Source organism: Pseudomonas putida, assembly GCF_002741075.1.
Taxonomy (GTDB): domain Bacteria; phylum Pseudomonadota; class Gammaproteobacteria; order Pseudomonadales; family Pseudomonadaceae; genus Aquipseudomonas; species Aquipseudomonas putida_T.
Window position 1 is genome coordinate 3,985,393 of record NZ_CP016634.1, and the last position, 57,671, is coordinate 4,043,063.

Here is a 57,671-nt window from a genome sequence, read left to right on the forward strand (position 1 = left end):
AGCGGCGGGCGCTGCGCACATCCAGACCTTCATCCAGGTTGGGGCTGGCCGGGAACAACGAGGCCGTATGACCATCATCGCCCATGCCCAGCACCAGTACATCGATCACAGGCAGCGCAGCCAGGGCCTGGTCAGCCAGGACAGCGGCGGCCTCGAGACTCTCGGCGTAGTGATACAGGCCCACGAAGCGGGCCTTGGCAGCCGGCCCCTTGAACAGGTGACGTGCGAGCAAGCCGGCGTTGCTGTCGGCGTGCGCGACCGGCACCCAACGCTCGTCGGCCAGGCTGACCGTGACGTTCGACCAGTCCAGCGTTTCGCCCGCGAGCTTCTCCAGGAACGGCACCGGGCTGCGGCCACCCGACAGCACCAGACACGCCGCGCCTTTGCGGGCAATGGCCTGACGCAGCTTTTCGGCCACGTCATGGGCCAGCGTCGCCGCCAAGGCTTTGCCGTCAGCCAGCGAATGCGTCGTTACGCTCGCCGGCAGTTGCAGTTCAGATATCGCCATACCACGCCCTCCCGTCACGTGTGATCAGTGCGATGGAGCTCATCGGCCCCCAGGACCCCGCCGCGTAAGGCTTGGGTGCGTCCCCGGCGTTCTTCCAGCCGGCGATCAACTGGTCGCACCAGGTCCAGGCATATTCGATTTCGTCCTTGCGCACGAACAGGTTCTGGTTGCCGCGCATCACTTCCAGCAACAGACGCTCGTAGGCATCCGGGATACGCGCACTGCGCCAGGTGTCGGAAAAATTCAGTTGCAAGGGCCCGCTACGCAGTTGCATGCCTTTGTCCAGGCCTTGCTCCTTGGTCATCACCCGCAAAGAAATGCCTTCGTCCGGTTGCAGGCGGATGATCAGTTTGTTACCGATCTGCAAACGCTGCTCGGGGGCAAAGATGTAGTGCGGTGTTTCCTTGAAGTGGATGACGATCTGCGACAGCTTTTGCGGCATGCGCTTGCCGGTACGCAGGTAGAACGGCACGCCGGACCAGCGCCAGTTGCGGATGTCCGCGCGCAGGGCGACGAACGTCTCGGTATCGCTCTGGGCGTTGGCGTTGTCTTCTTCCAGGTAGCCTGGCACCGGCGCGCCATCGCTGTAGCCGGCAATGTACTGCCCGCGCACCACACGGGTGCTCAGGGCCTCGCCGGTGATCGGCGCCAGGGCCTTGAGCACTTTGACCTTCTCGTCGCGAATGCTGTCGGCGGACAAGTCGCTCGGTGGGTCCATGGCGATCAGGCAGAGCAACTGCAGCAGATGGTTCTGGATCATGTCGCGCAACTGCCCGGCCTTGTCGAAGTAGCCCCAGCGCCCCTCGATCCCGACTTTCTCGGCCACGGTGATTTCCACGTGGGAGATGGAGTTCTGGTTCCACTGGGTTTCGAACAGGCTGTTGGCAAAGCGCAGCGCGATGAGGTTCTGCACCGTCTCCTTGCCCAGGTAGTGGTCGATGCGATAGACCCGGTTCTCCGGGAAGAACCGCGCCACCGCATCATTGACCCGACGGGACGACTCCAGGTCATGGCCGATGGGCTTTTCCAGTACGACGCGAGTACGCGCGGCCAGGCCGGCTTTGTCCAGGTTTTCGCAGATCGCGCCGTACACCGAGGCGGGTGTGGCGAAATAGGCAATCAATGGCAGGTCTGCTGCGACCTGCTCGGTCAGCGTCTGGTAGCCGTCGGCCTGGAGGAAATCCAGGCGCAGATAGCTCAGACGGCCGAGGAAGCGCCCCAGCACGCCGGGTTCGATGTCTGCCTCTGGCACGAAGCGGCGCAGGTGCGCCTCGATGGTCGCCAGATGCTGCTCGCCGTCACCGGCTTCACGAGCCAGGGCCAGCAGGCGTGAATCGGCATGCAGCAAGCCGGCTCGGTCGAGCTGATAGAGCGCGGGAAACAGCTTGCGCAGTGCCAGGTCGCCGAGGGCGCCAAACAAGGCAAAGGTGCAAGGTTCTACACTGATCGCAGCCATGATGTTGGTTCTTTCCTAAAGTTGGCCTAGGAATATCGTTTTCAACCGCGGTTTTCAAGGGGTAATGTAGTAAAAACCACAACATTACCGACAACTGTGACAGACAAGTGGTACGGCAACCTCGCCGACAGTACGATAGACACCGTGCAAAAAGCCCGCTGTTCCCTCAGCCGGCTGTCTTCCCGACCCAAGGACATACCATGGACCGCGTGAGAAACCTCCTGGAGCAGATCCAGGGACGCCTCGACGAGCTGAACAAGGCCGAACGCAAAGTCGCCGAAGTCATCCTGCTCAACCCGCAACAAGCTACCCGCTTCAGCATTGCCGCGCTGGCCCAGGCCGCCAAGGTCAGCGAGCCGACGGTCAACCGCTTCTGCCGCTCCTTCGGTGTCAGTGGCTACCCCGAACTCAAGCTGCAGCTGGCCCAGAGCCTGGCCAGCGGCGCCGCTTACGTCAGCCGTGCGGTGGAAGCCGACGACGACCCGGCCGCTTACACCCAGAAAATCTTCGGCAGCGCCATCGCCTCGCTCGACAGCGCCTGCCAGGCACTCGACCCACATCAGGTCAGCCGCGCCGTGGACATGATGATCCAAGCCCGGCAGATCCACTTCTTCGGCCTGGGCGCCTCGGCCCCCGTGGCCCTCGACGCCCAGCACAAATTCTTCCGTTTCAACCTCGCGGTGTCGGCCCATGCCGACGTGCTCATGCAGCGCATGCTGGCTTCGGTCGCCCACACCGGCGATCTGTTCGTCATCATCTCCTACACCGGTCGCACCCGCGAACTCGTGGAGGTGGCCCGCGTGGCGCGTGAAAACGGCGCCTCGGTGCTTGGCCTGACCGCCGCCGGCTCGCCCCTGGCCAAGGCCTGCAGCCTGAGCCTGAACATCCCGTTGCCGGAAGACACCGACATCTACATGCCGATGACCTCGCGGATCATCCAACTCACCGTGCTCGATGTGCTGGCCACCGGCATGACCCTGCGCCGCGGCGTGGACTTCCAGCCGCACCTGCGCAAGATCAAGGAAAGCCTCAACGCCAGCCGTTACCCGATCGAGGACGACGAACTCAACTGAGCCGGTGCGCCTGCAGGCTTAGATGAGCCTGCTGCCCCGGCGCCAGGCTCAGGCCCTCGCCGCTGCCACTGGCGATCTCGACACAGACGAACCGTTGACACTCCCGCCCGCTGACACCCACCAAGGGGCGCTTGCCGGGGTGCCAGACCACGGTGTCGTCGGAGTCGCCACTGTCGATGCACAGTTCACGCTCCCAGGCGGGATCCTGCAACTGCACCCGGGGCGTACCCGGGTAGACCTTCTGGCAGCCGCCCTTGACCTTGAGCGCACCGTCCTCGCGGCAGGCCTGGCGATTGAGGCGGTCGTAGCCTTCGATGTCCTCAAGCCCAGACAGCGCTATCTGCGAGACGTCACTGATACGCCAATAGGCCAGCAGCGCATGGCTCAACTGGCACGGTTCGCTGTCTTGGTGCTCGGTGGTCAGGCTCAGTTCCATGCCACTGCCCAATCGCGCGTGCAGGTCCACTTGCCAGTCGCACAGCTGCAGGCGCCAAGTCAGGGTCACGCCTTCTTCGTCCTCCTGGCTCTCGACCAGCTTCCAGTCGAGCAGGCGCGCCCAGCCATGGGACGGCCACAGGTCTTCGCTAGGATGACGCCCATACCAGGGCCAGCACACCGGTACGCCACCTCGGATCGCCCCGGCCAGCGGCCACTGTTCGGCGCACCACAACCAAGGCCGTTCACCGGCAGGCTGAAAATGCACCAGTTGCGCGCCCTGGCGACTGAATACCGCCTGGCAACGGGGGTGATCGATGATCAACACATCGCGCTGCTGATAACGCTCCCACTCGAACGTCGGCCTGGGCCTCTGCGCGCAAAAGAAGCGATGTAGCGGATGTTCGGGCATGGTTCCAAGCTCTTGTTGTTTGAGATAGCGCTGTCTCGGCGCGGGCTTCATTTCCACTGAGCTCCAGTGGAAATGAAGTGGCCGGGAATGGATGGCGTAAATTTACAACAATTTTTCTCAGAATGACGACTGAATCTTCACTCCCGCGACCAGCGCGTTGTCGACCTCATCCACCGCGCCTGGGCTCTTGATGTACTGCAGGTTGGGCCGCACGGTCAGCCAGTTGGTGACATGAAAGCCATAGTAGAGCTCGGCGTTGTACTCGGTGCGCTGCAGCGGCACGAAGCCTGGATTGTCGTAGTCATCGATGCCGCTGGCGGCGTTGAGCTGCTCGGCGCGCTTCTTGACGTCGTCATTGACGTGGATCCGCGCGATGCCAAAACCGATGTCGTCCTTGGGCCGGGCATCGAAGGGGCCTTTGTAGACCATGCCCACCTGCTGGTAGTTGTCGATGGCGTTGGTGGCCTTGTCGTGCACGGTGAAGTTGGCGAACAGGCTCAGCCCCCGGTTGACGTCACCGTTGTGCGCCGTCACCTGCTGCTGGGCCACGACCCACCAGCCGTGCTTGCTGGAATGGGATTTGAAGTCGTTGCCGGTGATGCCTTGGGGTTGGCCGTTGACGTCCTCATAGACATCGTCGGCGTTGGCGGTGCTGTAGTAGTAGCCCAACCGGTACTCGCCCGGCAGGCCATTGACCTTGGGCGACCAGACCATCTCCACCGGCAGGATCGCACCCTTGGTGCCGCTGCCGCTGAGCTTGAAGCCGTTACCGGTCTCAAGGTTCGACGGATTCTGCTCGAAGGCCCCCACCTGCACGAAGAATTCCGGGTTGATGTTGTACTTGACCCGCAGCGCCCATTGGCTGACCGGCCAGTTGTACCAGATGCCACCGACCCAGTTGCCCACCTGGGAGCCGCAGAAGGCCAGGTTCTGGAAGTCGCACGGGAAGCTGTTGAAGTCCTCGCCCTCGCCGAAACGACCGAATTTCACGTCCAGGGCGCCATCGAAGTACTTCTGCTTGATCCACATCTGGGTCAAGCGCCAGGTTTGGCCCCGCCCCCAGACCTCCTGGACCGAGCTCAAATGCCCGGCGCGTGGGTCGCTGATGCGGTCGTTGGACAAGTTACGGCCGCTGCGCTCGGTGATGGCCAGTTTGAATTCGGCGTCATGCCAGCCCAGGATCTTCTCAAGGTCCAGATGCGCGCCCAGGGCGAACTGGTCGCTGTAGCGGGCGGTCTTGTCGTCGTTGTAGCCGCCGTGCAGGTTCCCGGCCACCTCGCCGACGTAGTCGAGGGTGAAGTCGTAGCCTTTTTCCAGCAGTTCGGTGCGGGTCCCGCCCCAGTCGCCGGTCATCCATTTCGAATCCGCCGAGAAGGCCTCGGCCGCGTGCACCCCGCCGCTGCCAACGAAGGTCAGCATGGCCAGCGAGCTCAGCGTCCTGATGCGTTTGCGATGGTCCATCCCTTGTTCCTCACTTTTCTTGTTATTGATGGTTTAGATGACTCAGCGCCCTTTGAAGCGCGCAACATTGCCTGTGGTGATCTGCTCGGACGCGCCCCGCCCCAGACGCTCACCACTGGCGGCATCGAACAGCAGCACCCGTGAAGGGTCGAACTGCAGGCTCAGACTGTCCCCCACACGGCAGGCGACATCCGGCGCCAAGCGACAGCACACCTTGACCTGATTGAGGGTGACGAACACCAATAGGTCCGGCCCGGTGGGCTCGGTCACCTGCACCTCGGCGCGGATGCCCTGCACACCATCGCCCTCTCCCACGGCAATCTGCTCGGGGCGAATGCCCAACACCACCTCGCACCCTTCGCGCTCATCCGACAGGCCTGCCACAGGTAGCTCGCAACGGGCCTGCCCACTGTCGAGCAATGCCACCAGGCGCCCTTGCTGCTTCGTCAGGCGCGCCGGGATGAAGTTCATTGGCGGTGAGCCGATGAAGCTGGCGACGAACTGGTTGGCCGGGTCGTTGTAGATCTGCTGGGGCGTGCCGAACTGCTGGATGACGCCGTCCTTCATCACCGCCACCTTGTCACCGAGGGTCATGGCCTCGATCTGGTCATGGGTGACGTACACGGTGGTGGTCTTCAAGCGTTGGTGCATCAGCTTGATCTCGGTGCGCATCTCCACCCGCAGCTTGGCATCGAGGTTCGACAACGGCTCGTCGAACAGGTAGATCTTCGGGCGCCGCGCCAAGGCCCGGCCCATGGCCACCCGCTGCTGCTGGCCGCCAGAAAGCTGGCCTGGCTTACGCGTGAGCAGATGCTCGATCTGCAGCAGCTTGGCCACCCGCGTCACCTCGTCGTCGATCGCCGCCTGAGGCATCTTGCGAATCTTCAAGCCGAAGGCGATGTTGTCGCGCACATTCATGGTCGGGTACAGCGCATAGGACTGAAACACCATGGCGATGTCCCGGTCCTTGGGGCTCATGCCACTGATGTCGGCGCCATCGACCAGGATTTCGCCGCCGCTGATGTCCTCCAGCCCGGCGATGCAGTTCATCAAGGTCGACTTTCCACACCCGGAGGGGCCGACCAGAATCAGGAACTCGCCGGACTCGATGCCCAGATCGATGGCCTTGAGGGTGTCCGGCAGGCCGCTGCCGTAGCGCTTGTTGACGTTGCGAAGTTCGAGCCGTGCCATGTGTCACCCCTTGACCGCGCCGGCGGTCAGGCCGCGCAGGAAATATTTGCCGGCCAGCACATAGACCAGCAGGGTCGGAAGCCCCGCGATCATCGCCGCCGCCATGTCGACGTTGTATTCCTTGACCCCGGTGCTGGTGTTGACCAGGTTGTTCAGGGCCACGGTGATAGGCTGGGCGTCGCCGCTGGCGAACACCACGCCGAAGAGAAAATCGTTCCAGATCTGGGTGAACTGCCAGATCAGGCAGACCATGATGATCGGCACCGACATCGGCAGCAGGATCCGCCCGAAGATGGTGAAGAACCCCGCCCCATCCAGCCGCGCTGCCCGCACCAGGGCCTCGGGTACGCTGCAGTAGTAGTTGCGAAAAAACAGCGTGGTGAAGGCCAGCCCATACACGATATGCACCAGCACCAGCCCCGTGGTGGTACTGGCCAGGCCCAGTTTGCCGAGGGTGAACGAGGCCGGCAGGAGCACGGTCTGGAACGGCAGGAAGCAACCGAACAGCAACAGGCCGAAGAACAGCTGAGAGCCTCTAAAGCGCCACATCGACAGCACATAGCCGTTCAAGGCGCCCACGAGGGTGGAGATGAGCACGGCCGGCACGGTGATCTTCACCGAGTTCCAGAAATAGCCTCCGACCGTGTCCCAGGCCTTGATCCAGCCGATCCCGGTGATCACTTCCGGCCAGCTCAGCAGGTTGCCGGCGCGGATGTCCTCCGGCGACTTGAAGCTGGTCAGCAGCATCACCACCAGGGGTATCAGGTACAGCGCACAGGCGATCAGCAACGTGGCATGGATGGCCAGGCGGCTGGGGGCAAACCAACGCGGACTAGTCATGGCGCTTGGTCCTCAGCTCCGAATACAGGTAGGGCACCAGGATCGCCAGGATGGCGCCGAGCATGAGGATCGCGCTGGCCGACCCCATGCCCATCTGCCCACGGCTGAAGGTGAAGTTGTACATGAACATCGCCGGCAGGTCGGAGGCATAGCCCGGGCCACCAGCGGTCATCGCTGCCACCAGGTCGAAGCTCTTGATGGCGATGTGCGCAAGGATCATCAAGGCACTGAAGAACACCGGCCGCAGGCTTGGCAGCACGATACGCAGGTAGATCTTCGGCAGGCTCGCGCCGTCGACCTGGGCGGCGCGGATGATCGAGGGGTCGACCCCACGCAGGCCCGCCAGGAACAACGCCATGACAAAACCCGAGGCCTGCCACACCGCAGCGATCACCAGGCAATAGACCACCCGGTCCGGATCCACCAGCCAGTCGAAGCGAAAGCCTTCCCAGCCCCAGTCGCGCAGCAGTTTGTCCAGGCCAAGACCAGGGTTGAGCAGCCATTTCCAGGCGGTACCGGTGACGATCATCGACAGCGCCATGGGGTACAGGTAGATCGTGCGGATGACGCCTTCGCGGCGGATGCGCTGGTCGAGCAGCACCGCCAGCAATACCCCCACTACCAGGCTGATGGCGATGAACAGGCCGCCGAACACCAGCAGGTTCTTGCTGGCGACCCACCAGCGGTCGTTGGCCAGCAGCTTGAGGTACTGGCTCAGCCCGGCCCACTGATAGCTGGGCATGAAGCTGGAGCGGGTGAAGGACAGCACGAAGGTCCAGAGGATGTAGCCATAGAAGCCCACCAGGACAATCAGCATGCTGGGCGCCAGCACCAGTTTAGGGAGCCAGCGTTGCAGGGCGTCCAGGGGGGACGCCCGCAGGGTTGCGATTGCTGTGTTCATGTGAAGTACCGGAGAACCTGCATCGAGCGCGAATCCTGTGGCGCGCGGGTTTATCGAGGCGTCGAAGCGCCGCGAACACCGGCGAAGCGGGTGCCATGCACCGTGTCGCATGCTTCGCGGGTGAACCCGCTCCTACAGGGGCCTGTAACGTCAGGGAGAGGCAGCAGTACTACTGCGCCGCCTTGATCGCCGCGCCCAGCTGCTTGGCCGCCTTGGCAGGATCTGCCTTGGGGTCGTTGAGGAAGTTGGTGACCACGTCGAAGATGGCTCCCTGCACCGCCAGTGACGAGGCCATGTTGTGCGCCATGCTCGGTTGCAGCCCCTGGCCTTTCTCGGCCTCCTGGAAGTCCTTCTGCGACTGCTGGGTGCAGGCGTCGAACGCACTCATGTCCATGCCCTGGCGCACCGGCAGCGAGCCCTTGGCCTGGTTGAAGGCGGTCTGGAAGGCCGGCTCCAGCGCGACCTTGGCCAGGTCGTTCTGGGCCTTGATGTCGCTTTCGTTCTTGAGCTTGAACATCGCCAGGGAGTCGATGTTGTAGGTGAAGCTGCCCTGGGTGCCGGGGAATGGCACGCACTGGTAGTCCTTGCCGGCCACCTTGTGGGCGGCGGTCCATTCGCTCTTGGCCCAGTCGCCCATGATCTGCATCCCGGCCTTGCCGTTGATGACTTCGGCGGCCGCGATGTTCCAATCGCGGCCGGCCCGGTTGGCATCCATGTAGGTGCCCAGGCGCTGCAAGGTCTTGAAGGTCTCGACCATCTTGTCGCCGGTGAGCGTCTGCTCGTCCAGCTCGACGAATGCCTTGTGGTAGCCCTCCGGGCCCAGGATGCTCAGGACCAGGCTTTCGAACACCGTGCTGTCCTGCCAGGGCTGGCCGCCATGGGCCAGCGGTTGAAAGCCTGCGGCCTTGAGTTTGTCGGCGGCGACGAACAGCTCATCGAGCGTACGCGGCACTTGGGCGCCCGCCTTCTCGAACACCACCGGGTTGACCCACAGCCAGTTGACCCGATGGATGTTCACCGGAACGGCCACATAGTGGTCATCGTACTTCCAGATGTGCGTGAGCTTGGCCGGCAGCAACGCATCCCACTGGTTGGCGTTGGCCACCCCGTCGAGTTCGGCGAGCAGGCCTAAAGCGCCCCACTCCTGGATGTCCGGGCCCTTGATCTGCGCGGCGGCAGGTGGGTTGCCCGCCACGGCACGACTCTTGAGTACGGTCATGGCGGCAGCGCCTCCACCACCGGCCACGGCATTGTCCTTCCAGGTGAAACCGTCTTTTTCGACCTGCTGCTTGAGGGTATTGACGGCGGCGGCCTCGCCGCCGGAGGTCCACCAATGCAGGACTTCGACAGTCCCGTTATTGGCGGCCAAGGCCGTCAGCGGCAGGCATGAGGCGAGGGAAACGACAGCGGCGAGGCGAATGATCGCATTCATCGTGGAGAACCTTTCTTGTTGTTATGCGAAGGCAAGTCATGGGTGCTTGCGCTTGCCTTGGAGTCTAAACAGCCGGCGAAGGCCGCCAGGTAACGAAGGGATGCGCGAATGTCACCAAGCGGTGACATTCGCCACTCAATCGATGCTGCGCGGCAGGCTCAGGGTGACCCGCAAGCCGCCCTGGCGCAGGTTCAGCAGGCTGACTTCTCCGCCATGGCTGTGAGCGATATTGCGCGCGATGCCTAGCCCCAGCCCGTAGCCCTGCTGCTGACCGGCCAGCCGAAAATGCGGCTCGAACACCTGTTCCAGACGCTGTTCCGGCACCCCGGGCCCTTGGTCATCCACTTGCAGGACAAACCCCGTGGCGCTGTCGAGAATGCGCAGATGCGCCCGCTCGCCATACTTGATGGCATTGTCGATCAGGTTGCCAATGCACCGGCGCAGGGCCAGGGGCTTGCCCGCATAGGGCGCCAGGGCACGCCCTTCGAGGGTGATGCGGCCATCGCCCAGGTAAGGCTCGGCGAGTATCTCCAGCACTTGGTTGAGGTCCACCGGTTCGATGTTCTCGTGGATGTCGGTGTCTTTCACGCACTGCAACGCCCCTTTGACCAGCAGCTCCAGCTCATCGAGGTCACGGCTGAACTTGGCCTGCATTTGCTCGTCCTCAAGCAGCTCGACCCGCAGGCGTAAGCGCGTGATGGGCGTACGCAGGTCATGGGACACTGCGCTGAACAGCTGCGCGCGCTCGGTCAGGTAGCGGCTGATGCGCTCGCGCATGCTGTTGAACGCCCGCCCCACTTCAGCCACCTCACTGCCGCCGCCTTCGGTCACCGGCGCGACATCGGCCCCCAGGGACATCTCTCGCGCCGCCCGCGCCAGACGCTTGAGCGGGCGGCTCTGCCAGTGCACGAGCAAACCGATGAACAGCAACAACAAGGCGGTGGTCAACGCGATGAAGCCGATCTGCTGACGCGGCAGGCGTTGGGCCTCAAGGCTCGTGTAAGGCTCAGGCAACAGCGAGGCGATGTACAGCCACTCGCCTTCGTCCAGGCGGATCTGGGTGACCAGCACCGGCGGGTTGAGCGGCTCCAGGGTGAGTGAATAATGCGCCCAGGAGCGGGGCAACTCATCGAGTTTCAGGCCACTGTTGAAGATACGCAGCTCCTGGGGGCTGACGAACGCCACGAAGATTTCCATCTGCGGCCCCAGCCGCTCGTGCAGGACCGACTGGAACACGTCGATCACCGCCTGCTTGCGTGGTGTGATCGGCAGCATGGGCATGTCCAGCGGCTTGTCGTTGAGCGAGACGAAGAACCGCGTGCCACCCATGCTGCGCAACTGGTCCAGGACCATGGGCCGATAGGCGACCGGCAACGAACGGAAGTAACTGACGCTGGCGCTCATCGAATGGGCCAGGCTGCGGGCACTGGCCTGAAGCCCCTGAAGCTGGCTGGCGCGTAACTGGGAGACCCAGATCAGGCTCGACAGCCCTTGGGCCAACAGCACCACCAGCAATGTCAACGACAGCATGCGCCCGAGCAGTGAGCGCGGCAGCAGGCGCCAGCGCCGCTCAGCAGGCAGGGCAGACATGGGCCGCCAGCAGGTAACCACTGCCGCGCACAGTGCGGATCAGCCGTGGCGGTTTGTCGGTGTCCCGCAGGCGCTGGCGCAGGCGGCTGACCGCCATGTCGACGATACGGTCCAGCGGCATCGGCTCACGGCCTCGCGTGGCATTGCCGATGGTGTCGCGATCGAGGATCTGCTGCGGATGGTCAAGAAACAGCTTGAGCAGGGCGAAGTCGGCGCCGGAGAGAATCACCTCTTCGCCATCACGATGGAACAAGCGATGACTGATGGTATCCAGGCGCCAATCGTCGAAGGCCAGCACCGCCTGGCAGGGCGCCACCTGACCGAAATCGGCGCGGCGCAGCAACGCCTTGATCCGCGCCTGCAACTCACGCGGGCTGAACGGTTTGCCCAGGTAGTCGTCGGCGCCCAGTTCCAGACCAATGACCCGGTCGGTCTCGTCGGAGCTGGCGGTCAGCATGATGATCGGCACCCGCGCCAGACGCGGGTGCTGACGCACCCAACGACACAGGCTGAAGCCATCCTCATCAGGCAGCATCACATCGAGAATCACCAAGTCACAGGGCACGGACTCCAGCGCCTGGCGAAAGCCCCGGCCATCGGCCTCGGCATGCACCTGGAAGCCCGAGCGGCTCAGGTAGGTCTGCAGCAGTTCACGGATTTCCTGGTCGTCGTCGACCATCAGGATCGATTTACCGGCGGTGGTCACTGAACCTTCCTCTGGTGGTGATAACGGATGGGCACCAAGGGCCCGGCGATCAATGATCCAACGCCTGCTGCAGCGCCACTCCTGCCCCCAGCAAGCCGGAGAACTCCGCCGTCACCAGCCACACCGGCACACCCTCCAAATAGCCGCTCATGCAGCCCTTGTCGACAAAGCTCGTGGCAAAACCGCTCTGCAGAAACAGCTCGGCAAAGCGCGGAATCACGCCGCCGACAATATAGACCCCACCCCGCGCCCCCAGGGTCAGGACATTGTTACCGGCCACACGCCCAAGGAAGCGGCAGAACTGCTCGACCACCGCCAGGGCTCGCGGCTCGCCGCCCAGCGCCGCATCGGTGATGTGCGCGGGCGTCTTGTGCCGGGGTACGTCGCCATCGAGCGCACACATTGCCTGGTACAAGCGCACCAGCCCGCCGCCACTCAATACTGTCTCGGCGCTGACATGGCCGATCTGCCGATGGATCTGCTGATGAATCGCCGCCTCGCGCTCGTTGCCCACCGGCAGGTCGACATGCCCGCCCTCCCCTGGCAAGGCCAGCCAGTGCTGGTTGTCCAGGCGCAACAGGCTGCCTACGCCCAGGCCGGTGCCTGGGCCGATGACCAGGGCCGGGCGCGCAGGGTCGGCGGCGCCCGGGCACACCTGGCGATACTCGCCAGGCTGCAGACGCGTCATGCCCAGAGCCATGGCACTGAAGTCGTTGATCAACAGCAGGTGCTCGACCTGCAAGGCCTGGCAGAAAGCACGGCGGCTCAGCCGCCAGTGATTGTTGGTGAAGCGAAACGCATCGCCGCTCACCGGCCCCGCGACCGCCAGGCACACCGCCGCCAGCCCACCCTGGGCGATGCCTTGCCTTGTCAGATAAGCCTCGATGGCCTGCTCAGGACTCGTGTAATCGGCAGTCGCCAGGACCTGTACCGCCTGTAACTGGTTGTCGTGCCACAGGGCAAAGCGGGCATTGGTGCCGCCGATATCGCCAACCAGCAGTGCTTTCATTTCAGTCGCTCCAGGGCAGAGGTGAAGGCGCTGGCACCCTGCTCGGCCGGGCTGAACGCCACACGCATGAAGCCAAACAGTTCGCGTCCCATGCCCAGGTCATTGCCCTGGGGAGGCGCCGGCTGGTCACGGGTGGCCAGTTCCTCGGCCGATACCATCAGTTGCAACGTGCCTTCGATGCCATCGACCCTCACGATATCGCCATCGCGCACTCGCGCCAGCGGCCCCCCGTCGTAGGCCTCGGGGCACACGTGGATGGCTGCCGGAATCTTGCCCGAGGCGCCGGACATCCGACCGTCGGTGACCAGCGCCACCTTGTAGCCCCGGTCCTGCAGTACGCCCAGGAAGGGCGTCAGCTTGTGCAGCTCGGGCATGCCGTTGCAACGCGGCCCCTGGAAGCGCACCACCGCGACGAAGTCGCGCTCCAGCTCGCCGGCCTTGAAGGCATCGGCCAGAGACTGCTGGTCATGGAACACCCGGGCCGGCGCTTCTACCACCTGATGCTCGGGTGCTACCGCCGACACCTTCATGACGCCACGTCCGAGGTTGCCATTCATCACCCGCAGGCCGCCTTCGGCCGAGAACGGTCGCGCCACCGGGCGCAGGATGCTCTCGTCCAGGCTCTGGCGCGGCCCTTCACGCCACACCAACCTGCCCTCCTCGAGGAACGGCTCCTGGGTGTAGCGGCGCAGGCCGTGGCCAGCCACGGTGTTGACATCCTCGTGCAAAAGCCCGGCATCGAGCAGTTCGCGGATGAGAAACGCCATGCCGCCCGCCGCCTGGAAGTGGTTGATGTCGGCCTTGCCGTTGGGATAGACGTGGGACAGGGTCGGCACCACCTCGGAGAGGTCCGCCATGTCCTGCCAGGTCAGCTGGATGCCGGCAGCCTGGGCGATGGCCGGGATGTGCAGGGTATGGTTGGTGGAGCCGCCGGTGGCATGCAGGGCGACGATCGAGTTGACCAATGCCTTTTCATCGACGATCTCGCCCAGGGGCATGAAGCGGCCACTGGCCTTGGTCATGCGTGTGACCTGCTGCGCCGCCTCGGCGGTCAGGGCGTCACGCAACGGCGTGTAGGGATTGACGAACGAAGCCCCCGGCAGGTGCAGCCCCATGACTTCCATCACCAGTTGGTTGGTGTTGGCCGTGCCGTAGAAGGTACAGGTGCCAGGGCTGTGATAGGACTTCATCTCCGACTCCAGCAGCTCTTCGCGGCTGGCCTTGCCTTCGGCGTAGCGCTGGCGTACGTCGGCCTTTTCCTTGTTGGAGATGCCCGAAGGCATCGGCCCGCCGGGGACAAAGATGGTCGGCAGATGACCAAAGCGCAGGGCGCCCATCATCAGGCCCGGCACGATCTTGTCGCAGATGCCGAGCATCAATGCGGCGTCGAACATGTTGTGGGACAGGGCGATGGCGGTGGACATGGCGATCACCTCACGGCTGGCGATGGCCAGTTCCATCCCCGGCTCGCCCTGGGTGACGCCATCGCACATGGCCGGCACGCCACCGGCGAACTGGCCGACCGAGCCGATCTCGCGCAGGGCCTGTTTGATCTGTTCCGGGAAGTGCTGGTACGGCTGGTGCGCCGACAGCATGTCGTTGTAGGCCGAGACGATAGCCACGTTGGCGGCGTTCATCATCCGCAGGCTGTGTTTGTCCTCGGCACCGCAACCGGCTACGCCGTGGGCAAAGTTGGCACATTGCAGGCCGGCGCGCATGGGGCCGTCGCTGGCCGCGCCGCGAATCAGCTCCAGGTAGCGTTCACGGGTGGCACGGCTGCGTTCGACCAACCGTGCGGTGACCTCAAGGATGCGCGGATGCATGTACTGGACTCCAGGCTGACTGTAAGGGTGGCGTCGATGGGCATTTCCCCTTCAAACGATTGCGGCCTAGGCTCAAGGTAAAGGGGCCTGACGCGATCTGGGGGTGGTCTGCCCGACCACTCGTTGTAGGTTTAACAAAATACTGCCATCAAAAAGGCTTGTTTTCTATCCAGCAGTGAATAATCTTGTAATTCCAATAACAAAACCGTTTCAGTGAAGTGACCTTTTTGCCACAAGCTTCACTCGGACTGCCAGAGGTAATGCCATGACCCTTCGCATCGCCATCAATGGATTTGGCCGCATCGGACGCAACGTCCTGCGCGCACTCTATACCCAAGGCTACCGCCAGGACCTGCAGGTCGTCGCCATCAACGACCTGGGCGACAGTGCAATGAACGCCCACCTGCTCAAGTACGACAGCGTGCACGGCACATTCGATGCACACGTGGAGTCCGACCAAGAGAGCCTGACGGTCAATGGCGACCGTATCGCGGTCAGTGCCATCCGCAATCCTGCGGAGCTACCTTGGAAGGCCGAAGCGGTGGACGTGGTGTTCGAATGCACAGGCTTGTTCACCGACCGCGCCAAGGCTGCCGCCCACCTGAGCGCCGGTGCGGGCAAGGTGATCATCTCGGCACCCGCCAAGGGCGCTGACGCCACGGTGGTGTATGGGGTGAACCACGACACCCTGCGCGCCTCGCACCAGATCATCTCCAATGCCTCCTGCACCACCAACTGCCTGACGCCGATCGCCCAGGTGCTGCACCGCGAGTTCGGCATCGAGCAAGGGCTGATGACTACCATCCACGCCTACACCAACGACCAGGTGCTCACCGACGTCTACCACACCGACCCCTACCGCGCACGCTCGGCCACCCAGTCGATGATCCCGAGCAAGACCGGCGCCGCCGAGGCCGTGGGCCTGGTGCTGCCGGAACTGGCCGGCAAGCTCACCGGCATGGCGGTGCGGGTGCCGGTGATCAATGTGTCGCTGGTGGACCTGACCGTCAACCTCAAGCGTGAAGCCCGCGCCGAGGAGGTGAACCAGCTGTTCCTCGAAGCCAGCCGGCATTCGCGCATCCTGGGCTACAACGCCCTGCCGCTGGTCTCCTGCGACTTCAACCACAACCCGCTGTCGTCGATCTTCGATGCCAACCACACCCGCGCCAATGGCAGGATGCTCAAGGTGCTGGCGTGGTACGACAACGAATGGGGCTTCTCCAACCGCATGCTCGACAACTGCCTGGCGCTGTGCAACGCAAATTGATCAGGCAGCCCATCGCAGGCTTTGTCAGTTGCTTTCGAGGACTGGTGAAGCCTGCCATGGGCCGCAACGCGGCGCGGCGCCTCTGCCACAAAGTCGTCACACAGCGATACTTACCCATTCTTTACGTCGATGAGACTTGACCAACACAACAGATGATAAGCATTATCATTTGCCTTTCATCGGTCAGGTTTACCCGTGAGTCAGTCCCGGTTCAACACAGTGTTCCTCACCCAGCGCCTCCCCTTGCTGCGAACGTTGCAGCGCATGGTGGGCAACCCCAGCACGGCCGAGGACCTGCTCCAGGAGACCTACCTGCGGGTCACCCGTGCCCTGGGCGAACGGCCCATCGAGCACCTGGAACCGTTCGTGTTCCAGACCGCGCGCAACCTCGCGCTCGATCACCTGCGCGCCCGTCGGGTGCAGGCCCGCACGCTGGTGGACGATGTTCCTGACGAGGTGCTGCACAACGTCGCCGCGCCGACGAGCAGCAGCGAAGATGCCGCCCATGCGGAGCAATTGCTTGAGCACCTGAGCGTCAGCCTCAACCAACTCACCCCACGCCAGCAATGCATCTTCATCCTCAGCCGCCTGCAGGGCGCCAGCTACCTGGAGATCGCCGAGCAGTTGAAGGTATCGGCCAGCACGGTACAAAAGGAGCTGAAACTGATCATGGCCATCTGCATGGGCGTGGCCGACCGCCTCAAATGAGCCGACCATTCGCCGGCCGACAAAGGCAAAGCCCTTGCCACGCTCCCTCGCAGCCATGATCATTCGCGAAAGAACCACAGCAAGGATTCTCCGTGACAGACTGCCCCGCTCCTCGCCCGTCGCCCGACGCGCCTGATGCCCGAGCGCGTGCCATGGATGAAGCGCTGGACTGGCTGGTACGCCTGCAATGCGCCAGCGAGCAAGACACCCGGGATTTCGAAACCTGGCTGGGCGCCGCCGCGCAAAACGCCGAAGCCTACGTCGAAGCCGAAACCCTGTGGAACGGCGCGCCGCTGCATCAGGCCGCCGCGCAACTGAATCACCGTCGCCGTACCACCTTGGGCGGTCGTCTGCGTACCCATTGCAAGCCCCTGGCCACCGCCGCCGTGCTGCTGGTCGGGCTGTTCACCTTCGGTAACCTGCCTATGCGCCTGCAGGCCGACCACCTGACCGTGGTCGGCGAACGCCAACGCCTGCAACTGGACGACGGCGCCCGGGTGTTGCTCAACACCAATTCAGCCTTCGCCAGCGACCTGCGTGACGGCCGCCCAGTCGCACGCCTGTTGCAGGGCGAGGCGTACTTCCAGGTACCCGGCAACGGCCCTGCTGCGCTGGAACTGGAAGCAGGCCCGCTGCGCGCGCAGGCACAAGACACCGACTTCGCCGTGCGCTACCTCGATGGCGAGGCGCAAGTCAGGGTGCAACGGGGCGATATCGACCTGCAAAGCGCTCGCGACCAGCGCATCCGGCTTTCGGCCGGCGACAGCATCAGCGTCGGCCCCCAGGGGTTCGGCCAGCGCCAGCGCCGGGACATGCACAAGGACCTGGCCTGGGTCGAAGGCCGCCTGGTGTTCGAGAACTGCCCCCTCAGCCAAGTGCTGGCCGAGGTTCGCCGCTACTACCCTGGCTGGATCATCACTCGCAACCCGCAGCTAGAACAGGTGGCGGTGACTGGCAACTACCGCTTGGACCAACCCCTGGAAACCCTGCGCGCCCTGGCCCACATCACCTCCGCGCAGTTGCATGAGTATCCGGCGCTGGTGATCCTCAACTGACGCCCTGAAGTTTTTTTACGCGATCGCGTCTACCCGTCCGTCTCGTTATAGCCAATGCAACTGATTCTTGTTTGAAAACAGGAACGGTCATCACCTATAACAGTTCGCGCGTCAGGGAGCGCTTTCGATGTCCACAGGTCCAACTCGCCCGTCCACCCCTTCTCGCCGCATGGGGCAATTGTCCCTGCTGACCTTGGCCCTGCTCGCCAGCGGTGCCTGCAGCCTGCCCACCCTGGCCGCAGAACCGGCAAAGGCCAGTAGCCCACGCCTGGGTGACTACCGCTTTGCCATCGAGCAGCAGCCTTTGGTTTCGGCGATCAACGCGTTCAGCCAGGTCACCGGCTGGCAGGTTGGCTTCAGCGCCGAACTGGCTGAAGGCGTATCGTCGCCTGGGGTACGGGGCTCGCTGCCGCCGGAGGCTGCCCTGCGCCGCCTGTTGCAAGGCACGGGGCTGAGCCTGCGCAAAATCGGCAATGCCAATGTGGTGCTGGAGCGCCAGCAGGCCGGCAATACCATCGCCCTGCAGCAACTGACCGTCAGCGCCACCCGTAGCGCCCAGGACGTCAGCCAGGTGCCCAGCACCGTGAGCGTGCAGACCCGCGAGCAACTGGACCGCCAGAACGTCAACGACATCAAGGAGCTGGTCCGTTACGAGCCGGGCGTCTCCGTCGGTGGCGTCGGCCAGCGTAGCGGCCTGAACGGCTACAACATCCGTGGCATCGATGGCGAGCGGATCCTCACCCAGGTCGACGGCGTCTCGGTTCCGGATGGTTTCTTCTACGGCCCCTACGCCCAGACCCAGCGCAACTACGTCGACCCCGAGATCGTCAAGCGCGTGGAGATCCTCCGCGGCCCGGCCTCGGTGCTCTATGGCAGCAATGCCATCGGCGGCGCGGTGAGCTACTTCACCCTCGATCCGGACGACATCATCAAACCTGGCAAGGACGTGGGCGCCCGCCTGAAGACCGGCTACAGCTCGGCCGATGAAAGCTGGCTGACCTCCGCCACCGTCGCCGGCCGCCAAGGCGACTTCGACAGCCTGCTGCACCTGAGCCAGCGCAACGGTCACGAGACCGAATCCTACGGCGAGCACGACGGCACAGGCCTTGACCGTACCAAGGCCAACCCCGAGGACGTGCGCACCACCAACGTACTGGCCAAGCTGGGCTGGAACTACGCCGACGATGCGCGATTGGGCTTTACCTATGAGCGCTACAAGGACGATCGCGACCAGAATGTGCTGAGCGCCGTGGGTGGACCGTTCATTCCCGGCATGGGCGCTTCGAACATGTATCGCGCCCGCAGCACCGACGACACCATCACCCGTGAACGCTTCGGCATCAACCATGAGCTCGGCCTCGACAGCGCGCTGGCCGATCACCTGAAATGGAGCCTGAACTACCAGATCGCCAAGACCGATCAACGCACGGGGGAGCTTTACTTCGCCCGCGGCCGTGAAGTGCTCCGTGATCGGCAGACGACCTACAAGGACCGCCAATGGGTGCTGGATGCACAGCTCGACAAAGCCTTCACGATTGGCGCCAGCGACCATCTGCTGACCTACGGCACAACGCTCAAGCAGGAAAAAGTCACCGGCGCTCGTAGCGGTACTGGCGTCTGCCTGAATGTAGGGGGCACCTGCACAGCCATCGGCCAGATCAGTCCTGCCGACAGCCTGGCCCGGGTCAGCGACTTCCCCGACCCGACCATCAACACCTACAGCCTGTTCGCCCAGGACGAGATCCGTTGGAACAACTGGACCTTCCTGCCAGGCGCGCGCTACGACTACACGCAGCTCAAGCCACACCTGACCGATGAGTTCCTGGCCACCCTGCCGACCTCGGGCAACACCACCGTCAACGACAAACAGAAGAACTGGCACCGCGTTTCACCCAAGCTGGGCGTGACCTATGCCTTCAACGACCACTACACCTGGTACGGGCAGTACGCCGAAGGCTTCCGCACGCCGACAGCCAAGGCGTTGTATGGCCGCTTCGAGAACCCGGCCGGCGGCTATGTGGTCGAGCCGAATCCGAATCTTGAGCCGGAAAAGAGCAAAAGCTATGAAACCGGCCTGCGCGGCAACTTCGATGCGGGCAACTTCGATGTCGCCGTCTTCTATAACAAGTACCGCGACTTCATCAATGAAGACGCCCTGCTCAACGGCGACGATGCGCTCGATTTCCAGGCGCAGAACATCAAGTACGCGACCATCAAGGGCGCCGAGGTCAGGGGTCGCCTGAACCTCGATCGTTTTGGCGCGCCGCAGGGGCTGTACACCCAAGGCTCGGTGGCCTATGCCTATGGCCGCAACGACGACACCGGCCAACCGCTGAACAGCGTCAACCCACTCACCGGCGTGTTTGGCCTGGGGTATGAACAGGACAGCTATGGCGGCCTGTTGAGCTGGACACTGGTCAAGCGCAAGAACCGCGTCGACGACACCACGTTCTTCTCCCCCGATGGCAGCACTTCGCGCTGGCGTACCCCCGGCTATGGCGTGCTCGACCTGAGTGGCTTCTACAAGATCACCGACGACCTGACCGTCAATGCCGGCCTGTACAACCTGACCGACAAGAAGTACTGGCAGTGGGATGACGTACGCAGCTACGCCACCGTCGGCCGCAACGGCCAGAGCGAAGCCGCCGTCACCCAGCCGGCCAACCTCGATCGCCTGACTGCACCAGGGCGCAACTTCGCCATCAATTTGATCTGGGATATATGAACACGCGCCATAACCGGGGCCGCTTCACGGCCCTTTCGCCACGCAACGCCGCTCCTACAGCGACAGCACCATACGTGTAGGAACGGGCTTGCGTCGCGAAAGGGGCGCAAAGCGCTCCCAGTCATCCGTCGTCGCACATTTTTTACTGCCGAACCCGATCTGATTCGTCTCGTCTAGAGCCCTCACATCCCAAGGACCACGCCATGACCACCATCCCAACCCTGCGCTCCCAGCGCCTGAACCAGGTCACCCATGCGCCGCACACCGAGCTGGACGCCTTGGTCAAATCGCACAAGCCCTTCGACAGCCGCGAAAGCTTCGCCCGTTTCGTGGTCGCCCAGTACCTGTTCCAGTCCGAACTGCAGGCCCTGTACAACGACCCGCAACTGATCGCCATCGTGCCGGACCTGCCCCAACGCTGCCGCGCCGAGCAGGCGCGCCTGGACCTGGCTGACCTGGACACCGATGTCCCCGCCCCATTGCCCGGCGCGCTGCAACGCCCGAGCCTGGGCCAGGCCTTGGGCTGGATCTTCGTCTCCGAAGGCTCCAAACTGGGCGCCGCGTTCCTGATCAAGCGTGCCGTGGCGCTGGAGCTGTCCGACAGCTTCGGTGCCCGTCATCTGGGCGAGCCGGCCGGTGGCCGTGCCGAAGGCTGGAAACAGTTCACCCGAATCCTCGACAGCCTCCAGCTGTCGGCCGAGGAGGATGCCGCCGCCGAACGTGGCGCAGTCGCCGCCTTCGAGCGCTTCACCGTACTGCTCAAGCATGCCTATGCCGCAGATGCCGCATTGGCCTGACAGGTTTCAACCGGCCACCACCTGGATGGCCGGACCGTTTTTTTGCAGTGAGACCATGACCCGACCCGCCCGCTCGAAACTCGCCCGCCTGCTGTACGCGATCCTGGCCTATGTCAGCTTGGGTATCGGCCTGGTCGCGATCGTCATCCCTGGCCTGCCAACCACCGAATTCATTCTCCTGGCCGCCTGGGCCGCGACCCGCAGCTCACCGCGCCTTAGCGCATGGCTGGAGCAGCATCGGTTGTTCGGGCCGATCCTCTACAACTGGCGCAATGGCAAGGTGATCCAGCGCAGCGCCAAGATCAGCGCCACGCTCAGCATGTTGCTGTGCGCGGGGCTGATGCTGACGTTCTTCGAGCATCGCTGGCCGGTGTTCCTTGCCATTGGCGGTATGGCCTTGGGCAACCTGTGGATCTGGTCGCGCCCGGAGCGGCACACCCCACCTTGCCCTGCCCAACAACTGCCGCGATAGGGCGCAAAGCGTCCCTACAAACTCAACAGCCCTGAGTACAAGGCATAGGCCGCCACCCCCGCCCCCGCCAGCACGGCAACGAAAATCAGCTTCTCCCATGAGGTGAACAGCGGCTTGCCCTGCTCATGCTTGGCTCGGGCGAACAGGATGACGCCCGGCGCATAGAGCAGCGCCGACAGCAGCAGGTACTTGAGCCCGCCGGCATACAACAACCAGACGGCATAGACCAGCGCCACCAGGGCGACCATCAGGTCCTTTCGACGCAGCTGCGGCTGGTCGGCATAGCCTTCGCCACGAAATGCCAGCAGCACCGCATAGGCCGCCGACCAGAAGTACGGCACCAGGATCATCGACGACGCCAGGTAGATCAGGCTGGTGTATGTGCCCGCCGAGAACAATGTGATCAGCAAAAAGCCCTGGATCATCACGTTGGTCAGCCACAGGGCATTGGCCGGCACATGGTTGGCGTTCTCCCGCGCCAGAAAACGTGGCATGGTCTGGTCCCGCGCCGTGGCGAAAAGGATCTCTGCGCACAGCAGCGCCCAGGACAACAGCGCACCCAGCAGGGATATCGCCAGGCCAATGCTGATCAACAAAGCCCCCCAGGGCCCGACGATGTGCTCCAGCACCGAGGCCAGCGAGGGGTTCTGCAGATTGGCCAACTCAGGCTGGGTCATCACGCCCAACGACAGCACGTTGACCAGTACCAACAGCGCCAGCACCCCGAGAAAGCCGATCACCGTCGCCTTGCCCACATCCGAGCGATGCAGTGCCCGCCCCGAATACACGCTGGCGCCTTCGATACCGATGAACACGAATACGGTCACCAGCATCATGTTGCGCACCTGATCCAGTACGTTGCCGAACTTGGGATTGCTCAGGCCCCAGATGTCGCGGGTGAAGATATCGGCCCGGAACGCGAACGCGGCAATCACAATGAAGATCAGCAGCGGCACCACCTTGGCCACGGTGGTCACCTGGTTGATGAAGGCCGCCTCCTTGATGCCGCGCAGCACCAGAAAATGCACCGCCCACAGCAGCAACGAGGCACACGCGATGGCCACCGGCGTGTTGCCCTCGCCAAACACCGGGTAATAAAAGCCCAAGGTGCTGAACAGCAGCACGAAATAGCCCACGTTGCCCAGCCATGCGCTGATCCAGTAGCCCCAGGCCGAGGAAAAGCCCATGTACTCGCCAAAGCCGGCCTTGGCATAGGCATACACCCCCGAATCCAGTTCTGGCTTGCGGTTGGCCAGGGTCTGGAACACAAAGGCCAGTGCCAGCATCCCCACGGCAGTGATGCCCCAGCCGATCAGCACCGCGCCCACGTCGGCCCGCGCCGCCATGTTCTGCGGCAACGAGAAGATCCCGCCGCCGATCATCGAGCCCACCACCAGCGCGATCAACGCCCCCAAGCGCAGCTTCTGTCCCGGTTCACTCATAGGGCTCCCCTTTGGGCTGTTGTCATACGCATGAAACACTATGTTGATTCTTATAAGGCAGCAGCCAACTTATATTAGACCAAGCGATCAAGGCTAAAGCGCTAATAACGGGTTCGTCTATATACTTGGCATTAATACTGCGTCTTCCATGAGGCAGGTCAATGACAAATATAGTGAAGGCGGAATTTTCACGAAAATTTGCTTATTGCCCAAAAGCGGCTAGCTTGAAACCTCGCAGGCTACACGGAGTTTTTGCTCTAGAAGGACACGGAGGTGCCAGCACACAAGGCCTGCAGCAAAGCTGTCGGCACTCTCCAGGAGTCGCGTGAAGGATTTTTCCTACTTCACATCGCCATGAAACTGACCCAAGTCAGCACATGGCATAGGCGTCGGATTTACTCTGAGGTCAACTTTCTCCTGGCATGGAGTTGTTAAATGTCTGATTCTCCCGGAAAACTAAAACTGGGTGCACTTGTTGCACTTGTCGTCGGTTCCATGATCGGTGGCGGGATCTTCTCGTTGCCGCAAAACATGGCCGCCAGCGCCGGTGTCGGCGCTGTATTGATTGGCTGGGCCATCACGGCGGTGGGCATGTTGACCCTCGCCTTCGTGTTCCAGACCCTGGCCAACCGCAAGCCGGATCTGGACGGCGGGGTGTATGCCTACGCCAAGGCCGGGTTCGGTGACTACATGGGCTTTTCCTCGGCCTGGGGCTACTGGATCAGCGCATGGTTGGGCAACGTCGGCTACTTCGTGCTGTTGTTCAGCACCTTGGGCTACTTCTTCCCGATCTTCGGCGAGGGCAACACGCCGGCTGCGGTGATCGGCGCCTCGATCCTGCTGTGGGCGGTGCACTTCCTGGTGCTGCGCGGCATCAAGGAAGCGGCGTTCATCAACTTGGTCACCACCGTGGCCAAGGTCGTGCCGCTGGCGCTGTTCGCGCTGATCTGCCTGTTCGCCTTCAAACTGGACATCTTCACCGCCGACATCTGGGGCAAAGGCTCCCCGGACCTGGGTAGCGTGATGGACCAGGTGCGCAACATGATGCTGGTCACCGTATGGGTGTTCATCGGCATCGAAGGCGCGAGCATCTTCTCTTCCCGGGCGGAAAAACGCTCCGACGTGGGCAAGGCCACGGTCATCGGCTTCATCACCGTGCTGCTGTTCCTGGTACTGGTCAACGTGTTGTCGCTGGGCGTGATGACCCAACCGGAACTGGCCAAGCTGCAGAACCCGTCGATGGCCGCCGTGCTCGAGCATGTGGTCGGTCACTGGGGCGCGGTACTGATCAGCGTCGGTCTGATCATCTCGCTGCTCGGGGCTCTGCTGTCCTGGGTGCTGCTGTGCGCCGAGATCATGTTCGCCGCGGCCAAGGACCACACCATGCCGGAGTTCCTGCGCCGCGAGAACGCCAACCAGGTACCGGCCAACGCCCTGTGGCTGACCAACGCCATGGTGCAGATCTTCCTGATCATCACCCTGTTCTCCAACAGCACCTACCTGTCGCTGATCTACCTCGCCACCTCGATGATCCTGGTGCCCTACCTGTGGTCGGCGGCCTATGCGGTGCTGCTGGCGGTACGCAGTGAAACCTACGAGCAGGCCCTGGCCGAACGGCAGAAGGACCTGATCATCGGCGGCATCGCCCTGTTGTACGCCATCTGGCTGCTGTATGCCGGCGGCGTGAAATACCTGCTGCTCTCGGCCCTGCTCTACGCCCCTGGCGCGATCCTGTTCGCCAAGGCCAAGCGCGAGGTCGGCCAACCGATCTTCACCTCGATTGAAAAACTGATCTTTGCCGCCGTCGTGGTGGGCGCCCTGGTGGCCGCCTACGGACTCTACGACGGCTTCCTGACGCTTTGATCCACGTCTTCGCATTCTTGGAGGAATGAACATGTCCACGGAAAAACAGAAGTACGGTGTCCACTCCGAAGCCGGCAAACTGCGCAAAGTGATGGTGTGCGCCCCAGGCCTTGCACACAAGCGCCTGACCCCGAGCAACTGCGACGAACTGCTGTTCGATGACGTGATCTGGGTCGACCAGGCCAAGCGCGACCACTTCGACTTCGTCACCAAGATGCGCGAGCGCGGCGTCGATGTGCTGGAGATGCACAACCTGCTCACCGACATCGTGCAGATCCCCGAGGCCCTCAAATGGATCCTCGATCGCAAAATCACCCCTGACACCGTCGGTGTCGGCCTGACCAACGAAGTGCGCAGCTGGCTGGAAAGCCTGGAGCCACGTCGCCTGGCGGAGTTCCTGATCGGCGGCGTAGCCGGCCAGGACCTGCCTGAAAGCGAGGGCGCCAGCGTGGTCAAGATGTACAACGACTACCTGGGCCACTCCAGCTTCATCTTGCCGCCTCTGCCCAACACCCAGTTCACCCGCGACACCACCTGCTGGATCTACGGCGGTGTGACCCTCAACCCGATGTACTGGCCGGCGCGACGCCAGGAAACCCTGCTGACCACCGCCATCTATAAGTTCCACCCCGAGTTCACCAAGGCCGACTTCCAGGTCTGGTATGGCGACCCGGACAAAGACCACGGCCAGGCCACGCTCGAAGGCGGCGACGTGATGCCGATCGGCAAGGGCATCGTGTTGATCGGCATGGGCGAACGCACCTCGCGTCAGGCCATCGGCCAACTGGCCCAAAACCTGTTCGCCAAGGGCGCGGTGGAGAAAGTCATCGTCGCCGGGCTGCCAAAATCCCGCGCGGCCATGCACCTGGACACCGTGTTCAGCTTCTGCGACCGCGACCTGGTCACGGTCTTCCCGGAGGTGGTGCGCGAGATCGTGCCGTTCATCATTCGCCCTGACGAAAGCAAGCCCTACGGCATGGACGTGCGCCGCGAGAACAAATCGTTCATCGAGGTGGTCGGCGAGCAACTGGGCGTCAAGCTACGGGTGGTCGAGACCGGTGGTAACAGCTTCGCCGCCGAACGCGAACAGTGGGATGACGGCAACAACGTGGTGGCGGTCGAGCCTGGCGTGGTCATCGGCTACGACCGCAACACCTACACCAATACCCTGCTGCGCAAAGCCGGGATCGAAGTCATCACCATCAGCGCCGGCGAACTGGGCCGAGGCCGTGGCGGCGGCCACTGCATGACCTGCCCGATCGTGCGCGACCCAATCGACTACTAACGACCATTTCCCCGGCCGTCCTCACAAGGCGACGGCCGGGCTGCCCCGAACTCAAGGAGAACCGTCATGGCGTTCAATATTCATAACCGCAACCTGCTCAGCCTCGAACACCACACCACCCGTGAGCTGAAATACCTGCTGGACCTGTCCCGCGACCTCAAGCGCGCCAAGTACACCGGCACCGAGCAGCAGCACCTGAAGGGCAACAACATCGCCCTGATCTTCGAAAAGACCTCGACCCGCACCCGCTGCGCGTTCGAAGTCGCCGCCTATGACCAAGGCGCCAACGTCACCTACATCGACCCGAACTCCTCGCAGATCGGCCACAAAGAGAGCATGAAGGACACCGCCCGCGTGCTCGGCCGCATGTACGACGCCATCGAGTACCGGGGCTTCAAACAGGAAATCGTCGAGGAACTGGCCAAATTCGCCGGCGTGCCGGTGTTCAACGGCCTCACCGACGAATACCACCCCACCCAGATGATCGCTGACGTGCTGACCATGCGTGAGCACAGCGACAAGCCCCTGCACGACATCAGCTATGCCTACCTGGGCGACGCCCGCAACAACATGGGCAACTCGCTGCTGCTGATCGGCGCCAAGCTCGGCATGGACGTACGCATCGCCGCGCCCAAGGAACTGTGGCCCCATGACGACCTCGTGCAGCGCTGCAAGCAGTACGCCGAGGAAAGCGGCGCGCGCATCACCCTGACCGAGGACGCCAAGGCTGCCGTCAAGGACGTCGACTTCATCCATACCGACGTCTGGGTGTCGATGGGCGAGCCGGTCGAAGCCTGGGGCGAGCGCATCAAGCTGCTGCTGCCCTATCAGGTGAACAAGGAGCTGATGAAAGCTACCGGCAACCCACGCACCAAGTTCATGCACTGCCTGCCGGCGTTCCACAACTCCGAGACCAAGGTCGGCAAGCAGATCGCCGAACAGTACCCGCACCTGGCCAACGGCATCGAAGTCACCGATGATGTGTTCGAGTCGCCGGCGTGCATCGCCTTCGAGCAGGCGGAAAACCGCATGCACACGATCAAGGCGATCCTGGTGTCGACCCTGGCTGACCTGTAAAGGCTGACTCGGCAAGCCGGGCAACCCGGATCCCTGTAGGAGCGGGTTTACCCGCGAATGCGTCAGTAGCACCAGCCGCGTTGCATGGGCTGACGCTTTCGCGGGTAAACCCGCTCCCACAAGGGGCGGCGATACCGGTCGAGAGCAGCGCACCCTTCTTTCGCTTAAAGGACACTCACCATGCGTATCGTTGTTGCATTGGGCGGCAACGCCCTGCTGCGTCGCGGCGAGCCCATGACCGCTGAGAACCAGCGCGCCAATATCCGCACCGCCACCGAGCAGATCGCCAAGATCCATCCTGGCAACGAACTGGTCATCGCCCACGGTAACGGCCCGCAAGTCGGCCTGCTGTCGCTTCAAGGCCTGTCCTACAAACCCGACGAGGCCTATCCGCTGGATGTGCTGGGTGCCGAGACCGAAGGCATGATCGGGTACATGATCGAACAGGAACTGGGCAACCTGCTGGCCTTCGAAGTGCCGTTCGCCACCTTGCTGACCCAGGTGGAAGTGGACGCCAACGACCCGGCATTCCAGGATCCGACCAAATTCATCGGCCCGGTCTACAGCAAGGAAGAGGCCGAGCGCCTGGCCAAGGAGAAAGGCTGGGTGGTCAAGGCCGACGGCGACAAGTACCGCCGCGTCGTGGCCAGCCCCAAACCCAAGCGCATCTTCGAAATCCGACCGATCAAGTGGCTGCTGGAAAAGAGCAGCATCGTGATCTGCGCAGGCGGGGGCGGCATCCCCACCATGTACGATGAAAACCGCAAGCTCAAAGGCATCGAGGCCGTCATCGACAAGGACCTGTGCTCAGCCTTGCTGGCCGAACAGTTGGACGCCGACCTGCTGGTGATCGCCACCGACGTCAACGCCGCGTACATCGATTTCAACAAGCCGACCCAGAAAGCCATCGCTCAGGCCCACCCTGACGAACTGGAACGTCTGGGCTTTGCCGCCGGCTCCATGGGCCCCAAGGTGCAAGCGGCCTGCGACTTCGCCCGCCACACCGGCAAGGTGGCCGTGATCGGCTCGCTGTCGGACATCGAAGAGATCGTCAAGGGTACCGCCGGTACCCGTGTATCCACCGCCAAACCAGGTATCAGCTACCGTTGAATGCAGTAGGCGGGCGTTCGACGCCCGCCGCTTTCGACCTTCCAGAGGAGCGTGCCAATGGCCCAATACCACCCCGGTCATGTCCACATCGAGCGCACGGCGCTGAACAAGAACGACCACAGCTATGACTTGAACATCGAATACGAGGCCACATCGGACCCCAGGGAAGGCAGAGGCATCCAGTTCCACATGCACGGCATCATCGAGGGCAAGACGGTCGAGGAAAAATTCTTCCTCGCCAAGGACCAGGTGCTGCCCAGCTTTCTCATGCAGCTGTCCCGTCGTGCACAGTCCTATCTGGCACCGCCCAAGAAGTTCGAGAACCTGGGTTCGCCGCACAAGATCTACGACTGGATGTTCAAGGACATTCGCGAAAAGCTGGACGTGAAATCGGGCGACCCGATCAAGCCTGAACATCTGGAGTGACTTCGATATCCAGGGGCGGCTGCGCAGCCCATCGCGGGACAAGCCCGCTCCTACGACGCCCGCGCAGCCCTTGCAGGAGCGGGCTTGTTCTGCGATGGGGCGCGCAGCCGCCCCTTTGAGGCATACTACCGCCCTCCCCCGGCCGCAGCCCGCTCAACTCCATGCGCATCCACGTCAGCTTCATCGACCGCGTCGGCATCACCCAGGAAGTCCTGGCCCTGCTCGGTGCCCGCAACCTCAACCTGGACGCCGTGGAGATGGTGCCGCCGAACGTCTACATCGACGCCCCCACCCTCAGCCCCGCCGTGCTCGAAGAGCTCCACGACGCGCTGTTCGAAGTCCAGGGTGTGCAGTCGGTGGAAGTGGTCGACATCCTGCCCGGCCAACGCCGCCACCTGCAGCTCGACGCACTGCTCGCCGCCATGAGCGACCCGGTGCTGGCGGTGGACAGCGCAGGCAAGGTATTGCTGGCCAACCCGGCGTTGATTGCCCTGTGCGGGCGCGAGTCGGCCGGGCGCTCGGTGGGCGAGCTGTTCAATGATCCGGGTCTGCTGCAGACCCTGCTGGACAACAACTTCCACCTGCCGATGCGTGAGATGCAGCTCAACGGCCAGAGCCTGCTGCTCGATGCCACGCCGATCACCCATGCCGGGGGCCTGCTGACGCTCTATCCACCCAACCGTATGGGTGAACGCCTGTCGGCCCTGCACCACGACCATGCCGAAGGTTTCGATGCCCTGCTCGGCGACTCCCCGGCGATCCGCACCCTCAAGGCCCGCGCCCTGCGCGTCGCGGCCCTGGACGCGCCACTGCTGGTGCACGGCGAGACCGGCACCGGCAAGGAGTTGGTGGCCCGTGCCTGCCATGCCATCAGCAGTCGCCATGCCGCGCCTTTCCTCGCGTTGAACTGCGCGGCCCTGCCCGAGAGCCTGGCCGAAAGCGAGCTGTTCGGCTATGCCCCAGGGGCGTTCACCGGCGCACAGCGCGGGGGTAAACCAGGGCTGATGGAACTGGCCAACCAGGGCACGGTGTTCCTGGACGAGATTGGCGAAATGTCGCCTTATCTTCAGGCCAAGCTGCTGCGTTTTCTGAGTGACGGCAGCTTTCGCAGGGTCGGCGGGGACCGGGAAATCAAAGTGGACGTGCGCATCATCAGCGCCACCCACCGCGACCTGGAGCGCATGGTGGCCGAGGGCAGCTTTCGTGAGGATCTTTTCTACCGCCTCAACGTGCTCAACCTGCAAGTCCCTCCGCTGCGCGAGCGGGGCCAGGATATCCTGCTGCTGGCGCATTTCTTCATGCAGCAGGCCTGCACGCAGATCCAACGACCGCCGTGCCGCCTGGCACCGGCCACCCATTCGGCGCTGCTGGCCAACCCCTGGCCCGGCAATGTGCGCCAGTTGCAGAACGTGATCTTCCGCGCCGCGGCCATCAGTGAACAAAGCCTGGTGGACATCGACGATCTGGACATCGCCGGCACTGCCGTGGCCCGAGGCCAGGACGGTGAAGTGGCCAGCCTCGAGCAGGCCGTGCAAGCCTTCGAGCGCGATCTGCTGCAGCGCCTGTACCTGAGCTATCCCTCCACCCGCCAATTGGCCAGCCGCCTGCAAACCTCCCATACCGCGATCGCCCAGCGGCTGCGCAAATACGGGATTCCAAACAAGGCCTGAAAAACGACTTGCGCCACGTCCATCAGCCCTTTGCCAACGTCGGTATGGCGCATAGAGCGACAAAAACAACCGCAATAAGCCGATAACTTTCAGAATATACCTACGTACTCGCGTAATGGCCGTCCCTAGAATGACGCGCTTTACAAAGAGTACGCATCAAATGCTTGAGCTCGATTTCTATGGGACACTCGTCGCCGCCTCTTTGGTGCTGTTGCTGGGACGAGGCCTCGTTGCACGCATCACTTTCCTGCGCACCTACAATATTCCCGAACCTGTCGCCGGTGGCTTGCTGGTCGCCGTGGTGCTATTGGGACTGCGCAGTTTCGATATCCAGGTCCAATTCGATACTTCACTGCAAACACCGTTGATGTTGGCGTTCTTCGCCACCATCGGTTTGAGTGCCGATTTCGCCAGCCTGAAGACAGGGGGCCGTGTCGTCGGCATCTTCTTGCTGGTGGTCACCGGGTTGCTCGTGGTCCAGAACGCCATGGGCATCGGACTTGCCACGGCGCTTGGGTTGGACCCACTGATGGGCTTGCTGGCAGGTTCGATCACCTTGTCGGGCGGGCACGGTACAGGCGCTGCGTGGGGCGCGACCTTCAGCGAGAAATTCGGCCTGGCCTCGGCTTCCGAACTGGCGCTTGCCTCCGCGACGTTCGGCCTGGTCTTGGGCGGTTTGATTGGGGGTCCGGTCGCACGCTTGCTCATTGGCCGTGTTCAGACGCCCGGCGTCGAACAAGAAACACCCCGTTTGCCACGGGGGTTCGAACAACCCAACAAAGAGCGTCTGATCACGCCCTTTTCCCTGATCGAAACCATCGCACTGATTTCGGTCAGCTTACTGGCCGGCTCGCTGTTGAATAAGTTTTTGCACGGGACCGCATTTGAACTACCGACCTTCGTGTGCGTCTTGTTCGTGGGCGTACTGCTACGAAACGGGCTTTCGATGTTTGGCTTGTATCAAGTATTCGAACGCGAAGTTTCGGTCATGGGCAATGTCAGCTTGTCGCTGTTTCTGGCCATTGCGCTGATGTCGCTCAAGTTGTGGGATCTGGCAGCCCTGGCTTTGCCGTTCTTCATTCTCCTGGCTGCACAAGCATTGGTAATGGCGCTCTTTGCGATCTTCGTGACGTTCAGAATCATGGGCCGCAACTATGATGCTGCTGTTCTGGCCGCCGGCCATTGCGGTTTTGGCCTGGGCGCCACGCCCACGGCGATTGCCAACATGCAAGCCGTGACGCAACGCTTTGGACCGTCGCAGATCGCTTTCTTGGTGGTGCCGATGGTGGGGGCGTTCTTCATCGACATCATCAATGCCATCGTCATCAAGCTGTACCTGGCACTGCCGTTTTTTGCAGCTGTGTGACGCCCTAATGCCTCCTCCGGGCGACCCTTGCCACGACCGCAATTTTTACGCTCTTTTTACGCTCGCCCCCGGCCCTTGAAACGATACTGGCTGCGCTTGCTGCCTGAACGGTCGATGCCGGCATTACGCTTATGCGTAACGCCGGCATCGACCGTTCAGGCGTCAGGTAGGCGCGCAGCACAGGGAAGGCACGCGCTCTCGACCCGCCCGTCCAGAGAAGTCATCCGTGAGCCAGACCGCGACCACTGCACATCAAACCCTCCCCAGCAAAACCTCAGGCGTCGGCATGCTCGTCGCCGCTGTCGGCGTGGTGTATGGCGACATCGGCACCAGCCCGTTGTACACCCTCAAAGAAGTCTTCTCAGGCCATTACGGTGTCCAGGCCAACGCAGCAGGTGTCCTCGGCGTGCTGTCGCTGGTGTTCTGGTCATTGATCTGGGTCGTCTCGATCAAATACGTGTTGTTCGTCCTGCGGGCCGACAACCAGGGCGAAGGCGGCATCATGGCCCTGACGGCACTGGCGCACCGGGCAGCGGCGCCTTATGCGCGGCTGAGCCGAGTGCTGGTCCTGCTTGGCCTGTTTGGCGCCGCCTTGTTCTACGGCGACAGCATGATCACGCCGGCGATTTCCGTGCTGTCGGCTGTCGAAGGGCTGCAACTGGCCTTCGATGGCATTGAGCATTGGGTGGTGCCGCTTTCGGTGGTGGTGCTGGTCGCGCTGTTCATGATCCAGCGACACGGCACCGCGCGGATCGGCATCCTGTTCGGGCCGATCATGGTGCTGTGGTTCGTGGTGCTCGGGGCGCTTGGCGTGCATGGCATCGTGCAGCGCCCCGAGGTGCTGCAAGCGCTCAACCCCTCCTGGGCGGTGCAGTTCTTCGTTGTCCACCCAGGCATGGGTATCGCCATTCTGGGCGCGGTGGTACTGGCATTGACCGGCGCGGAGGCGCTCTACGCCGATATGGGGCACTTTGGCCGCAAACCCATCGCGCGGGCCTGGTTCCTGTTGGTGCTGCCTGGGTTGGTGCTGAACTACTTCGGGCAAGGCGCGTTGATCCTGGGCAACCCGGACGCCGTGCGCAACCCGTTCTATCTGCTGGCACCCGGCTGGGCCTTGCTGCCGATGGTCGGGCTGGCCACACTGGCCACCATCATTGCCTCGCAAGCCGTGATTTCCGGCGCCTTCTCCCTCACCCGCCAAGCGATCCAGTTGGGCTATGTACCGCGCATGTTCGTCCAGCACACCTCCAGCGAGGAACAAGGGCAGATCTACATCGGCATGGTGAACTGGGCACTGATGGTCGGCGTCGTGCTGCTGGTGATCGGCTTCGAATCCTCCAGCGCCCTGGCCGCTGCGTATGGTGTGGCGGTAACCGGGACCATGCTGATCACTACGCTGCTGTCCTCGGCAGTAGTGCTGTTGCTATGGAAGGCGCCACGTTGGTTGGCCGTTCCCTTGTTGCTGGGCTTCTTGCTGGTCGACAGCCTGTACTTTGCTGCCAATGCCCCGAAAATCCTGCAAGGCGGGGCTTTCCCTGTCATCGCCGGTGTTGCCCTGTTCGTGCTGATGACAACCTGGAAACGCGGTCGTCGGATCATCGTCGAGCGGCTGGACGAAAGTGCCCTGCCGCTGGATCTGTTCATCGCCAGCCTGCAGTTCCAGCCTCCTCATCGGGTACAGGGCACGGCGGTGTTTCTCACTGCCAGGGCCGATGCGGTACCGCACGCCCTATTGCACAACTTGCTGCACAACCAGGTCCTGCATGAGCAGGTGGTCCTGTTGACCGTCGTGTCCGAAGACGAGCCACGTGTCAGCCCCAGCAAACGATTCGAGGTCGAGGCCTTTGGCGAAGGCTTCTTCCGCGTGACCCTGCACTTCGGCTTCATGGAAGAGCCGGACGTGCCGAAGGCGCTGAGCCGATGCCAGCGCGATGACCTGGATTTCGGCCCCATGCGAACCACTTATTTCCTCAGCCGCGAAACGGTCATCGCGACCAAGCGAATCGGCATGGCGCGGTGGCGCGAGCACCTGTTCGCCTTCTTGCTCAAAAACGCCAACAGCAACCTGAAGTACTTCAAGTTGCCGCTGAACAGGGTGATCGAGCTCGGTACACAGGTTGAAATGTGAGGCCATGGCGTCAGGTGCGCAGCACGTGCACCGCCAACCCCGCCAATGCGCAAGCCACCAACACTTGTATAACCCCACGCTTGAAGCGAAACAGCGCGATGGCCGCCGCCATGGCGATCAGTGCCGACGGCCAGTCGAACGCGCCACTGAAACCCTCTGGCCAAAGCACGTGATAGCCGAAGAACAGCGCCAGATTCAAGATGACGCCTACCACGGCGGCGGTGATTCCAGTCAACGGCGCCGTGAACTTCATCTCGTTGTGCGTCGACTCCACCACGGGGCCGCCGGCGAGAATGAACAGGAATGACGGCAGAAAGGTGAACCAAGTGACCAGGCTTGCCGCCACGGCCCCAGCCAGGAACGGGTGCTCGGCGCCAAACATCGGATACACGTATCCCCCGATGAAGCCGACAAAGGCAACCACCATGATCAGCGGGCCTGGCGTGGTTTCGCCCAACGCCAGTCCATCGATCATCTGGGTGGGCGAGAGCCAACCGTAGTGCCCCACGGCGCCCTGATAGACGTACGGCAGCACAGCGTAGGCGCCGCCAAACGTCAACAATGCGGCCTTGGTGAAGAACCAGCCCATCTGTGTGAGCGTCCCGCTCCAGCCAAACGAGAGCGTCAACAACCCCATGGGCAGCGTCCAGAGCACGGCACCGATCACCACCAGGCGCAACACATGCTTCCAGTGAAAACGCGCATGCTCAGGCGTGGGCGTATCGTCGTCGATCAACGCCGGTCCAAAGTGACTCTTGGCCGCACCATGCCCACCTCCGATCACGAACTTGCTCGGCGCGAATCGCCCGCCCATGTAGCCGACGAGCCCCGCCACCAGCACGATCAACGGGAACGGCACGTCGAGCGCGAAAATGGCCACGAATGACGCCGCGGCCATGGCCCACAGCCAGCGGTTCTTCAGTGCGCGCGAGCCGATCCGGTGAGCCGCATGCACGACGATCGCCGTCACCGCAGGCTTGATGCCGTAGAAGATCCCCGCCACCACCGGCACTTCACCAAAAGCCACATAGATCCAGGACAAGCCGATCAGGATGAACAATGAAGGCAGCACGAACAATGCGCCGGCGATCACCCCGCCCCAGGAGCGGTGCATCAGCCAACCGATGTAGGTGGCCAGTTGCTGCGCCTCGGGGCCTGGCAACAACATGCAGTAGTTCAGTGCGTGCAAAAAACGCTTCTCGCTGATCCAGCGCCGCCGCTCCACCAGTTCCTGGTGCATGATCGAGATCTGCCCAGCTGGCCCGCCAAAGCTGATGAACCCCAGCTTGAGCCAGAACAGGAATGCTTCGAACAAGCCTACCGGCTGCCGGGCAGCGTGCGGTGCCGACCGTTCGCTGACGGCGCTGAGTCTATCGACCATTGGAGATTTCCTCGATTGAGAGTGCCACCAGATCCCTCGGCGACCTGCGCGCCGATCGGCTCACCGCCGCTCTGGAGTTATCCATCGAGGCTTCTGAATGGTCGGGTTACCTTAATCTGCAGCGGGCAAAAATCAACAGACGATACCACCCCCATCACCACCCGTATCGTTTTCAGTACGCCGTATTGAAATCATTACATCGCGCGCCGATACCGTCTACGCAACGGTTTGATCCCACAAGCCTTTTCAATCGCTGAAACTGTGTAGCGATTTCATTACAGGCAAACGACAAGCGTCCTCGCCCATTTCAGCCCATGCCTTGATTTACAAGGCCCGGAACGACTTGGCCGCATTATTGCTAAGGGAATAGCAACCAAGAGCGCGGAACCACCGTGCCCACTTCCCTGCTTCGCGAGGATCCCCCATGAGCGAGTTGCGTTTCACCGAAGATCACGAATGGCTGCGCGTCGAAGCTGACGGCAGCGTCACCGTGGGCATCACCGCCTACGCCCAGAATGCCCTCGGCGATGTGGTTTTCGTGCAACTGCCGGAACTGCAGCACTACGACAAAGGCGCCGAAGCCTCCACCGTGGAATCGGTGAAAGCCGCCAGCGGCGTGTACATGCCACTGGCCGGCGAAGTGGTCGCGGTCAATGACCAGCTCGACGCAAGCCCTGAACTGGTCAACGAAGACCCGATGGGCGAAGGCTGGTTCTTCCGCTTCATCCCCGCCGACGCCAGCGCCGTCAGCGGCCTGCTCGACCAAGGCGCCTATGATCGCCTGCTCAATGCCAACGACGACGCCTGAGGACTTGCCATGACCATCAACCTCAGCACCGCCAACGAATTCATCGCCCGCCACATCGGCCCACGCAGTGCCGATGAGCAGGCCATGCTCGCCGCCCTGGGCTTCGAGTCGCTGGAAGCCATGACCGCAGCGGTCATCCCTGACAGCATCAAAGGCACCAGCGTGCTCGGCGGCCACGACGGCCAGAGCGAAGCTGACGCCCTCGCCGACCTCAAAGCCATCGCCGGCAAGAACCAGCTGTTCAAGAACTACATCGGCCAGGGCTACTACAACACCCACACTCCGGCACCGATCCTGCGCAACCTGCTGGAGAACCCGGCCTGGTACACCGCCTATACCCCCTACCAACCCGAGATCTCCCAAGGTCGCCTGGAAGCGCTGCTCAACTTCCAGACCCTGATCAGCGACCTGACCGGCCTGCCGATCGCCAACGCCTCCCTGCTCGACGAAGCCACTGCCGCCGCCGAGGCCATGACCTTCTGCAAGCGCCTGTCGAAGAACAAGACCGGCCATGCCTTCTTCGCCTCCCGCCATTGCCACCCACAGACCCTCGATGTACTGCGCACCCGCGCCGAACCGCTGGGCATCGAAGTGGTCGTTGGCGACGAGCGTGAGCTGACCGACGTCAGCAGCTTCTTCGGCGCCCTGCTGCAATACCCAGCCAGCAATGGCGACGTATTCGACTACCGCGAACTGGTACAGCGCTTCCATGGCACCAACGCCCTGGTGGCCGTGGCCGCCGACCTGCTGGCCCTGACCCTGCTCACCCCGCCCGGTGAATTCGAGGCCGACGTGGCCATCGGCAGCGCCCAGCGCTTCGGTGTACCGCTGGGCTTCGGTGGCCCGCACGCCGCGTACTTCGCTACCCGCGATGCCTTCAAGCGCGACATGCCAGGACGCCTGGTGGGCGTTTCGATTGACCGTTTCGGCAAGACGGCCCTGCGTCTGGCCATGCAGACCCGCGAACAGCACATCCGCCGCGAGAAGGCCACCAGCAACATCTGCACCGCGCAGGTATTGCTGGCCAACATCGCCAGCATGTTCGCCGTGTACCACGGCCCGGCTGGCCTCAAGCGCATCGCCGAGCGCACCCATGCCCTGACCGCCATCCTGGCCGCCGGCCTCGAGCAACTGGGCGTCAAGGTCGTCACCAGCGCCTACTTCGACACCCTGACCCTGGCAACCGGTGACGCCACCACCCGCCTGCACGAGCAGGCCCGCACCCAGCGCATCAACCTGCGCCAGATCGACGCCGCCCACCTGGGCCTGTCCTTGGACGAGACCAGCACCCAGGCCGACGTCGAGGCCCTGTTGCAACTGTTCGCCGAAGGCAAGACCGCACCAGCCTTCGACAGCCTGGCCGCCAGCACCGCCTCGCGTCTGCCGACCGCCTTGCTGCGCCAGTCGGCGATCCTCGAACACCCAGTGTTCAACCGCTATCACAGCGAAACCGAGCTGATGCGCTACCTGCGCCGCCTGGCTGACAAGGACTTGGCGCTGGACCGCAGCATGATCCCGCTGGGCTCGTGCACCATGAAGCTCAACGCCGCCAGCGAAATGATCCCGGTGACCTGGGCCGAGTTCGGCAACCTGCACCCGTTCGCGCCGGCCGAGCAGAGCCAGGGCTACCTGCAGATGACCAGCGAGCTGGAAGCCATGCTCTGCGCCGCCACCGGCTATGACGCCGTGTCGTTGCAACCGAACGCCGGCTCCCAGGGCGAGTACGCAGGTCTCTTGGCGATCCGCGCCTATCACCGCAGCCGCGGCGAAGGCCATCGCGATATCTGCCTGATCCCCTCCTCGGCCCACGGCACCAACCCTGCCACCGCGCACATGGCCGGCATGCGCGTGGTAGTCACCGCCTGCGACGCGCGCGGCAACGTCGATGTCGAGGACCTGCGCGCCAAGGCCATCGAACACCGTGACCGCCTCGCCGCAATCATGATCACCTACCCATCGACCCACGGCGTGTTCGAGGAAGCGATCGGCGAAATCTGCGCGATCATCCACGACAACGGCGGCCAGGTGTACATCGACGGCGCCAACATGAACGCCATGGTCGGCCTGTGCGCCCCAGGCAAGTTTGGTGGCGACGTCTCGCACCTGAACCTGCACAAGACCTTCTGCATCCCTCACGGCGGTGGCGGCCCGGGCGTCGGCCCGATCGGTGTCAAGTCGCACCTGGCGCCGTTCCTGCCAGGCCATGCGACCCTGGAAAACACCGAAGGCGCCGTCTGTGCCGCACCGTTCGGCAGCGCCAGCATCCTGCCGATCACCTGGATGTACATCCGCATGATGGGCGGCGCGGGCCTCAAGCGCGCCTCGCAGATGGCGATCCTCAACGCCAACTACATCGCCCGTCGCCTGGAAGAGCACTATCCTGTCCTCTATACCGGCGGTAATGGCCTGGTGGCGCACGAATGCATCCTGGACCTGCGCCCGCTCAAGGACACCAGCGGTATCAGTGTCGACGACGTGGCCAAGCGCCTTATCGACTTCGGCTTCCACGCGCCGACCATGTCCTTCCCGGTGGCCGGCACCCTGATGATCGAACCGACCGAAAGCGAGTCCAAGGAAGAACTGGACCGCTTCTGCGACGCGATGATCCAGATCCGCGAGGAAATCCGCGCGGTCGAGAACGGCACCGTGGACAAGGACGACAACCCGCTGAAGAACGCCCCGCACACCGCGGCGGAGCTGGTCGGCGAGTGGACCCACGGCTACAGCCGTGAGCAGGCGGTGTACCCGCTGCCGAGCCTGGTGGAGGCCAAGTACTGGCCGCCAGTGGGTCGGGTCGACAACGTGTTCGGCGACCGCAACCTGGTCTGCGCGTGCCCGTCGATCGAGAGCTATCAGGACGCCTGATAGCCCTGCCCGCCACCTGGCTTGGGTGGCGGCCTCTGGGAGCGGGTTACCCGCTTCCAGAGGGCTCACCGTCCGCCCAATCAACCTGGCAGGAGGTCACCATGTCTTTGAGCGTCTTCGACCTGTTCAAGATCGGCATCGGCCCCTCCAGCTCCCATACGGTCGGCCCCATGCGGGCTGCCGCACGCTTTGCCGAAGGGCTGCGCCGCGATGGCCTGCTGGCCCGCACCGACAGCGTCAAAGCCGAGCTGTATGGCTCGTTGGGAGCCACCGGCAAGGGCCATGGCAGCGACAAGGCCGTGCTGCTGGGCCTTGAAGGCGAGCATCCAGACACCATCGACACCGAATCGATCCCCGCACATCTGCAGGCGATCCGCGACAGCGGTCGGTTGCGTCTGCTGGGTGAGCACGAGATCGGCTTCGTCGAAAAGCAGCACCTGGCGATGATTCGCAAACCCCTGCCCTACCATCCCAACGGCATGATCTTCCGCGCCTTCGATGAAGCCGGATTGCAAATCCGTAGCCGGGAGTACTACTCGGTCGGCGGTGGTTTCGTGGTCGACGAGGACGCTGCCGGCCACGACCGGATCGTCGAGGACAGCACCGTGCTGCCCTACCCTTTCCGCACGGCCAAGGAACTGCTCGCCCATTGCAGCGAGCAGCACTTGTCGGTCAGCCAGATGATGCTGGCCAACGAAGCGGCCTGGCGCCCCGAGACCGAGACGCGCGAAGGCCTGCTGCGTATCTGGCAGGTCATGCAAGACTGCGTCGAGGCCGGTTGCCGTCACGAAGGCATCCTGCCGGGCGGGCTGAAGGTCAAGCGGCGGGCCCCGGCGTTGTACCGCCAGCTCAGCCGGCATCCCGAGGCCAGTCTGCGCGATGCGTTGTCGGTACTCGACTGGGTCAACCTCTATGCCCTGGCGGTCAATGAAGAAAACGCCTACGGCGGACGGGTGGTCACCGCGCCCACCAACGGAGCGGCAGGTATCGTCCCGGCCGTCCTTCACTACTACATGCGCTTCGTTCCAGGGGCCAACGAGGACGGGGTAGTGCGTTTTCTGCTCACCGCCGCCGCGATCGGCATCCTTTATAAGGAAAACGCCTCGATCTCCGGCGCCGAAGTTGGCTGCCAGGGGGAAGTCGGCGTGGCCTGTTCCATGGCAGCCGGCGCATTGTGCGAAGTGATGGGCGGCACCCCGCAACAAGTGGAGAACGCCGCCGAAATCGGCATGGAACACAACCTCGGCCTGACCTGCGACCCGATCGGCGGGCTGGTCCAGGTGCCCTGCATCGAGCGCAACGCCATGGGCTCGGTCAAGGCGATCAATGCGGTGCGCATGGCCTTGCGGGGCGATGGGCAGCACTACGTATCGCTCGACAAAGTCATCCGCACCATGCGCCAGACCGGCGCAGACATGAAAAGCAAATACAAGGAGACCGCCCGCGGCGGTCTGGCCGTCAACATCATCGAATGTTGACCCGAACAAAAAACGAGGAGTCACCGATGTCCGAAACACTGCAAAAGACCCCCTTGCACGCCCTGCATCTGGAACTGGGCGCACGCATGGTGCCGTTCGCTGGCTATGACATGCCGGTGCAGTACCCGTTGGGCGTGCTCAAGGAGCACCTGCACACCCGCGAGCAGGCTGGCCTGTTCGACGTCTCGCACATGGGCCAGATCCGCCTGCGCGGCAGCGACGCGGCCAAGGCCCTGGAGTCCCTGGTGCCAGTGGACATCATCGACCTGCCGGTGGGCATGCAGCGCTACGCGATGTTCACCAACGAACAAGGCGGCATCCTCGACGACCTGATGGTCGCCAACCTGGGCGATGACGAACTCTTCCTGGTGGTCAACGCCGCCTGCAAGGATCAGGACCTGGCGCACCTGCAAAAGCACATCGGGACACGCTGCGAGATCCAGCCGCTGTTCGAAGAACGCGCCCTGCTCGCCCTGCAAGGCCCGGCGGCGGTCAAGGTACTCGAGCGCCTGGCGCCGGAAGTGGCCAGCATGACGTTCATGCAGTTCCGCCCCGTCACCCTGCTCGGTGCCGAATGCTATGTCAGCCGCTCGGGCTACACCGGTGAAGACGGTTACGAGATCTCGGTCCCGGTTGCCGACGCCGAAGCCTTGGCCCGCCGACTGCTGGCCGAGCCCGAAGTACAACCGATTGGCCTGGGCGCCCGTGACTCGCTGCGCCTGGAAGCCGGCCTGTGCCTGTATGGCCACGACATGAAGACCTGCACCACGCCAGTGGAGGCCAGCCTGCTGTGGGCGATCTCCAAGGTACGCCGCGCCGATGGCGAACGCGCCGGTGGTTTCCCTGGCGCCCACGCCATCTTCGAACAACAACGCCAAAGTGTTGCCCGCAAGCGTGTTGGCCTGCTGCCGCAGGAACGCACGCCGGTTCGCGAAGGCGCACAGATCGTCGATGCCGATGGCCAATCGGTCGGCGAAGTCTGCAGCGGTGGTTTCGGCCCGACCCTCGGCGCACCGGTCGCCATGGGTTATGTCGAGACCGAACATGCCGCGCTCGATACCGCATTGTTTGCTGTTGTGCGCGGCAAGAAGGTTCCCCTGAAGGTCAGCAAAATGCCTTTCGTTGCGCAACGTTACTATCGCGGTTGATTGCACTGGAGGCAGGTTCGTCATATTCGTTTTCGAACCTGCCCAATAACTTTTGAACATAGCGCCAGGCCAGGCGCCACGCCGTTTCCGACAATTTTGTCGGTTATCGGAAAAACCCTGAATTCCGGCGGTCTGGAGGGCTTGTTTTTGTCGGCAGAGTTAGCGTAGAGTCACTGCACTGTGTTTGCATGGGTCGCAACAGTTCGTGACCTGGGCCAGTAGCTGCAATCTGCTACAACCCGTTCGACGTCTCTTACTTTCCTGCAACCCAGCCCGGTAATCTTTTATATCGATAGATATGAAAGTAACTGTCATCAAAAATTAAGCTTCATAGGAAACAAGACAATGGCTGAGCGTCAGAACGGTACCGTCAAGTGGTTCAATGACGAGAAAGGTTACGGCTTCATCACCCCAGAGAGCGGTCCGGATCTGTTCGTGCACTTCCGTGCCATCGAAGGCAACGGCTTCAAGAGCCTGAAAGAAGGCCAGAAAGTCTCCTTCGAAGCCGTGCAAGGCCAAAAAGGCATGCAAGCTGACAAGGTTCAGGTCATCGCCTAAGCGAGATCCAGACTTCCAAAAGCCCCTGCCAAGTGCAGGGGCTTTTTTTTGGTTCCTCACGGATTGCCGGGAAAGTCATTCTTGATCTTCATGAAAAAGAATTCGCTGTCCCGGTAGCCGTAGGCCATCCGTTTGATGACCTTGATCCGGTTGTTAATCCCTTCCAACTGCCCGGTGTGCATGGGCCATCTCACCCTGCTTAGGATGCCGCGCCAGTAGCCCTTCAGGCGTTTAGCAAACTGCTTCAGCGCCGGTATGGCGCTTTCATCAGCCAAGCGAAGCCACTGCTTCCAGGCTGACCGCCAGCCCCAGGCGGTGGTGGGCGACCAGAGCACTTTGAGTTCGGCCTTCATCAGATAAACCGTCATCAACGACTGGTTGGCGGCCAGCAGATCCTGCAGACGCACTTGCTGGTCTTCGCGCTTGAGGTTCTCAGGGTTACGCAGCAGGAGCCACCGTGCTTGCTTGATGACCTTGCGTGCAGGCTTGTCATGCCGCAGGCGATTGGCCTCATCCACTCGCACTCGGTCAATCACCTCTCGACCATATTTGGCGATCACATGAAACAGGTCATAGACCACGCGTGCCTGAGGGCAATGTTGGCGTACCTCCAGGTCAAATGCGGTGTTCATGTCCATTGCCACTGCTTCGATCCGCGCACAGCCCTCCGGCCCCAGCTCTTCAAAAAAGGGTCTGACAGCAACTCGGCTACGGCCTTCGCCAATCCATAGCACCCGGCGGGTATCGGCATCCAGCACCACGCTGGCGTAGCGATGCCCTTTGAACAGGGCGAACTCATCCATCACCAAGCGCCTGGGCTGCGCCTTCGGCAGCTTCTCTAATGCAGCTTGTAGCGCGCGTCGCTCCAGCAAGCGCACGCTGTCCCAATGCAATCCAAACAGCTCGGCAACGTGCAGGGTGGGCAGTCTTTGGCAAAACTTGATCACCGCTTCGGCCAAGCGCTTGGTCATGCGCGAATAGCGGTCAAGCCAACAGACTGACTCCATTCGCTTGCCGCATGTACTGCAACCGACGCGCCGCAGTTCCACATTCAACCGCACCGCGCGGCCAAGGATGGGCAGGTCACGGATTGAGCGCTGGCAGTATTCGTGGATGCTGGTGCTGGGCTGATTGCAGCCGCTGCAGGTGGGAAATCTGGTGGACTGTGGGGTCACGTCGATCAGCAGGTCGTCGCCGTCAGATCGGATCGCAGTGACAGAAAAGCCCTCCCAAAAGGGCAGAAACGTATTAATATCGTGCACAAGAGCGCCGGTTTGTGGATGTGTTTGTTCGCACTAACATCATCCCTCAAACCGGCGTTTTTGTTTCTGTCTTTCCCGGGATTCCGTGAAGAACCTTTTTTTTGCCCGTAGAATAGCGGCTTCGTCACACGGAGCGTCCTGCATGTCCAAGCCCCTGCTCACCCCTCAGGGTGACTTCCCCCCGGCCGGCCTGGGCCGTCGCCTGGCCGCCATGTTCTATGACTTCCTTCTGTGTACCGCCCTGCTGATCGTGACGGCAGGCGCCTACAAGATGGTGCAGATGTGGATCATCGGCGAAGCGCGCATGCGCGAACTGACCGAGGCAGGCGCCTTGGATGGCGATCCACTGTTGTCGACCCTGCTGCTGTTCGCCCTGTTCGGCTTCTTCGCCAAGTTCTGGACCCACGGCGGCCAGACCCTGGGCATGCAAGTGTGGGGCGTGCGAGTGCAGAATGCCGATGGCAGCGCGATCAGCCTGTGGCAGGCGCTGCTGCGCTTTGTCGTTTCCATCGCCTCCTGGCTCTGCCTGGGGCTCGGGTTCTTCTGGGCGTTGGTCGATAAGCGCAAGCGTGGCTGGCATGACATCTATTCGGACACGCAGCTAGTGCGTGTGCCCAAGCGCAAGCCGTAATTCTCTGGGGCGGCTGCGCACCCCATCGCAGGCTTCGCCAGCGCCTAAAGGATCGCCACAATCCTCCGTGTCTAGTCCTGAAATAGGTTTACACCTGTTCAGGTAGGCCGACAGGCCTCAAAACGCCCGATGCACAGCATCGGGCGTTTTGTTTTTCAGGGCCATATGAGGCCGTTCTGTGTTGTAGATCTGCACTGCCTCGTCAACCATCTGTCTCGCTTGCTCCAAATCTGCAGGGCTACTCAACAGCAGCTCCATCTTGAGGATTCCGTTGATTCGCTCGGCCAGCGCGTTCTGGTAGCAGTCATACCCATCAGTCATGGAGCACTGAACGCCGTGCCGTTGATGCAGTGACTGGTATAGCGCCGAGCAATATTGGATGCCTCGATCCGAATGGTGGACTAATGGCTGGCGACGACGTCGCTTTCGTAGTGCCTGCTTGAAAGCTTGCGCCACTGACTCGGCATGCAGGCTTTCATGGACGTGGTGGCCAACGATTTTCCTGGAGTACGCATCCGTTATCAGGCTCAGGTATAGCGGGCCGTTACGTGCGGGCAGGTAAGTAATGTCGGCCACCCAGACATGTTCCGGCCTTGTCGGAACAATCTGGCTTGGCCCGGGCTTGAGTAAGTTGGGGTGGCGGTAGAAGCGATGAAAGCTTTGTGTTGTCTTGTGGTAGGCCCGCTTAGGCAGTACGAGCAAACGGCGCTCTCCCAAGACTTGGAACAGCCTATCTCGGCCGATCTGGAGTCGTCTGTCAGGCTGGCAATGCAGCAGATAGTGCAGCTTGCGTGTACCCAGACGAGGCTGGCGCATCCGGACTTGCTGAACAAACTTAACCACCCGGTCTGCCTGGCGCTCTTTGCCATCAGCGGCTCGGTTGCGTTTGTAGTAAGCCTGTCGACTGATGCCTAGAAACTGACAAGCCCTGGCAATGCTCAGTCCTGCGACTTGACCTTGCGAGAGGACTTGCCGGATCGCTTTTTTACGACCGAAACACCATAGTCATTTTTCAGAACATCGACGACCGTCTCGAAGAACTGGGCCTTCTGGCTCATCAGCTCAAGCTGCTGCTCAAGCTCTTTGATCCGCTGCTCTGGAGTGAGCGGTTTGGGGTCAGACATCGCGCAGCTCCTCTCGGCTCGGATCGATGCCCCTTGGCTCCAATCCTGCCGACCGTGCTTACGCAACCATACCAGAACCGTCGATCGACCCTGGATGCCATACCGTTCCTGGGCCTGGCCGTAGGTCATCTCGCCTTTTTCAATCTGATCAACCACCGCCAATTTAAAAGACAGTGAGTAATCTCGCTGTGTGCGCTTTACACCTTGCTCCATCTGACTCTCCGGAAATTCGGGATGGGAGGTGTAAACCTTATTCAGGACGGGACACCGACCACAAAAAAGCCGACCCTAGGGTCGGCTTTTTCATGTCACTCAGGCCATCACCCTGCCCGGCGCAACAACCACACGCCGGCCAGCGCACAGATACCGGCCGGAATCACCACCGCCAGCAGCGGTGGGAAGCCGAACACCTGGCTGGAAGGGCCCAGCAGGTCCTGGCCAATACGGAAGACGAAGCCCACCAGCACACCGGTGAACACACGCTGACCAAGGGTCACGGAGCGCAGCGGGCCGAAGATGAAGGAGATCGCCATCAGCACCAAGGCCGCGGTCACCATCGGCTGCAGCACCTTGGTCCAGAATGCCAGCCAGTAACGGGCGTTGTTCAGGCCCTGGTCGGACAAGTAGTGAATGTAGTCCCACAGGCCAGTGATCGACAGGGATTCCGGGGCCAGGATCACGGTGTTGAGCAGTTGCGGGGTTACCGACACGTCCCAACGCTCCTGCGGCGCCTTCACCACCTCGGTGTGGTCGCCACGGAAGTAGGTGGTAGCGACATCGCTCAGGACCCAGTGGTCCTCGTTGTACTGCGCACGGCGTGCAAAGCTGGAGGTCACGATATGACGCTCGGCGTCGAAGCGGTAGCGGGTCACCCCCAGCAGCAAACCGTTGGGCTGCACCGAGTTGATGTGCACGAACTCTTCGCCCTGGCGGTGCCACATGCCACGCTTGGAGCTCTGCGCATCACCGCCGCCCTGAGCCAGGGAACGCTCGGCCTGGGCCTTGTTTTCGGTGACAGGCGCCACGTATTCGCCGATCAGCAGGCCGACCAGCATCAGCACCAGCATGGGCTTCATCACCGCCCAGACGATACGCCCGATGGACACACCAGCGGCGCGCATGATGGTCAGCTCGCTGCTGCTGGCCAGGCTGCCCAGGCCGATCAGGCAGCCGATCAGCGCAGCCATCGGCAACATCTCGTACAACCGGCGCGGTGCGGTGAGCAATACGAAACTGCCAGCATCCATCACGGTGTAGGTATCGCTCAGGTCGCTCATCTCATCGATGAAGGCGAACAGCGAAGCCAGGCCCAGGATGATGCCCAGCACCGCCAGGATGGCCAGGAGCACGCTCTGGCCGACGTAGCGATCCAGCTTAGCCATGGGCCACCTCCGTACGACGGGCGGCACGCTTGAGCTGCAACGGCTCCCAGTACATCAGCCCCAGGCCGATCAATAGGAACAGGCCATGAACCCACCACATGCCCAGGGCGATCGGGATCTTGCCCTTCTCCAGGGCGCCGCGTACGGAAATGAGCATCGTCAGGTAAGCCATGTAAAGAAGAATGGCCGGCAGCAGCTTGAGGAAGCGGCCCTGGCGCGGGTTGACACGGGACAGCGGAACCGCCAGCAGCGTCACGATGAACACCAGCAGCGGCAGGGACAGGCGCCATTGCAGCTCCGCCTGCTCGCGCAGGGTGTTCTTGCCGAACAACTCGGACGTCGGGATGGCTTCACGCTCGGTCACTTCCTCGCTGACTTCCGGCTTGGGCAGCAACACGCCGTAGGTGTCGTACTTGATCGCGCGGTAGTCGGCCTGGCCGGGGTTACCGTCGTAGCGATAGCCGTTTTCGAGGATCAGGTAACGGTTGCCGTCGGCCTGCACTTCCTGGTGGCCCTTCTCGGCGACCAGTACCGAAGGCGCACGGTCCTTGGTCTTGTCCTGGTTGAAGCGTTTCTCGGAGATGAACACACCGCTGAGATTGACGCGATCGTCCGACAGCTGCTCGGTGTAGGTCACCCGAGAGCCGTCGCGCAAGGTCTGGAAGCGCCCAGGCACCAGGGTGTCGAACTCGGTGAGGGCATCCTGCTGATTGATGATCTGCTGCACCTGGGCGACGCCCTGGGGCGCCAGGCTCAGGCTCAGCCAAGCTACCAGCAGGGCGACCAACGCGGCCGGCGCCATGGTCAACGCCAGTAGGCGCTGCTGGCTCATGCCGGTGGCCGAAAGCACGGTCATCTCGCTTTCCAGATAAAGCCGGCCATAGGCCAGCAGGATGCCGAGGAAAAGGCCCAGGGGCAGGATCAGCTGCAAGAAGCCCGGCAGACGGAAGCCCATGATCAGGAACAGTACGCTCGGGTCGAGCACACCCTGGGCGGCCTGGGCCAGGTACTTGATGAAGCGTCCGCTCATGATGATCACCAGCAGCACGGCGCTGACGGCGCTCAAGGTCACCAGGACCTCGCGGGACAGATAACGAAAGACGATCAAACCAGACACTCCTGGGTTGTCAGGGGCGCAGAGCCAAACAATGACTTGCCGGTTCGCCGACGGCGAACCTCCATATAAAGTGCGCGCATTATCCTGTGATTGGCCGCGCCTGTCACTTGGCCGCGCATGACGGCACATGTCGGGGTTGTCATCCAGGTTCCCCCAGGCTCAAACTGGCAGCTTTTCAAGTGGCACGCGACCTTGCGGCCACGCCTGTTTCGAGCGCTTGCACGAGACTGCGCCAACTGACAGATCATTCGGGGACCCTGACATGGAACTGGTTGTAAAAAGTGTAGCCGCCGCCTCCTTGAAAACCGCCACCTTGGTGCTTGCCGTCGGCGAAGGACGCAAGCTCGGCGACCTCGCCAAGGCCGTCGACCAGGCCAGCAATGGTGCCATCAGCACTGTGCTCAAGCGCGGCGATCTGGCTGGCAAGCCAGGCCAGACCCTGCTGCTGCAGAGCCTGCCGGGCCTCAAGGCCGAGCGCGTGCTGCTGGTCGGCAGCGGCAAGGAAGCGCTGGGTGATCGCAGCTGGCGCAAGCTGGTCGCCAGCGTCGCCGGTGTGCTCAAGGGCCTGAACGGCAGCGATGCGGTGCTGGCCCTGGATGACGTCAGCGTCACCGGCCGCGACGCCCACTACGCCAAATACCGCCTGCTAGCCGAGACCCTGCTCGATGGCGAATACGTCTTCGACCGCTTCAAGAGCCAGAAGGCTGAACCCCGCGCCCTCAAGAAAGTCACCCTGCTGGCCGACAAGGCCGGCCTGGCCGAAGTCGAGCGCGCCGTGAAACACGCCAGCGCCATCGCCTCGGGCATGTCCTTCACCCGCGACCTGGGCAACCTGCCGCCGAACCTGTGCCACCCGACGTTCCTCGCCGAACAGGCCAAGGAGCTGGGCAAGGCTCACAAGAACCTCAAGGTCGAGGTACTGGACGAGAAAAAGATCAAGGACCTGGGCATGGGCGCGTTCTACGCCGTGGGCCAGGGCAGCGACCAGCCACCACGGCTGATCGTGCTCAACTATCAGGGCGGCAAGAAGAGCGAAAAACCGTTCGTGCTGGTCGGCAAGGGGATCACCTTCGATACCGGTGGCATCAGCCTCAAGCCCGGTGCCGGCATGGATGAGATGAAGTACGACATGTGTGGCGCGGCCAGCGTGTTCGGCACCCTGCGTGCTGTCCTGCAGCTGCAACTGCCGATCAACCTGGTGTGCCTGCTAGCCTGCGCCGAGAACATGCCCAGCGGTGGCGCCACGCGCCCGGGCGACATCGTCACCACCATGAGCGGCCAGACCGTCGAGATCCTCAACACCGACGCCGAAGGTCGCCTGGTGCTGTGCGACACCCTGACCTACGCCGAGCGCTTCAAGCCCCAGGCCGTGATCGACATCGCCACCCTGACCGGTGCCTGCATCGTGGCCCTGGGCAGCCACACCTCGGGCCTGATGGGCAACAACGACGAACTGGTCGGCCAACTGCTCGATGCCGGCAAGCGCGCCGACGACCGCGCCTGGCAGTTGCCGCTGTTCGACGAGTACCAAGAGCAGTTGGACAGCCCCTTCGCCGACATCGCCAACATCGGTGGCCCGAAGGCCGGCACCATCACCGCAGGTTGCTTCCTGTCGCGCTTCGCCAAGGCCTACAACTGGGCGCACCTGGACGTAGCCGGCACCGCGTGGATCAGCGGCGGCAAGGACAAAGGCGCCTCGGGCCGCCCGGTCCCGCTGCTGACCCAGTACCTGCTCGACCGCGCCAACGTGTGATGCCACAAGGCCGGTGGCGCTCGCGCTACCGGCCGGCAGACCAAACATGAGCAAAGTCGACTTCTACATCCTGCCCACCGATTCGTTGTCCGCTCGCCTGGATTTCGCCTGCAAGCTGTGCGAAAAGGCCTGGCGCCTGGGCCATCGGGTCTACCTGCACTGCCAGGACGCCGAGCAGCGCAATGCGCTGGACGAGCGCCTGTGGCACTTCAAGGGCGAAGCCTTCGTTCCGCACGACCCTGCCGAGGCCAACGCCGATGCTGCGGTAGCGCTGGGGCTGGGGGACGACGCCGGCGCCCACCGTGACCTGCTGATCAACCTGGGCGCCGATGTGCCGGGCTTCATCGGCCAATTCGAGCGGGTGGCGGAGATCGTCGTCGAGGAGCCAGGCATTCGCCAGGCTGCGCGAGAACGATTCCGTTTCTACCGCGAACAGGGCTATGCTCTGCAAGACCACCGCTTACAGCGACTTTGACGACGATGGACAAGCACTCCTCCCTGCCCGATTCCGCTCATCTGCTCGACGACCTGGAGTCGATCCGCCAGTTGCTGGGCGATGCCGATCTGCAACCCCCACTGCTGACCGAAACGGTCGAGCAGATCCCCCTGCTGCTCGACGAGCCCGCAGGCAATACCTTGGCGACGACCGAGCCCCTGCCGGTGCCCTCCCCCGAGGACGATCCGCAGACCCGCCGCCAGGACACTCTGCTGCACCTGGAAGCCGACCTGCGCGCCGCCGCCCAACAGATCATGCAAGACGTGATCAACGACTTCACCCCGCACATCGAGAACGAGATCAAGCGCCGCCTCGATGCGCGCATGGAACGGCTGATCAAGCGCTCTGAATAAGATCCCAGGGCCGCCCAACGGTCCTTTCGCGGCACCAAGGCCGCTCCTACAGGCGTCACGGTCCCTGCACGAGCGGCCTTGTGCCGCGAAAGGGCTGCAAAGCAGCCCCTGCCCCTGTCGCCTCGAACCCCCACCTTGGTTATACTTCCCGGCTTTCCCGAATTAATGCCATAGGGTCCCGCCGCGCATGGATAAGACCTACCAGCCGCACGCCATCGAAACTTCCTGGTACAACACCTGGGAGTCCGAGAACTATTTCGCCCCGCAAGGTGCAGGCGAGTCCTACACCATCATGATCCCGCCGCCGAACGTGACCGGCAGCCTGCACATGGGCCACGGCTTCAACAATGCGATCATGGACGCCCTGATCCGCTTCCGCCGCATGCAGGGCCGCAACACCCTGTGGCAGCCAGGCACCGACCACGCTGGCATCGCCACCCAGATGCTGGTGGAGCGCCAGCTCGAGGCAAAAGGCCAGAACCGTCATGACCTGGGCCGCGAGAAGTTCCTGGAGAAGGTCTGGGAGTGGAAGGATCAGTCCGGCGGCAACATCAGCCGTCAGATCCGCCGCCTGGGTTCGTCGGTAGACTGGAGCCGCGAGCGCTTCACCATGGACGACGGTCTGTCCGAAGCGGTCAAGGAAGCCTTCGTGCGCCTGCATGAAGATGGCCTGATCTACCGCGGCAAGCGCCTGGTCAACTGGGATACCAAGCTGCACACCGCCATCTCCGACCTCGAAGTGGAAAACCACGACGAGAAGGGTCACCTGTGGAACCTGCGCTACCCACTGGCCGATGGCGCCAAGACCGCTGAAGGCAAGGACCATCTGGTCGTCGCCACCACCCGTCCGGAAACCCTGCTCGGCGATGCCGCTGTCGCGGTCAATCCGAACGACGAGCGTTACCAGGCCCTGATCGGCAAGTTCGTCGAGCTGCCGCTGGTCGGCCGTCGCATCCCGATCATCGCCGACGACTATTGCGACCCGGCGTTCGGCACCGGTTGCGTGAAGATCACCCCGGCCCACGACTTCAACGACTACGAAGTCGGCAAGCGCCACGACCTGCCACTGCTGAACATCTTCGACAAGAACGCCCTGGTCCTAGCAAGCGCCCAGGCCTTCAACCTCGACGGCAGCGTCAACGAACAGATCGACACCAGCCTGCCGGCCCAATATGCAGGCCTGGACCGCTTCGTCGCGCGCAAACAGATCGTCGCTGACCTGGACGCCCAGGGCCTGCTGGTCAGCATCGACGACCACGCGCTGAAGGTGCCCAAAGGTGACCGTTCCGGCACGGTCATCGAGCCGTGGCTGACCGACCAGTGGTACGTCTCGACCAAGCCATTGGCAGAACCTGCCATCGCCGCCGTGGAAGACGGTCGCATCCAGTTCGTGCCCAAGCAGTACGAAAACATGTACTTCTCCTGGATGCGTGACATCCAGGACTGGTGCATCAGCCGCCAGCTGTGGTGGGGGCACCGCATTCCGGCCTGGTACGACGAGGCCGGCCAGGTCTATGTCGGCCGCAATGAGGAAGAGGTCCGCGCCAAACACAACCTGGGCGCCGACGTGTCCCTGCGACAGGACGACGACGTTCTCGACACCTGGTTCAGTTCGGGCTTGTGGACCTTCTCCACCCTGGGCTGGCCGGAGCAGACCGAGTTCCTCAAGAAATTCCACTCCACCGACGTGCTGGTCACCGGTTTCGACATCATCTTCTTCTGGGTTGCGCGCATGATCATGCTGACCATGCACCTGATCAAGAACGAAGACGGCACCCCGCAGGTGCCGTTCAAGACCGTGTACGTCCACGGCCTGGTGCGTGACGGCCAGGGTCAGAAGATGTCCAAGTCCAAGGGCAACGTCCTGGACCCGCTGGACATCGTCGATGGCATCACCCTCGAGGCCCTGCTGGAAAAACGCACCAGCGGCATGATGCAGCCCAAGCTTGCCGAGAAGATCGCCAAGCAGACCAAAGCCGAGTTCCCTGAGGGTATCTCCAGCTACGGCACCGACGCCCTGCGCTTCACCTTCTGCTCGCTGGCCTCCACCGGCCGCGACATCAAGTTCGACATGGGCCGTGTCGAGGGTTATCGCAACTTCTGCAACAAGATCTGGAACGCCGCCCGCTATGTGCTGGACAAGGGCGAGGACTGCGGTCAGAACGGCGAAGCCTACGAACTGTCGCTGGCCGATCGCTGGATCATCTCGCAGCTGCAGCGCACCGAAGCCGAGGTGACCCGCCAGCTCGAGCAGTTCCGCTTCGACCTGGCCAGCCAGGCCCTGTACGAGTTCATCTGGAACCAGTACTGCGACTGGTACCTGGAACTCTCCAAGCCGGTCCTGTGGGACGAAAACGCTCCGGTCGAGCGCGCCCGCGGCACCCGCCGCACCCTGGTGCGCGTGCTGGAAGTCGCCCTGCGTCTGGCCCATCCGTTCATGCCGTTCATCACCGAAGAAATCTGGCAGCGCATCGCGCCGCTGGCCGGTATCGAGGGCAAGACCATCATGCTGCAACCTTGGCCGGTGGCCAATGAAAGCCGCATCGATACCGCCGCCGAGGGCGATATCGAATGGCTGCAGCAACTGATGGTCGGCCTGCGCAACATCCGCGCCGAGATGAACATCGGCCCAGGCAAGCCGCTGCCACTGTTCCTCAAGAACGCCAACGCGGACGACCAGCGTCGCCTGCAAGAGAACGAGGCCCTGCTCAAGAAGCTGGCCAAGGTCGAGTCGTTCACCGTGCTCGGCGAGCAGGACGAGGCGCCGCTGTCGGCCACCGCGCTGGTGGGCGACCTGCAGGTGCTGGTGCCGATGGCGGGCCTGATCGACAAAGATGCAGAGCTGGCGCGCCTGAGCAAGGAAATCCAGCGCCTGCAAGGCGAAGTCCAGCGCGTGGGCGGCAAGCTGTCCAACGCTGCGTTCGTCGACAAGGCGCCGCCTGCCGTGATCGAGAAGGAGCGCGCCAAGCTCGCTGAGTCCGAACAGGCCCTGGCCAACTTCACCGAGCAGCATGCACGGATCGCGGCGCTGTAACAGCCGCAGACCTCAGTGATGCCATCGCGGGACAAGCCCGCTCCCACAGGTCAACGAAGGCCGTGTGGGAGCGGGCTTGTCCCGCGATGCTTTTGAGACTTCACCCCATGAATCAAAAACCCACCCTGCACCCGCGTAACCGCCATCAGGGCCGCTACGACTTCCCCAGCCTGATCAAGGCCCACCCAGAGCTGGCCAACTTCACCATCACCAACCCCTATGGCAAGCCGAGCATCGACTTCGCCAACCCCGAAGCGGTACGGGTCTTCAATCGCGCCCTGCTCAAGGCCCAATACGGCATCCAACATTGGGACATCCCCGCCGACTACCTGTGCCCGCCCATCCCTGGACGGGCTGACTACATCCACGTGCTGGCTGACTTGCTGGCCGATGACAGCAACGGTGAGATCCCCCGAGGCGCGCAGGTACGCGCGCTGGACATCGGCGTCGGCGCCAACTGCATCTATCCACTGCTCGGGCACAGTGACTACCGCTGGCGTTTCGTCGGTTCGGACATCGATCCCGTGGCCTTGGCCTCGGCCAGGACCATCGTCCAGGCCAACGGCCTGAACAAGGCCATTGCCTTGCGCCAGCAAGCCAACCGCAAGCACATCCTCACCGGCCTGCTGCAGGACGACGAGCGTTTCGACATCACCCTGTGCAACCCGCCGTTCCATGCCTCCCGCGACGAAGCCACCCGCGGCAGCCAGCGCAAATGGAAGAACCTTGGCAAGCAAGATCCCAAGCGCAAGCTGCCAGTGCTCAATTTCGGCGGGCAGAACAACGAGCTATGGTGCGAGGGCGGAGAGATCCGCTTCGTCACCCAGCTGGTGGAAGAAAGTGCGCAGTACGGTGCTCAGGTGCTGTGGTTCACCAGCCTCGTATCCAAGGCCAGCAACCTGCCCGGCATCGAGGCGGCGCTGAAGAAGGCAGGCGTGAAGGCTCAGCGGGTCGTGGCCATGGGCCAAGGTCAGAAACAGAGCCGCATGGTTGCCTGGAGCTTCCAGGACGATGCCGCACGCCAAACCTGGCATAGCTCACGCTGATGAGCCTTCTTGGATGAACCCACTTTCACAGGCGCTAAGGTACTTTCGCTAAAACCGCTACAGCTGTGGGGGCGGGTTTGCCCGCGAAAGGACGGCAAGCGCAGCCCCAAATCGCAGGCATGAAAAAACCGCGTCCGGACACGCCGGACGCGGTTTCTTCAACGCATCAACAATTACTTGTTGACGGCGTCGTTCAGGACCTTGGCAGGTACGAACTTGACGACTTTCTTGGCAGCGATTTCGATGGCAGCGCCAGTCGAAGGGTTGCGGCCGGTACGGGCAGGACGCTCGGAGACTTTCAGCTTGCCGATGCCTGGCAGGGTGATTTCAGCGCCGTTTTCCAGTTGGTCAGCGACGATCTGGCCCAGTTGCTCCAGGGCGTTACGCGCGGTGGTTTTCGGTGCGTCGATGGCTTCGGCGATATCGGCAATCAGTTGGTCTTTGGTCAATGCCATGGTGGTGTTCCTTCCCTATCAAATTCAGAGTTATGCAGCGTGCCAGGTCGATAATCGGGCCAGCCCCTGAAAAATCCGGCGGGCCGCGCCAATCGCGTATGTAGATACGAAAATCGGCGTTTGGTTCGACACGACCCAAGCGATCTGCCAGCAATGCGCCACCCAAGGGGCACAAGACCGCGCAAAGCTACCACAGGAATAGATAAATATCCGCTGCGGACTTCGATTTTATGCAGGTTTTTCGGGGGTTTTATCGTAAAACGCAAAAAATTGAACAAAAAACGAACAACAGGCATTTACGCCACCATCTGACCACTGCATCGCCCCCTGCCTGGGTTAAACTGAACGACTTTGCAGCGCGGCCTAGCACCGCCCAACCCCGTTCGAGATTTCCATGCCAATCCGTCATTGCATCGTTCACCTGATCGACAAGAAACCCGATGGCAGCCCGGCAGTCCTGCATGCCCGAGACTCCGAGCTCGGCGCCTCCGACGCCATCGAAAACTTGCTGGCCGACCTCAACGACAGCTACAACGCCAAGCAAGGCAAAGCCTGGGGCTTTTTCCATGGCGAGTCCGGCGCCTACCCATTCAGCGGCTGGCTCAAGCAATACCTGGATGAAGAAAAGGACTTCACCGCCTTTAGCCGCGTCGCGGTAGAGCACCTGCAAAAACTGATGGAAGAATCCAATCTCTCCACCGGCGGCCATATCCTTTTCGCCCATTACCAACAAGGCATGACCGAGTACCTGGCCATCGCCCTGCTGCACCACAGCGAAGGCGTGGCCGTGAATGCCGAACTCGACGTCACGCCGTCGCGTCACCTGGACCTTGGCCAGTTGCACCTGGCGGCGCGGGTCAACCTGTCGGAGTGGAAGAACAACCAAAACTCCAAGCAGTACATCTCGTTTATCAAAGGCAAGAATGGCAAGAAGGTGTCGGACTACTTCCGCGACTTCATCGGCTGCCAGGAAGGCGTCGATGGCCCAGGTGAGACCCGCACCCTGCTCAAGGCCTTCAGTGACTTCGTCGAAAGCGAGGACCTGCCCGAGGAGGCCGCCCGCGAAAAGACCCAGACGCTGGTCGACTATGCCACCACCCAGACCAAGCTGGGTGAGCCTGTGACCCTGGAAGAGCTGTCCAGCCTGATCGATGAGGACCGCCCCAAGGCCTTCTACGACCATATCCGCAACAAGGATTACGGCCTGTCGCCGGAGATTCCTGCGGACAAGCGCACCCTCAACCAGTTCCGCCGCTTCACCGGCCGTGCCGAAGGCCTGTCGATCAGCTTCGAGGCACACCTGCTGGGGTCGAAAGTGGAATACGACGAGGAGGCCGGCACCCTGATCATCAAGGGCCTGCCGACCCAGCTGGTCGATCAGCTCAAGCGTCGCAAGGACTGAGCATCGTCCGGGGCTGCAACGCAGCCCCCCAACTACTGCACGGTACCTGCATAAGCTGCCACCAGTGCCTCCTTGGCCGACTTGCGCAGCTTTTTCACCAAGCGCTCCTGACGCAGCGCCTCGCTTTTATCCGGCCACTGCTCCACATATACCAATGCCTGGGCCGGGCTGGTCTTGAAATAACGCGCGCCCTGCCCCTTCTGGTGTTTCAGGAACCGCCTCTGCGGGTCGTCACTGATACCGCAGTACAGCGAACCATTGGCAGCCCGCACCAAGTAGACATACCAGGGTTTCACGCCCCCGCCTGGAAGGTTTTCACACTCTTTTACGTCATTCATTTGAAACCCAAAGGCCCACTTCAGCTACCACGCAAGGAGGCCGTGGCTATACCGCACTTTGCTGATATGCCCGCAACCCCTTGAACGCTTGCTGGCGCACCTTGTTCTGCAGCAGCGGCGACCAGCCGAGCAACAACCCGGGCAGGCCCAGGGCCTGACGCGACCAGCGCCACAGGTCGAAACTGTCGTCATGCTGGTAAATCAGGCCATCACGGATCACGAAGCGGGCATGGATGTCGTTGACCACCGAACGCCCCGTCTGGCTGAACAGGTAGCGCGCCACCCAGTGCGCGCTACCGCCGCTCTGGGTGGCATGGACGTTATCGAAGGTCAGAGAAAAATCCTTGGCACGGGTGCACAGCATCCGCCACATATCTCCCACGTCCCGGCCTCGCAAGGTTCCGAAGACCGGGTCGCTGAAAGTGATGTCATTGCTGTAGCAGGCCACCATGGCCTCGGGGTCCAGGCGCTGGAAGGCTTGGTAGAAAAGCGTGATCAGCTCACGATTGGCGTCGCTCATGGGGCGGACCCTCCCAAGGGGCAAACCTCAACGATAATGTGCCACGCACATGAGCGCCATGCTCATTCGCGCCATGAATGGGACTTGTCACACCTTCTCGCTGACCACCTGCACATGCAACGCCCTCCCGGCCCCCAGGCCGAACAGAATCGCACCGAAGCCCAGCGCCGCGAAGATCCAGCCCACCGCCGCCCAACCTCCGGTCAGGTCGTGCACCAGGCCCACCGCAAACGGCCCAGCGGACGCCAACGTATAGCCAACGCCTTGCGCCATGCTCGAAAGATTCGCGGCC

General features: G+C 62.6%; 49 protein-coding genes (2 of these 49 only partly in view). 27 read left to right on the plus strand and 22 right to left on the minus strand.

Annotated elements, in window-relative coordinates:
- Together pgl and zwf are read right to left on the minus strand one after the other, a co-directional pair.
- Positions 1–508, minus strand: partial view of a 6-phosphogluconolactonase gene (gene pgl, locus IEC33019_RS18650; RefSeq protein ID WP_099593835.1) — the 5' portion only. Its footprint begins 206 nt before the window's first position; only the first 508 of its 714 coding nucleotides appear in the window; it begins with the start codon at positions 506–508; its stop codon lies beyond the left edge, outside the window.
- Positions 495–1,964 (minus strand): glucose-6-phosphate dehydrogenase, encoded by a 1,470-nt coding sequence (gene zwf, locus IEC33019_RS18655; protein WP_070093181.1) that lies wholly within the window; start codon positions 1,962–1,964, stop codon positions 495–497. The genes pgl and zwf overlap by 14 nt, the downstream gene beginning before the upstream one ends.
- Before the next feature lie 209 nt (positions 1,965–2,173).
- Between zwf and hexR the strand changes: the two genes are divergently transcribed.
- The gene (gene hexR / locus IEC33019_RS18660) at positions 2,174–3,037 is read left to right on the plus strand and encodes a DNA-binding transcriptional regulator HexR (RefSeq protein WP_170831788.1); all 864 of its coding nucleotides are present in this window, start codon (positions 2,174–2,176) and stop codon (positions 3,035–3,037) included.
- Here the strand turns inward: hexR and IEC33019_RS18665 are convergent.
- The 10 genes from IEC33019_RS18665 to edd form a co-directional block, all read right to left on the minus strand.
- Entirely contained in the window at positions 3,030–3,884 is an 855-nt protein-coding gene (locus tag IEC33019_RS18665; RefSeq protein WP_070093183.1) for a D-hexose-6-phosphate mutarotase, read from the minus strand. The two genes, hexR and IEC33019_RS18665, sit on opposite strands and share 8 nt — an antisense overlap.
- Positions 3,885–4,001: 117 nt before the next feature.
- Positions 4,002–5,303 carry a carbohydrate porin gene (locus IEC33019_RS18670; protein WP_244509781.1) on the minus strand — a complete coding sequence of 434 codons (1,302 nt, stop codon included), beginning with the start codon at positions 5,301–5,303 and terminating at the stop codon, positions 4,002–4,004.
- A gap of 84 nt (positions 5,304–5,387) precedes the next feature.
- Positions 5,388–6,536 carry an ABC transporter ATP-binding protein gene (locus IEC33019_RS18675; RefSeq protein WP_099593837.1) on the minus strand — a complete coding sequence of 383 codons (1,149 nt, stop codon included), beginning with the start codon at positions 6,534–6,536 and terminating at the stop codon, positions 5,388–5,390.
- A 3-nt stretch (positions 6,537–6,539) separates the two neighbouring features.
- Positions 6,540–7,376 carry a carbohydrate ABC transporter permease gene (locus IEC33019_RS18680; protein WP_070093186.1) on the minus strand — a complete coding sequence of 279 codons (837 nt, stop codon included), beginning with the start codon at positions 7,374–7,376 and terminating at the stop codon, positions 6,540–6,542.
- Positions 7,369–8,277: a carbohydrate ABC transporter permease gene (locus IEC33019_RS18685; protein ID WP_070093187.1), complete on the minus strand. Its 909-nt coding sequence runs from the start codon at positions 8,275–8,277 to the stop codon at positions 7,369–7,371. Before IEC33019_RS18685 ends, IEC33019_RS18680 begins: the two co-directional genes overlap by 8 nt.
- A 169-nt stretch (positions 8,278–8,446) precedes the next feature.
- Positions 8,447–9,709 (minus strand): ABC transporter substrate-binding protein, encoded by a 1,263-nt coding sequence (locus tag IEC33019_RS18690; protein WP_070093188.1) that lies wholly within the window; start codon positions 9,707–9,709, stop codon positions 8,447–8,449.
- Between the two features lie 135 nt (positions 9,710–9,844).
- The gene (locus tag IEC33019_RS18695; protein WP_070093189.1) at positions 9,845–11,299 is read right to left on the minus strand and encodes an ATP-binding protein; all 1,455 of its coding nucleotides are present in this window, start codon (positions 11,297–11,299) and stop codon (positions 9,845–9,847) included.
- The gene (gene gltR, locus IEC33019_RS18700; RefSeq protein WP_254171041.1) at positions 11,280–11,978 is read right to left on the minus strand and encodes a two-component system response regulator GltR; all 699 of its coding nucleotides are present in this window, start codon (positions 11,976–11,978) and stop codon (positions 11,280–11,282) included. Before gltR ends, IEC33019_RS18695 begins: the two co-directional genes overlap by 20 nt.
- A 76-nt stretch (positions 11,979–12,054) precedes the next feature.
- Positions 12,055–13,014: a glucokinase gene (locus IEC33019_RS18705; RefSeq protein ID WP_070093191.1), complete on the minus strand. Its 960-nt coding sequence runs from the start codon at positions 13,012–13,014 to the stop codon at positions 12,055–12,057.
- Positions 13,011–14,837 carry a phosphogluconate dehydratase gene (gene edd / locus IEC33019_RS18710; protein WP_070093192.1) on the minus strand — a complete coding sequence of 609 codons (1,827 nt, stop codon included), beginning with the start codon at positions 14,835–14,837 and terminating at the stop codon, positions 13,011–13,013. The genes IEC33019_RS18705 and edd overlap by 4 nt, the downstream gene beginning before the upstream one ends.
- 265 nt (positions 14,838–15,102) lie before the next feature.
- Between edd and gap the strand changes: the two genes are divergently transcribed.
- The 6 genes from gap (at position 15,103) to IEC33019_RS18740 (ending at position 21,861) form a co-directional block, all read left to right on the plus strand.
- A complete protein-coding gene (gene gap / locus IEC33019_RS18715; protein WP_070093193.1) occupies positions 15,103–16,104 on the plus strand; it encodes a type I glyceraldehyde-3-phosphate dehydrogenase in 1,002 nt (333 codons plus the stop codon).
- Between the two features lie 195 nt (positions 16,105–16,299).
- Positions 16,300–16,812, plus strand: a complete 513-nt coding sequence (locus IEC33019_RS18720; protein ID WP_070093194.1) for an RNA polymerase sigma factor — start codon at positions 16,300–16,302, stop codon at positions 16,810–16,812.
- A 92-nt stretch (positions 16,813–16,904) separates the two neighbouring features.
- The gene (locus IEC33019_RS18725) at positions 16,905–17,867 is read left to right on the plus strand and encodes a FecR family protein (RefSeq protein WP_070093195.1); all 963 of its coding nucleotides are present in this window, start codon (positions 16,905–16,907) and stop codon (positions 17,865–17,867) included.
- Between the two features lie 127 nt (positions 17,868–17,994).
- Positions 17,995–20,592, plus strand: coding sequence for a TonB-dependent receptor (locus IEC33019_RS18730; protein ID WP_070093196.1), 2,598 nt, complete (start codon positions 17,995–17,997; stop codon positions 20,590–20,592).
- 203 nt (positions 20,593–20,795) lie between these two features.
- Positions 20,796–21,389: a biliverdin-producing heme oxygenase gene (locus tag IEC33019_RS18735; RefSeq protein ID WP_070093197.1), complete on the plus strand. Its 594-nt coding sequence runs from the start codon at positions 20,796–20,798 to the stop codon at positions 21,387–21,389.
- Between the two features lie 55 nt (positions 21,390–21,444).
- Positions 21,445–21,861, plus strand: a complete 417-nt coding sequence (locus tag IEC33019_RS18740; RefSeq protein WP_070093215.1) for a YbaN family protein — start codon at positions 21,445–21,447, stop codon at positions 21,859–21,861.
- Between the two features lie 14 nt (positions 21,862–21,875).
- Here the strand turns inward: IEC33019_RS18740 and arcD (IEC33019_RS18745) are convergent, their stop codons facing one another.
- A complete protein-coding gene (gene arcD / locus IEC33019_RS18745; RefSeq protein WP_070093198.1) occupies positions 21,876–23,303 on the minus strand; it encodes an arginine-ornithine antiporter in 1,428 nt (475 codons plus the stop codon).
- Between the two features lie 435 nt (positions 23,304–23,738).
- On the opposite strand from arcD (IEC33019_RS18745), the gene arcD (IEC33019_RS18750) reads away from it, so the two are divergent.
- The 8 genes from arcD (IEC33019_RS18750) to IEC33019_RS18785 all read left to right on the plus strand — a co-directional run bounded on the left by arcD (IEC33019_RS18750) (position 23,739) and on the right by IEC33019_RS18785 (position 34,228).
- Complete coding sequence (gene arcD / locus IEC33019_RS18750; protein ID WP_070093199.1) at positions 23,739–25,166, plus strand: arginine-ornithine antiporter; 1,428 nt, start codon at positions 23,739–23,741, stop codon at positions 25,164–25,166.
- Between the two features lie 31 nt (positions 25,167–25,197).
- On the plus strand, positions 25,198–26,451 hold the full coding sequence (gene arcA, locus IEC33019_RS18755; RefSeq protein WP_070093200.1) for an arginine deiminase: 1,254 nt from the start codon (positions 25,198–25,200) through the stop codon (positions 26,449–26,451).
- 66 nt (positions 26,452–26,517) lie between these two features.
- A complete protein-coding gene (locus IEC33019_RS18760; protein ID WP_070093201.1) occupies positions 26,518–27,528 on the plus strand; it encodes an ornithine carbamoyltransferase in 1,011 nt (336 codons plus the stop codon).
- Positions 27,529–27,708: 180 nt separating this feature from the next.
- The gene (arcC, locus tag IEC33019_RS18765; RefSeq protein ID WP_070093202.1) at positions 27,709–28,638 is read left to right on the plus strand and encodes a carbamate kinase; all 930 of its coding nucleotides are present in this window, start codon (positions 27,709–27,711) and stop codon (positions 28,636–28,638) included.
- Positions 28,639–28,695: 57 nt separating this feature from the next.
- On the plus strand, positions 28,696–29,064 hold the full coding sequence (locus tag IEC33019_RS18770) for a DUF5064 family protein (RefSeq protein WP_070093203.1): 369 nt from the start codon (positions 28,696–28,698) through the stop codon (positions 29,062–29,064).
- Positions 29,065–29,225: 161 nt separating this feature from the next.
- Positions 29,226–30,734 (plus strand): sigma-54-dependent transcriptional regulator, encoded by a 1,509-nt coding sequence (locus IEC33019_RS18775; RefSeq protein ID WP_070093204.1) that lies wholly within the window; start codon positions 29,226–29,228, stop codon positions 30,732–30,734.
- Positions 30,735–30,894: 160 nt separating this feature from the next.
- The gene (gene gltS, locus IEC33019_RS18780) at positions 30,895–32,100 is read left to right on the plus strand and encodes a sodium/glutamate symporter (protein ID WP_070093205.1); all 1,206 of its coding nucleotides are present in this window, start codon (positions 30,895–30,897) and stop codon (positions 32,098–32,100) included.
- 226 nt (positions 32,101–32,326) lie between these two features.
- Complete coding sequence (locus IEC33019_RS18785) at positions 32,327–34,228, plus strand: potassium transporter Kup (protein ID WP_099593840.1); 1,902 nt, start codon at positions 32,327–32,329, stop codon at positions 34,226–34,228.
- A gap of 10 nt (positions 34,229–34,238) precedes the next feature.
- On the opposite strand, the gene chrA is transcribed toward IEC33019_RS18785, so the two are convergent.
- Positions 34,239–35,609, minus strand: a complete 1,371-nt coding sequence (gene chrA / locus IEC33019_RS18790; RefSeq protein WP_070093207.1) for a chromate efflux transporter — start codon at positions 35,607–35,609, stop codon at positions 34,239–34,241.
- 424 nt (positions 35,610–36,033) lie between these two features.
- Here chrA and gcvH point away from each other — a divergent pair, with 424 nt between their 5' ends.
- From gcvH to IEC33019_RS18815, 5 genes are all read left to right on the plus strand, one after another.
- On the plus strand, positions 36,034–36,417 hold the full coding sequence (gene gcvH / locus IEC33019_RS18795) for a glycine cleavage system protein GcvH (protein WP_070093208.1): 384 nt from the start codon (positions 36,034–36,036) through the stop codon (positions 36,415–36,417).
- A 9-nt stretch (positions 36,418–36,426) separates the two neighbouring features.
- Positions 36,427–39,282, plus strand: a complete 2,856-nt coding sequence (gene gcvP, locus IEC33019_RS18800; RefSeq protein ID WP_070093209.1) for an aminomethyl-transferring glycine dehydrogenase — start codon at positions 36,427–36,429, stop codon at positions 39,280–39,282.
- Positions 39,283–39,383: 101 nt separating this feature from the next.
- A complete protein-coding gene (locus tag IEC33019_RS18805) occupies positions 39,384–40,760 on the plus strand; it encodes an L-serine ammonia-lyase (RefSeq protein WP_070093210.1) in 1,377 nt (458 codons plus the stop codon).
- 26 nt (positions 40,761–40,786) lie between these two features.
- Entirely contained in the window at positions 40,787–41,908 is a 1,122-nt protein-coding gene (gene gcvT, locus IEC33019_RS18810) for a glycine cleavage system aminomethyltransferase GcvT (RefSeq protein ID WP_070093211.1), read from the plus strand.
- A gap of 345 nt (positions 41,909–42,253) precedes the next feature.
- A complete protein-coding gene (locus tag IEC33019_RS18815; RefSeq protein ID WP_043210709.1) occupies positions 42,254–42,466 on the plus strand; it encodes a cold-shock protein in 213 nt (70 codons plus the stop codon).
- A 56-nt stretch (positions 42,467–42,522) separates the two neighbouring features.
- On the opposite strand, the gene IEC33019_RS18820 is transcribed toward IEC33019_RS18815, so the two are convergent.
- On the minus strand, positions 42,523–43,728 hold the full coding sequence (locus IEC33019_RS18820; protein ID WP_081337476.1) for an ISL3 family transposase: 1,206 nt from the start codon (positions 43,726–43,728) through the stop codon (positions 42,523–42,525).
- Positions 43,729–43,870: 142 nt separating this feature from the next.
- Between IEC33019_RS18820 and IEC33019_RS18825 the strand changes: the two genes are divergently transcribed.
- Complete coding sequence (locus tag IEC33019_RS18825; RefSeq protein ID WP_070093212.1) at positions 43,871–44,359, plus strand: RDD family protein; 489 nt, start codon at positions 43,871–43,873, stop codon at positions 44,357–44,359.
- Positions 44,360–44,476: 117 nt separating this feature from the next.
- Here the strand turns inward: IEC33019_RS18825 and IEC33019_RS18830 are convergent.
- From IEC33019_RS18830 to lptF, 3 genes are all read right to left on the minus strand, one after another.
- Positions 44,477–45,696 (minus strand): IS3 family transposase gene (locus IEC33019_RS18830; protein ID WP_099593083.1). Its coding sequence is split into 2 segments (ribosomal slippage): positions 44,477–45,348 and positions 45,348–45,696, totalling 1,221 coding nucleotides; the frame shifts between segments, so codons are not numbered across the junction.
- A gap of 107 nt (positions 45,697–45,803) precedes the next feature.
- The gene (gene lptG / locus IEC33019_RS18835) at positions 45,804–46,865 is read right to left on the minus strand and encodes an LPS export ABC transporter permease LptG (protein ID WP_070092986.1); all 1,062 of its coding nucleotides are present in this window, start codon (positions 46,863–46,865) and stop codon (positions 45,804–45,806) included.
- Positions 46,858–47,973, minus strand: a complete 1,116-nt coding sequence (gene lptF, locus IEC33019_RS18840; protein ID WP_070092987.1) for an LPS export ABC transporter permease LptF — start codon at positions 47,971–47,973, stop codon at positions 46,858–46,860. Before lptF ends, lptG begins: the two co-directional genes overlap by 8 nt.
- 271 nt (positions 47,974–48,244) lie before the next feature.
- Here lptF and IEC33019_RS18850 point away from each other — a divergent pair, with 271 nt between their 5' ends.
- The 5 genes from IEC33019_RS18850 (at position 48,245) to rlmF (ending at position 54,664) form a co-directional block, all read left to right on the plus strand.
- Positions 48,245–49,735 (plus strand): leucyl aminopeptidase, encoded by a 1,491-nt coding sequence (locus tag IEC33019_RS18850; RefSeq protein WP_070092988.1) that lies wholly within the window; start codon positions 48,245–48,247, stop codon positions 49,733–49,735.
- A gap of 46 nt (positions 49,736–49,781) precedes the next feature.
- Complete coding sequence (locus IEC33019_RS18855) at positions 49,782–50,210, plus strand: DNA polymerase III subunit chi (protein WP_070092989.1); 429 nt, start codon at positions 49,782–49,784, stop codon at positions 50,208–50,210.
- A gap of 5 nt (positions 50,211–50,215) precedes the next feature.
- Entirely contained in the window at positions 50,216–50,584 is a 369-nt protein-coding gene (locus IEC33019_RS18860) for a DNA polymerase III subunit chi (RefSeq protein ID WP_070092990.1), read from the plus strand.
- A gap of 187 nt (positions 50,585–50,771) precedes the next feature.
- Positions 50,772–53,618, plus strand: a complete 2,847-nt coding sequence (locus IEC33019_RS18865; RefSeq protein ID WP_099593842.1) for a valine--tRNA ligase — start codon at positions 50,772–50,774, stop codon at positions 53,616–53,618.
- 107 nt (positions 53,619–53,725) lie between these two features.
- Complete coding sequence (gene rlmF / locus IEC33019_RS18870; protein ID WP_070092992.1) at positions 53,726–54,664, plus strand: 23S rRNA (adenine(1618)-N(6))-methyltransferase RlmF; 939 nt, start codon at positions 53,726–53,728, stop codon at positions 54,662–54,664.
- A 173-nt stretch (positions 54,665–54,837) separates the two neighbouring features.
- Here rlmF and IEC33019_RS18875 read toward each other — a convergent pair whose 3' ends face one another.
- On the minus strand, positions 54,838–55,119 hold the full coding sequence (locus IEC33019_RS18875) for an HU family DNA-binding protein (RefSeq protein ID WP_043210728.1): 282 nt from the start codon (positions 55,117–55,119) through the stop codon (positions 54,838–54,840).
- A gap of 394 nt (positions 55,120–55,513) precedes the next feature.
- Between IEC33019_RS18875 and yejK the strand changes: the two genes are divergently transcribed.
- Complete coding sequence (gene yejK, locus IEC33019_RS18880) at positions 55,514–56,521, plus strand: nucleoid-associated protein YejK (RefSeq protein WP_070092993.1); 1,008 nt, start codon at positions 55,514–55,516, stop codon at positions 56,519–56,521.
- A 32-nt stretch (positions 56,522–56,553) separates the two neighbouring features.
- Here the strand turns inward: yejK and IEC33019_RS18885 are convergent, their stop codons facing one another.
- The 3 genes from IEC33019_RS18885 to IEC33019_RS18895 all read right to left on the minus strand — a co-directional run.
- Entirely contained in the window at positions 56,554–56,859 is a 306-nt protein-coding gene (locus tag IEC33019_RS18885) for a GIY-YIG nuclease family protein (RefSeq protein WP_070092994.1), read from the minus strand.
- A gap of 46 nt (positions 56,860–56,905) precedes the next feature.
- A complete protein-coding gene (locus IEC33019_RS18890; protein ID WP_070092995.1) occupies positions 56,906–57,379 on the minus strand; it encodes a nuclear transport factor 2 family protein in 474 nt (157 codons plus the stop codon).
- Positions 57,380–57,466: 87 nt separating this feature from the next.
- Positions 57,467–57,671, minus strand: partial view of a CynX/NimT family MFS transporter gene (locus IEC33019_RS18895; RefSeq protein WP_070092996.1) — the 3' portion only. 1,076 nt of this gene lie beyond the right edge of the window; the window shows 205 of its 1,281 coding nt (coding positions 1,077–1,281); the start codon falls outside the window, past its right edge — the gene reads right to left on this strand; the stop codon is at positions 57,467–57,469.

Excerpts from the sequence above, each read along its gene's own strand:
- zwf (WP_070093181.1), bottom strand. The coding sequence starts at position 1,964 with ATGGCTGCGATCAGTGTAGAACCTTGCACCTTTGCCTTGTTTGGCGCC.
- IEC33019_RS18665 (WP_070093183.1), bottom strand. The coding sequence starts at position 3,884 with ATGCCCGAACATCCGCTACATCGCTTCTTTTGCGCGCAGAGGCCCAGG.
- IEC33019_RS18670 (WP_244509781.1), bottom strand. The coding sequence starts at position 5,303 with ATGCTGACCTTCGTTGGCAGCGGCGGGGTGCACGCGGCCGAGGCCTTC.
- IEC33019_RS18675 (WP_099593837.1), bottom strand. The coding sequence starts at position 6,536 with ATGGCACGGCTCGAACTTCGCAACGTCAACAAGCGCTACGGCAGCGGC.
- IEC33019_RS18680 (WP_070093186.1), bottom strand. The coding sequence starts at position 7,376 with ATGACTAGTCCGCGTTGGTTTGCCCCCAGCCGCCTGGCCATCCATGCC.
- IEC33019_RS18685 (WP_070093187.1), bottom strand. The coding sequence starts at position 8,277 with ATGAACACAGCAATCGCAACCCTGCGGGCGTCCCCCCTGGACGCCCTG.
- IEC33019_RS18690 (WP_070093188.1), bottom strand. The coding sequence starts at position 9,709 with ATGAATGCGATCATTCGCCTCGCCGCTGTCGTTTCCCTCGCCTCATGC.
- IEC33019_RS18695 (WP_070093189.1), bottom strand. The coding sequence starts at position 11,299 with ATGTCTGCCCTGCCTGCTGAGCGGCGCTGGCGCCTGCTGCCGCGCTCA.
- gltR (WP_254171041.1), bottom strand. The coding sequence starts at position 11,978 with ATGGTCGACGACGACCAGGAAATCCGTGAACTGCTGCAGACCTACCTG.
- IEC33019_RS18705 (WP_070093191.1), bottom strand. The coding sequence starts at position 13,014 with ATGAAAGCACTGCTGGTTGGCGATATCGGCGGCACCAATGCCCGCTTT.
- edd (WP_070093192.1), bottom strand. The coding sequence starts at position 14,837 with ATGCATCCGCGCATCCTTGAGGTCACCGCACGGTTGGTCGAACGCAGC.
- gap (WP_070093193.1), top strand. The coding sequence starts at position 15,103 with ATGACCCTTCGCATCGCCATCAATGGATTTGGCCGCATCGGACGCAAC.
- IEC33019_RS18730 (WP_070093196.1), top strand. The coding sequence starts at position 17,995 with ATGTCCACAGGTCCAACTCGCCCGTCCACCCCTTCTCGCCGCATGGGG.
- IEC33019_RS18735 (WP_070093197.1), top strand. The coding sequence starts at position 20,796 with ATGACCACCATCCCAACCCTGCGCTCCCAGCGCCTGAACCAGGTCACC.
- IEC33019_RS18740 (WP_070093215.1), top strand. The coding sequence starts at position 21,445 with ATGACCCGACCCGCCCGCTCGAAACTCGCCCGCCTGCTGTACGCGATC.
- arcD (WP_070093198.1), bottom strand. The coding sequence starts at position 23,303 with ATGAGTGAACCGGGACAGAAGCTGCGCTTGGGGGCGTTGATCGCGCTG.
- arcD (WP_070093199.1), top strand. The coding sequence starts at position 23,739 with ATGTCTGATTCTCCCGGAAAACTAAAACTGGGTGCACTTGTTGCACTT.
- arcA (WP_070093200.1), top strand. The coding sequence starts at position 25,198 with ATGTCCACGGAAAAACAGAAGTACGGTGTCCACTCCGAAGCCGGCAAA.
- IEC33019_RS18760 (WP_070093201.1), top strand. The coding sequence starts at position 26,518 with ATGGCGTTCAATATTCATAACCGCAACCTGCTCAGCCTCGAACACCAC.
- arcC (WP_070093202.1), top strand. The coding sequence starts at position 27,709 with ATGCGTATCGTTGTTGCATTGGGCGGCAACGCCCTGCTGCGTCGCGGC.
- IEC33019_RS18770 (WP_070093203.1), top strand. The coding sequence starts at position 28,696 with ATGGCCCAATACCACCCCGGTCATGTCCACATCGAGCGCACGGCGCTG.
- IEC33019_RS18775 (WP_070093204.1), top strand. The coding sequence starts at position 29,226 with ATGCGCATCCACGTCAGCTTCATCGACCGCGTCGGCATCACCCAGGAA.
- gltS (WP_070093205.1), top strand. The coding sequence starts at position 30,895 with ATGCTTGAGCTCGATTTCTATGGGACACTCGTCGCCGCCTCTTTGGTG.
- chrA (WP_070093207.1), bottom strand. The coding sequence starts at position 35,609 with ATGGTCGATAGACTCAGCGCCGTCAGCGAACGGTCGGCACCGCACGCT.
- gcvH (WP_070093208.1), top strand. The coding sequence starts at position 36,034 with ATGAGCGAGTTGCGTTTCACCGAAGATCACGAATGGCTGCGCGTCGAA.
- gcvP (WP_070093209.1), top strand. The coding sequence starts at position 36,427 with ATGACCATCAACCTCAGCACCGCCAACGAATTCATCGCCCGCCACATC.
- IEC33019_RS18805 (WP_070093210.1), top strand. The coding sequence starts at position 39,384 with ATGTCTTTGAGCGTCTTCGACCTGTTCAAGATCGGCATCGGCCCCTCC.
- gcvT (WP_070093211.1), top strand. The coding sequence starts at position 40,787 with ATGTCCGAAACACTGCAAAAGACCCCCTTGCACGCCCTGCATCTGGAA.
- IEC33019_RS18815 (WP_043210709.1), top strand. The coding sequence starts at position 42,254 with ATGGCTGAGCGTCAGAACGGTACCGTCAAGTGGTTCAATGACGAGAAA.
- IEC33019_RS18825 (WP_070093212.1), top strand. The coding sequence starts at position 43,871 with ATGTCCAAGCCCCTGCTCACCCCTCAGGGTGACTTCCCCCCGGCCGGC.
- lptG (WP_070092986.1), bottom strand. The coding sequence starts at position 46,865 with ATGGCTAAGCTGGATCGCTACGTCGGCCAGAGCGTGCTCCTGGCCATC.
- IEC33019_RS18850 (WP_070092988.1), top strand. The coding sequence starts at position 48,245 with ATGGAACTGGTTGTAAAAAGTGTAGCCGCCGCCTCCTTGAAAACCGCC.
- IEC33019_RS18855 (WP_070092989.1), top strand. The coding sequence starts at position 49,782 with ATGAGCAAAGTCGACTTCTACATCCTGCCCACCGATTCGTTGTCCGCT.
- IEC33019_RS18860 (WP_070092990.1), top strand. The coding sequence starts at position 50,216 with ATGGACAAGCACTCCTCCCTGCCCGATTCCGCTCATCTGCTCGACGAC.
- IEC33019_RS18865 (WP_099593842.1), top strand. The coding sequence starts at position 50,772 with ATGGATAAGACCTACCAGCCGCACGCCATCGAAACTTCCTGGTACAAC.
- rlmF (WP_070092992.1), top strand. The coding sequence starts at position 53,726 with ATGAATCAAAAACCCACCCTGCACCCGCGTAACCGCCATCAGGGCCGC.
- IEC33019_RS18875 (WP_043210728.1), bottom strand. The coding sequence starts at position 55,119 with ATGGCATTGACCAAAGACCAACTGATTGCCGATATCGCCGAAGCCATC.
- yejK (WP_070092993.1), top strand. The coding sequence starts at position 55,514 with ATGCCAATCCGTCATTGCATCGTTCACCTGATCGACAAGAAACCCGAT.
- IEC33019_RS18885 (WP_070092994.1), bottom strand. The coding sequence starts at position 56,859 with ATGAATGACGTAAAAGAGTGTGAAAACCTTCCAGGCGGGGGCGTGAAA.
- IEC33019_RS18890 (WP_070092995.1), bottom strand. The coding sequence starts at position 57,379 with ATGAGCGACGCCAATCGTGAGCTGATCACGCTTTTCTACCAAGCCTTC.